Genomic DNA, 56227 nt, shown 5'->3' on the forward strand with positions numbered 1-56227 from the left:
AGAAGGGTTACGCCACCGCCACCGACCTGGCCGACTACCTGGTGAAAAAAGGGCTGCCCTTCCGCGATGCGCACGAAGTGGTGGCGCACGCCGTGAAGGACGCCATTGCCCTGGGCGTGGACCTGTCGGAGTTGTCGCTGGACCAACTCAAGAACTACAACCCTGCCATCGGTCAGGACGTGTTCGAGGTGTTGTCGCTGCGCGGATCGCTCAACGCCCGCAACTTGCTGGGCGGTACGGCACCTGAGCAAGTGCGCGCGCAAGTGGCACGGCACCGCACGCGCCTGGCCTGACATTGCGCCAGGTCAAGGTCGGTTTGGGAGCGAGCCGATAGCCTCGCGAGCATCGTTGTATGGATGAACCCGCGCACCATGGTCGCCACCCTTGTCTGGTCTGAAGCCTTGTCCCTGTCCATGCCCGCCATGGACGACATCCATCGGGAATTCGTGGATTTGCTGGCGGCCGTCCAGCAGAGCCCGGATGCCCAACTGGTCGAGGCCTGGCAGGCCCTGCTGGCCCACACCAAGGACCACTTTGGCCGCGAAGACCGATGGATGCTGGCCACGGGTTTTGCCCCTGGAAACTGCCACGCCACTCAGCACGCCGTGGTGCTTCAGGTGATGCACGAAGGCATGGCGCAAGGACAGCAAGGCAAGTTGGGGCCCATTCGCCAGATCGCTCATGAGCTGGCGCTGTGGTTCCCCCACCATGCCCAAAGCATGGACGCGGGCCTGGCCTTGCACCTCAAGAGCATGGGCCACGACCCCGTGACCGGCGACTTGCCTTACCCGCGCAATGCGGTCACGTTGGACGCATCCGCCGCTGTCAGCGCACCCACCACCTGAGGCAGGCGCTGGCGCACCGATTGCTCGATGCCCGCCGCGTCCAGGCCACACATCGACATCAGCTTGACCGGGTCCCCGTGCTCGACGAACTCGTCGGGCAGGCCCAGGATCACCAGCGGCTTGACCACGCCCGCGAGGCTCAGGGCCTCGGCCACGGCAGAGCCTGCGCCGCCCTGCACGCACCCCTCTTCCACGGTCACGAAAGCATCGTGGGTGCGGGCCAACTCCAGCAACAACTCGGTGTCCAATGGCTTGACGAAACGCATGTTGGCCACGGTCGCATCCAAACTTTCCGCGGCTTTCAGCGCCGGGTAGAGCAAGGTGCCAAAGGCCAGGATGGCCACGCGCTGCCCGCTCGCGGCCTGGCTGGTGCGGCGCACCTCACCCTTGCCCCAGGGCATGGTCTTCAGATCGGTCGACACGGCCACGCCGGCACCCGCGCCACGCGGGTACCGCACGCACACCGGGTGCTGCTGCGCGAAGGCCGTGCTCAGCGCCTGGCGGCATTCATTCTCATCGGCCGGCGTCAGCATGCTCATGTTGGGAATGCAGCGCACAAAAGCGATGTCAAACGCCCCCATGTGCGTGGCCCCATCGGCCCCGACGATGCCGGCGCGGTCCAGCGCGAACACCACGGGCAGGTTCTGGATGGCAACGTCGTGGATCAACTGGTCGTAGCCGCGCTGCAAAAACGTCGAGTAAATGGCGACCACGGGCTTGAGCCCTTCACAGGCCATGCCGGCCGCAAAGGTCACGGCGTGCTGCTCGGCGATGCCCACGTCGAAATACCGGCCCGGGTACTTCTGGTGGAACTCGACCATGCCCGAGCCTTCTCGCATCGCAGGGGTGATGCCCACCAGGCGCGTGTCGTGGGCGGCCATGTCGCAAAGCCATTGGCCAAACACTTGCGTGAACGTAGGCTTGGGGGGCTCGCTTGAGGCAGCAGCCTTGACCAGGCCCACGGCCGGATCGAACTTGCCAGGGCCGTGGTAGGCCACAGGGTCGGCCTCGGCCAGTTTGTAGCCATAGCCCTTTTTGGTGACCACGTGCAGGAACTGGGGGCCACTCAGGTCGCGCAGGTTCTCCAGCGTGGGGATCAGCGAATCGAGGTCGTGGCCGTCGATGGGCCCGACGTAGTTGAAGCCGAACTCTTCAAAGATCGTGGCCGGCACGACCATGCCCTTGGCGTGCTCTTCCAGCTTTTTGACCAGCTCGAACAAGGGCGGCGCATTGCGCAGCACCTGCTTGGCACCTTCGCGCGCGGCGGAATAAAAACGACCCGACATCAAACGCGCCAGGTAGCGGTTCAGCGCGCCCACGGGCGGCGAGATCGACATGTCGTTGTCGTTCAGCACCACCAGCACGTCGGCTGCACGGCCGTTGTGCGGCACGCCAGCGTTGTTCAGCGCCTCGAAGGCCATGCCCGCCGTCATGGCGCCATCGCCAATGATGGCCACGGCCTTGCGGGCCTCGCCGCGCAGTTGCGCACCCAGGGCCATCCCGAGCGCGGCCGAGATGGAGGTGGACGAGTGCGCCGTGCCAAAGGTGTCGTACTCGCTTTCATCGCGGCGCGGAAAGCCGCTCAGGCCGCCCATCTGGCGCAGTGTGGGCATGCGGTCACGTCGGCCGGTCAGGATCTTGTGCGGATAGGTTTGGTGGCCCACGTCCCATACCAGCCGGTCGTTGGGCGTGTTGAACACGTAATGCAAGGCAATCGTCAGCTCCACCGTGCCCAGGTTGGACGACAGGTGCCCCCCCGTGCGCGACACGCTTTGCAGCAGGTACTCGCGCAACTCGCCCGCCAGTTGTTTGAGCTCAAGGCGAGACAGGCGCCTGACATCGGCGGGCGTCTCGATCCTGGACAGCAGGGTTGAGGTCATGGTGGGCTTCCTTGGGGAATGAATTTGTTGTTGTCGGATCAGTGATCGCGGTGCACGATGCGCTCGGCCAGGGCGGACAGAGCTCGGGTGCGCTCAGGCGAAAGTCCGCTGCCCGACAGGGCATCCTGAGCCTGCTTCAGCAAGCGGTCAACCTCGGCGCGCGCCGCGGCCAAACCCAACAGACTCACATAGGTGGGTTTGTTGGCATCGGCATCCTTGCCCGCGGTCTTGCCCAAGGTGTCGGATGGCTGGGTGGCATCCAGGATATCGTCCACCACCTGAAAGGCCAAGCCCATGGCATCGCCATAGTGGGTGAACGCCTCCCAGATGGGGCCGGATTCATCGATGCCGGCGCTGGCCGCGCCCATTTGCACGCTGGCACGCAGCAAAGCGCCGGTCTTGCGGTGGTGCATGTCACGCAAAGTGGCCTCATCCAAGGCGATGCCAATGCTGGCCAAGTCAATGGCTTGCCCCCCCGCCATGCCTGCCTGCCCGGCCGAGCGCGCCAGCAAACGGCACAAACGGGCCTGAATGGGCGCACGCATCACGAGATCGGCTGAGCAGGCATCCGGCGTCAACACTTCAAAGGCCAAAGCCTGCAGGGCATCGCCTGCCAACATGGCCCGGGCTTCACCAAACTGCACGTGGACGGTGGGCTTGCCACGGCGCAGCACGTCGTTGTCCATGCAGGGCATGTCATCGTGGACCAAGGAATAGGCGTGGATCAACTCCACGGCGCAGGCCGCGCGCAAGGCCGCATCCCGGCCTGTCGGCGTTTGCTCGGCATCAGCGGCTTGCGCGGCGGCCATCACCAGCAACGCCCTCAGTCGCTTGCCGCCATCTAGCACGCCATAGCGCATCGCATCGCCCAGTCCGGCGGGGGCGTCGATGGGCACCCATTCCTCCAGCGCCGATTCGACCTGGGCCAGGACCTCGGATGACCAATCAGCGTAAGCCTGAGAATTCATGCGGCGTCCCAGGGTTTGAGTTGACCGTCTTCCAGCAGCTTGACCTGGGCCTCGACCGCCTCCAGCCGTGCGCGGCAGAACTGCAGCAGCTGGGCGCCGCGCCGGTAGCTGGCCAGCAGGCCGTCCAGGGGCAATTGGCCAGACTCCATCTGGCTCACCAGGTGCTCCAGTTCCGCCTGAGCCTCCTCGTAAGTGGACGGCAGGGGCAGTTCTGGGGTGGGTTCGGCAGTGGAAACAGGGGTTTTGGCCATGGTGTCGCCCAGGCAAGCCTGGGGTGAGGGCAAACGCGTATTCTATATTTCGCATGCGGCCAAAAGCAGCGCCCCTGAAGTCCTGTGAAGCTCAGGGCAGCCCCCGGTCTGGGTGGTCCCTTGACCTTGCACAACCCCGCCATTCACCTGGCGGGTACAATTTCGGGTTTTCCCGTCACGAATCGGGGTGGTCCTCGGCTGCGGCCGAGGTTTGGTTGACATAGGTTTTTGGAGAACCTTGGGGATCATGTCCGACCTGAGTCCTGCGCTCAATGCTCTCGCCCGCAGCCGCACGCAGCTGCCTGTTTCCAGCTACTTCAATGAAGTGCTTTATCTGCGGGAGCTCGAACGCATCTTTCAGTCCGGTCCTCGCTACCTGGGGCACGCCCTGTCGGTGCCCGAGGTCGGCGATTACTACGCACTGCCTCAAGAAGGCGAAGGTCGCGTGCTCGTGCGCACTGAAAAAGGCGTTGAGCTGATCTCCAACGTCTGTCGCCACCGCCAGGCCGTGATGCTGCGCGGGCGCGGCAACAGCCGCCACAACGTGGTCTGCCCCCTGCACCGCTGGACTTACGACCTGCACGGCCAACTGATCGGCGCGCCCCACTTCGACCACGACCCTTGCCTCAACCTGAACAACTACCAGGTTCGCGACTGGAACGGCCTGATTTTTGAAGACAATGGCCGCGACGTGGCCGCCGACCTGGCCGGCATGTCGCCGCGCTTCGCCCCCGGCGGTGACCTGGACTTCACCGGCTTCGTGCTCGACAAGGTCGAGCTGCACGAGTGCAACTACAACTGGAAAACCTTCATCGAGGTCTACCTGGAGGATTACCACGTCGGCCCCTTCCACCCAGGCCTGGGCAACTTCGTCACCTGCGACGACCTGAGCTGGGACATGGCGCGCGATTACTCGGTGCAGACCGTGGGCGTGGCCAAGAACTTTGACCGCCCCGGCTCGGCCACCTACAAGAAGTGGCACGACGTGGTCATGAAACACGGCAACGGCGAAAAGCCCACGCAAGGCGCCGTCTGGCTGACTTACTACCCCACGATGATGGTGGAGTGGTACCCCCACGTGCTGGTGGTGTCGAACATGTACCCTCAAGGGCCGCAAAAAACCCTCAACGTGGTCGAGTTCTACTACCCCGAAGAGATCGTTGCGTTTGAGCGCGATTTTGTCGAGGCCCACCAGGCCGCCTACATGGAGACCTGCGTGGAAGACGACGAGATCGCCGAGCGCATGGATGCTGGCCGCAAGGCACTGATGCTGCGCGGCGACAACGAGGTCGGTCCCTACCAAAGCCCGATGGAAGATGGCATGCAGCACTTCCACGAGTGGTATCGGCGCACCATGGATTTCCGCGACGAGTGATGAAGAAGCGCGCCGCCCCGTGAACGCCCTCGTCAAGGTGGCCTCGCGTCAATCCGCCGCCGGGTTGATGGTGATCGCCACCTTGCTGTTCGCGGCGATGGGGGTGTGCGTGAAGAAGGCCTCGGTCGAGGTCGGCACGGGTGAGGTTGTTTTCTTTCGGGGATTAGTGGGCGCAGTGATGATGGGCCTGCTGGCCTGGAGCCGCCAACTGTCTCTGGCGACCAAGGTACCGCAACTGCACTTGTGGCGTGGCTTTGCCGGGGTCACGGCCCTGAGCCTGTGGTTCTACGCCATTGGCCACATGCCCCTGGCCACGGCCGTCACGCTGAACTACATGTCGTCCGTCTGGATGGCGGTGTTCCTGGGCATCGGGGTTCTTTGGAAGCGTTGGCGTGGCCAGCCCGGCAAGGGTATCCCGCCCTCCCTGCTGATCGCTGTGGCGGTGGGCTTCGCGGGCGTTGCGCTGGTGCTGCGCCCTACCCTCCAGCGCGATCAATGGTTGGACGGCCTGATTGGCCTGACCTCGGGCATGCTGGCAGCCTGGGCTTATCTGCAGGTGGCCAGTCTGGGCCGCGCAGGTGAGCCCGAACACCGTGTGGTGTTTTACTTCTCGGTGTTTGGTGCCGTGTCTGGCTTGCTCATCAGCGGCGCCACGGTCGGCATGGGACAAGTGGCGTGGCACCAACCCAGCCCCATGGGTTGGGTCTGGCTGCTGGGCGTGGGCACCTTTGCCACGCTGGCCCAGTTGGCCATGACCCGGGCCTATGCACGCGGTCAGGCATTGGTCATGGCCAGTTTGCAATACCTGGGCATTGCGCATGCTTTCGTGCTGGGGGTCTGGATCTTTGATGATCCTGTGAATCCGCTGTCGCTGGTGGGCATGGGCTTGATCGTGCTGGCAGGCATCGCGGCCACGCGGTCCAGTTCGGTGATCAAGGACTGAAGATGTGCGCTGGCAGGGTGCCTTGCCTTAAGAGCGCGGGCGCGGGCTGGGGCGGTCTCCGACTCATCCCCGCCCCGCGCTGCCCAGACAAAGCGCCCCATCTCAAAGCATTGCATCAATGCATGCTGTGCACGATGGTGCCAATCATCAGCAAGCCCACCACCAGCCAGAACAACTGCAAGAAGGTGTCCCGCCAGCTCAGCCGCTTTTGCAATTGCGGAATCAAATCCGCCACCGCCACATAGATGAAGCTGCTCGACGCCACCACCATCATGTAAGGCAGGTACTCCTGCCAAGGCGCGATCAGCACATAACCCAGCACGCCTCCCACCACCGCCGCCAGCCCTGAGATCGCGTTGTAGACCAGCGCCCGCGTGCGCGAAAAGCCAGCGTTCAGCAGAACGATGTAGTCGCCCACCTCTTGCGGGATCTCGTGCGCGATGATGGCCAACGCCGTCACCAGACCCACTTGCGGATCGGCCAGGAAGGCCGCCGCGATCAGCAAGCCATCGCAGAAATTGTGGATGCTGTCACCCACCAGCACGCTCCAGCCACCACGGCCAGCCTGGGCCGCATCAAAACCATGGTGGTGGTGGTGGTCGTCATGCTCATGGTGGTGACCGTGGCGGTAAAGCTCGGCCTTTTCCAGCAGGAAGAAAAACATCAACCCGACCAGCAAGGTCATGAACAAGGCATGAGGCGGCGCGGTGGACTCAAACGCCTCAGGCAACACGTGCAGCAAGGCGGTGCCCAGCAAAACCCCGGTCGACAGGCTCACCAGGTGGCGAACAATGAGGCTCAAAAGAGGGGCCGACAGGGCGGCGGCCAGCACCACGGAAGCCACGCCGCCCAACAAGGTGGCCAATACGATGTAAATCAAAGTCATCGTGGGATCTTAGCAATGCTGTCAAGCGCCAAGTCACACATTGCGAAGACAATGATCGATATGAACACGAACACCGCCGCCAAGACGATGCGAGCCACCTCTTTTCCCCTTGAAGCCAGTGAATGGCCGCATCTGCTGGCCTCGATCGACATGGGCTCCAACAGCTTCCGGCTGGAGATCGCCGAGCTGAGCAAAGGCCGCTACAAGCGGATCGACTATTTGAAGGAAACCGTGCGCCTGGGCGCCGGCCTGGATGCTCAAGGCTTGCTGACCGAAGACGCCACCCAGCGCGGCCTGGCCTGCCTGGCCCGCTTTGCGCAACGCCTGAAGGGCTTCGCGCCCTGGCAGGTGCGCGCCGTGGCCACGCAGACCCTGCGCGAGGCCCGCAACCGCGATGCATTCCTGGCGCGCGCCGACCAGGTGCTGGGTCACGAAATCGAAGTGATCTCTGGCCGCGAAGAAGCCCGGCTGATCTACCAGGGCGTGGCCCGCCTGCAGCCCAATGAGTTGCCACGCCTGGTCATCGACATCGGCGGCCGTTCAACCGAGATGATCCTGGGCCACGGCCGCAGCGCGTTGCGCGCTGAGTCGTTCCGGGTGGGCAGTGTCAGTCTGTCGATGACGCATTTTCCGCAAGGCCGGTTCACGGCGCAGGCTTTTCGCAGCGCCCAGATCGCGGCGGGCGCCGAACTTGAAGAAGCCCTGACCCCCTTTGCCCGCGCCAACTGGAACGAAGCGCTGGGCTCATCCGGCACGGTGGGCGCGGTGTCTCAGATCCTGGTGGCCAATCAGATCAGCGATGGCAGCATCACGGCCGATGGGCTGCGCTGGTGCATGGAGCAGTGCCTGCAAGCCGGGTCGATGGACACGCTGACCCTGGCCGGGCTGAAGCCCGAACGCAAGGCCGTGCTGGGCGGTGGTTTGTCCATCCTTTACACCCTGGCCATTCATTTCGGCATCGAGTCCCTGCGCCCGGCCAAAGGCGCCTTGCGCCAAGGCGTGATCTTCGACCTGGAAGAGCGCATCGAGGCCGCCAGCAACCAACGGCAGCACGACCAACGCGACACCTCGGTGCGCGAGTTGCAGCGGCGCTTTCACGTGGACCTGTCGCAAGCCGACCGCGTTCGCCAGCGCGCCCTTGCACTGTGGGAGGGCCTGCATGAAGACGGCGCCCACCAGGCCGACAGCGACGCCGCACGCGAACTGGGCTGGGCGAGCGCCGTGCACGAGATCGGCATGATGGTGTCCCACCATGACCACCACCGCCACAGCGCCTACCTGCTGGGCCACGTCGATGCACCGGGCTTCTCGCAATCGCAGCTGCGACACCTGGCCGGCCTGGTGCTTGGTCAGCGCGGTGAGTTGACCAAGCTGGCCGACCACCGGCAGGACACCGGCTTGATGAACCAGGTTTTGTGCCTGCGCCTGGCCACCATCCTGCACCACGCGCGCACCGCCTTGCCGGCCAACGTGGCGCAGTTGCGCACCTCACGTGGCAAAGCGGTATTGACCTTGGGCGAACAATGGGCCCAGCAAAGCCCACGCACCATGCACCTCCTGAGCGAAGAGGCTCAGCGTTGGGCCACTCAGGGTGACCGCACCCTGGTCATCAAGACCGAGGCTTGACGGCGCCCTTCTGGGCACGCGGGTTGGTCGGCTTGGTCGTTGGCAGGGCCTTTCGGTAGACCGGACCCCACATGGGGTGCCCGGCTTCCGCCTTGGTCAAGGCAAAACCGGGGTCCGCCGCCCGCGCGGCCTTGAAGGCCTTGGCGCAAGCGATTTCGCGGCGGCTGGTGCAATAGATGAAGGCCAGGTGCTTGTGGGCGGTGGCCGCATCGGCAGGGGCCGTCAAGCCAGTTTGCAAAGCCGTGTTGAACTGGGTCTCGGCGATCGTGTATTGCGCAGCCTGGTAGGCCTTGAGACCTTGCGCCAAAGCCGCCTCGGCGGGTTTGACCACAGGCGCGGCCGACGCCACCACCGCCACGAGCGGCCCTGCAGCCACCAGACTCGGCGCTGGCGGCACCGCCTTCGGGGGCGTATCGCAAGCGGACAACAGCAGCAAGGCCACGACGGCGGTCAAGCGTTTGAAAGCGAAATGGGCATGAATGCGCATGGAGCCTCGCGGTCAGAATTGGTGGTTGATGCTGACCGGTGCGCCAGCCTTCACATCCACCGTCTTGCGCAGTGGAGATGCGTCGCCGTTGCGGATGGTCAAGGTGTGTTTGCCAACGGGCAGCTTGAGTTGCGTCATGGGTGGGGTCACGCCCAAGGAGCGGTCACCTTCAAACACCTCGCCCCAGGGGCTGATGGTCAGCTTGACGACGCCGCTGGGCACGGCCACAGGCTTGCTGATGCTCGTCGCCACAACATTCGTGGCCTCCATGACGACTGGAGCAGGCGCCACGGCCGCTGGCTCAGCAGGGGCGGGGGTTGGCGCAGTCTCCGACAGCACAGGCACAGGCGCCATCGGCGTTGCGGCGGGCACTGCCTTGGCCGCGACTGGCGCCACGGCCGCCATCGTCTCATCAGGTTTGGCGCTTGAGCGCTCTTGCCAAACGAACCAGCCCAGACCACCCAGCGCGGTCAACCAACCGGCCGCCGCCAAGGACCACATCCAGGATCGCGAGACCTTCTGACCAGACTTGCTGGAGCCCGACGCGCGTGAAGACGACGATGAACCAACCCCTGATTGCGGAACATCACCCTGCTGACTCAACCAGTCGCGCAAGGCTTGAGACAAAGCACGCGCCGAGCGAGTGCGCACCGCAACATCACGCTCCATGGCCTTGGCCACGATCTCAGACAAGGCCTTGGGCACCTCGGGATTGATTTCATGCGGGGCAAGCACCTCGCCCTTCAAGACCGCGTAGGCAATCTCGTCCAGGCTGTTGCCCGTGAAAGGCCGCTTGGTGGTCAGCAACTCGTACAGCACCACGCCGAGCGAGTACACATCGGCACGCCGATCCGTCGGCTCCTGGCGCACCTGCTCGGGCGCCATGTAATACGGCGAGCCGCCAAACACTTCCTGAAAACGACTTTGCTCGTCATCGCGGCCCATGGACTCGGCCTGGCGAATGCGCGCAATGCCGAAATCGAGCACGCGGGGTGAGGTGCGCCCCACCATGAAGATGTTGGCCGGTTTGATGTCGCGGTGGATCACGCCCTTGTGGTGGGCGTAGGACAAGGCATCGGCCACGCGCCGCACGATCAAGGCGGCCTGTGCGGGCGTCGGCTTCCAGCCCAGCGTGAGCAGTTGCCGCAGGTCTTTGCCGCGCAACAGCTCCATCGCGATGTAGGTGCCCTGCTCGCTCAAACCCGCGTCGTACATGGTCACGATGTGGGGGTTGTTCAGGCTGCCCGCGGCCTTGGCCTCGTTCAGGAACAGGGCGTTGAACTGCTCGCGGTTTTCAGCTGGCAGGTCCACGTTCAAGGTTTTGATCGCGATCAGGCGCGACAGCAAAGGGTCGTGCGCCGCGTAAACCGTGCCCAGGCCGCCCGCGCCAATCTTGTACTTCAGCGCGTAGCGGCCAATGTGCCCGATGGTGGGCAGCAGGTCGGGCCGGGCCTTGGGGACTTCGCTGGGGTCGGGTTCGGGCAGCGGGCGCGTCTGCGCAACGGTGTCCGGATCGTCGCCCGGAATGGGCTCGCCATCCTCGTCCAAAGGACGAGTCACCGCCGGGTTGAAGTCAGGCACGGCCACAGTGTCAGCGCGGCCCCGAGCGTGTGGAGCGCACTTCGTCAGGACGCAGCACCGGCGCCAGGTGGTCCAGCACGCCGTTCACGTACTTGTGGCCATCGGTGCCACCAAAACTCTTCGCCAACTCAACCGCCTCATTGATCGCAACCTTGTAGGGCACGTCCATGCAATGGGTCAACTCGTAGGCGCCAATCCACAACACCGCGTGCTCGACGGGTGAGAGCTCTTTGACCGGGCGGTCCAGGAACTTGGACAAGGCTTCGTCAAGCTGCACATGCTGGTCGATGCAGCCATGCAGCAATGCGTCGTAATGCGAGCGGTCGGACTTGGCGAACTCTTCCAGTTCGCGCACATGCGCGTCGATGCTGCTGGCGTCACGGCTGTTCAACTGCCATTCATACAGGCCTTGCAAGGCGAACTCGCGGGCGCGGCGGCGGGATGACTTGGCACGGTCGCGACCAGGCACGCCACCCGCGTTCTTGCGGGCCGGGCGCGCGGCAGGGGACGTGCCGACGGCGTCGTCCTTGGGGGTCTCGGGAGTGCTCACAGCAGGTCGTCCAGCAAATTGGCCATTTCAACGGCAACGCGGGCCGCGTCACGGCCCTTTTCTTCAACACGGGCTTCGGCCTGGGCCTGATCTTCCACCGTCAGGATGGCATTGGCAATCGGCAGGTGGTGGTCCAAACTGACCCGGGTCACGCCCGCACCACTTTCGTTGGCCACCAATTCGAAGTGATAGGTCTCACCACGGATGATGCAACCCAGGGCGATCAGAGCGTCGAAACGCTCACTGTCGGCCATGGCCTGCAAAGCAGTCGGCACCTCCAGGGCGCCGGGCACAGTGACGTGCTGGATGTGCTTGGCGACCACCCCCAGGGCGACGAGTTCGTTGATGCAAACCTCGGCCAATCGGCCGGTCAGATCGTGGTTGAAACGAGCCTGGACGATCCCGATGCGCAATTCGCGCCCGTCGAGTCGGCCGGCTTGTCCTTTGTCAGCGCCTTGCATGTGTTGTGGTCCTGAAAAAAGAGCGAGTGGGAGTCAAAAAAGAGCGAGAAAAATCAGTGCGAAGGCGCCAGGCTCTGGCCATCGGCCGTGAGGAAGCCCGTGACCTCCAGGCCGAAGCCCACCATGCTGGGCAGGCGTTGCTGATTGCCCATCAGCTTCATGCGTTGCACGCCCAGGTTGCGCAAGATTTGCGCGCCCACGCCGTAGGTGCGCAGGTCGGGCGGGGTGCGCGGAACTTCGCCGGGGTTGGTGGGCAACAGGCGGTCCATCAAACGAACGGATTCTTCGCCCGCATTCAGCAAAACGACCACACCACGACCAGCTTGCTGCACAGCGGCCAAAGCCTTGGGCAGCGGCCACGAGTGGCTGGGCGCACCAGCGTCCAGCCAGTCCAGCACCGACAGGGGTTCGTGCACGCGCACCATCACCTCGTCCGTGCAGCTCCACTGGCCCAGGCTCAAGGCCAGGTGGATGCCGCCCATGCGGTCGCGGAACACCTTGGCGTCGAAGGTGCCTTCAGGGGTCACCATGGGGCGCTCGCCCACGCATTCGATCAACGATTCGTTGCGGCTGCGGTATTCGATCAGGGCCGCGATGGTGCCGATCTTCAGGCCGTGCTCTTTGGCGAAGACTTCCAGGTCCGGCAAACGGGCCATGGTGCCGTCGTCTTTCATGATCTCGCAGATCACCGAGGTGGGCGACAGGCCCGCCATGCCCGCCAGGTCGCAACCTGCTTCGGTGTGACCTGCACGCATGAGCACGCCGCCATCCTGCGCCTGCAATGGGAAGATGTGGCCGGGCTGGACCAAGTCAGTCGCCTTGGCATCGCGTGCCACGGCGGCCTGCACGGTGCGGGCGCGGTCGGCGGCTGAAATGCCGGTGGTCACGCCTTCGGTGGCCTCGATGGACACGGTGAAGGCCGTGCCGTGCTTGGTGCCGTTGCGCGTGGCCATCGGCGGCAGCTGCAGCCGCTCGCACCGGTCGCGCGTCAGCGTCAGGCAAATGAGGCCACGGCCGAAGCGGGCCATGAAATTAATCGCCTCGGGGGTGACATGATCGGCCGCGAGGACCAAGTCGCCTTCGTTTTCGCGGTCTTCTTCATCCACCAGGATGACCATGCGACCAGCGGCCAATTCGGCGATCAGCTCAGGAATAGGGGATATGGGCATCCCGCGATTGTAGGCGGGCGGGCCTGCTCATTGCTGCAAAACACGGGGGAAACCCGAGAAGAACCTCGCATTCATGGCGCGATTCGGCCCGCGCTGTTCAACATTCTTTCCACATAGCGGGCGATCAGGTCCACTTCCAGGTTGACCGGTGAGCCCGCCTTGAGCTGACCCAGGGCTGTGTTTTCGACCGTGTGGGGGATCAGGTTGATGCTGAACTCGGCATGCCCGTCGGCTTGGTCTTCCACCCGGTTGACCGTCAGGCTCACGCCATTGATGGTGATGGAGCCCTTGTAGGCCAGGAATCGGGCCAGGCTTTGGGGCGCGCGGATGCGCAACTCCCACGACTCTCCCACGGGCGCGAAATGGCTCACCGTGCCCACCCCGTCCACATGGCCCGTCACCAGGTGACCGCCCAGGCGATCGTGCGCACGCAGGGCTTTTTCCAAGTTCACGGCGCCCAACGCGCCCAAGCCCACCGTGCGGGCCAGGCTTTCGGCCGACACATCGATGGTGAAGCGGGCCGCGGGCGCGTCGAAAGTCGTCACGGTCATGCAGGCGCCATTGATGGCGATGCTGTCGCCGAGGCCCACATCGTCCACGAAGCCGGTGGGTGCCTGCAGGGTGAGGCGACGCCCGTGGCTGGGGTCAGCCCCCAGGGACTGCGATTCGATGATCTGGCCAACGCCAGTGATGATGCCGGTGAACATGGGTGGAGCAAAACCTGTATGTGAAAACTAGAAATGTTCGCGGCCCGGTGGCCGGGCGATTACACGAAGGTCATCGCCGACCATGGTCGCATCACGGAATGACAAAGCCCAGGCATCCGACAACTGCGCCAGGGGCGGCAAGGCAGCCAGACCCCGTCCGGGGCCGATCAACTTGGGCGCAAGATACAACAAAAGCTCATCGACCAGATCCTGTTCGATGAACGCGGCGTTCAACCGTGCACCAGCCTCCACGTGCAGTTCGTTGACGCCTCGGCGGGCCAGATCCTGCAGCACGAAAGACAGATCGACTTGGGACTGAGGGCTTTCAGACGCGGTGACCAGTTCGGCGCCAGCGTCTCGCAAGGCTTGTTGGCGAGCCTGCGCAGCAGACTCTCCCGATGAGGCCAGCCCATAGATCAGAACCTTGCCCGGCGCAGCCAGCAAACGGGCCGAGGGCGGCGTGCGCCATCGCGAATCCAGCACCACGCGTGACGGCTGCAACACCGTTGACACTTCTCGCACATCCAGGCGGGGGTCATCGTCCAGCACCGTGCCGATGCCGGTGAGCACCGCCGCCGAACGGGCTCGCCAGGCGTGGCCATCCGCCCTTGCCGCCGGGCCGGTGATCCACTGGCTTTGCCCGTTGTCCAGCGCAGTGCGTCCGTCCAGCGACCCGGCCACTTTCAGCCGCACCCAGGGGCGATTTCGCACCATGCGGGACAAGAACCCCAAGTTGAGCTCGCGGGCTTCCTGCGCCTGAGGATCATCCGCAGGCAGCACGTCTACCTTGATGCCAGCCTCTTGCAAACGCCGCACGCCCTCGCCTGCCACCTGAGGATTGGGGTCCAGCAAGGCCACCACCACGCGCGCCAGGCCTGCAGCCACGAAAGCATCGGCGCAAGGCGGCGTGCGGCCATGGTGCGAGCAGGGCTCCAAAGTGACGTAGGCGGTGGCCCCTTTGGGCGACCAACCGCGCACCTGGCCATCGCGCAGGGCCATGACCTCGGCGTGCGGGCCACCCGCCTGCTGGGTGTGCCCCCCGGCCATCACCTCCCCTTGCGGCGACACCAGCACACACCCCACCCGGGGGTTGGGGTCGGACAGCCCGATGGCCTGTCGGGCCAGCGCCAAGGCTTGCGAAATGAAGAGCTGATCGGACATGCGCGTTACCACTTAGAGGCGCCTATCTTGCCCGACAAAACGACCGCCGGTCGGCCGCTGAGCGCCGCGCGTCGGATGCCAACTGTTCACGAAAAGCACGACCGTGCACAATCCAAAGCATGAATAAACGTGCATTTCGACACATGAACATCAGAGGCAAGGGCTTCACGCTGGTGGAGCTGATGGTGACGGTGGCCATTTTGGTCATCTTGCTGGCCATTGGGGTGCCGTCGATGCAGCAATTTTTGGAAAGTCGGCGCGTCATCTCGAAAGCCGATGCCCTGACTTCGGGCATGAGGTTCGCACGATCGGAAGCGCTCAAACGCGGACAGACCATCAGGATGTGCATCACCACAACGGCCGATACCATCACCCCAACATGTGCCGCAGCCGCCAGCCGTGACTGGGCAGTGGGGTGGATGATCTACGCCGATGCTGACAACGATGGCAACTTAGACAACACAGAACAGATTTTGAGAATCCAGCAGGCTTTCAATGGTGGGGGCGCCCTCACAGGCGATCGCAACCCAGTGTCGTTCACCGCCGATGGATTTGCCCTGGGCAGCAATACCAGCATTCTTGTTGCATCCTCACAGGCAAGCGACCTGAACATTCAGCGCTGCGTTTTCCTGAGCGGCCAAGGTCGCACCAGGACCGACAAAGTCCCGGCCAACGGGCAATGCTAAGACCATGCATAACGTCATGAACAACCACCAGCGTGGCGCCACCCTGATCGAGGTGATGGTGTCTGTTTTGATCGTGGCTTTCGGAGCCTTGGCCATGATCGCGCTGCAAACCAATGCGGTCAAATTCAACAAGACCAACGAGTACAGGTCATTGGCCACGCTGCTGGCCAATGACCTGGCCGATCGCATGCGCGTGAACATAGATGGCGTGGTGGCTGGTAGCTACACGCTCAACGCGGCTTATTCGGAACCGGTGCAGGGCGTCATCCCACCGCGTACCGAATGCACACTGCCTGACAACTGCACCGCCCCTGATTTGGCACGCCGTGACTTGAGCGAATGGCAACGCGCCCTGTTCTTCTCACTGCCGGGTGGCACGGGGTTTGTGCAACCCACGGCTAATAGCCAAGCCGCCGACATCTGGGTGGCCTGGACCGACCCGGCCGGGGCCAACCCCCTCCAGGGCGCGAACAATGGGTGTCCCGCAGCGTTCAGGGCCCCTAATACCGCGCACTGCGTGTATTTCCGAGTCGCCATCCAATGAACAACCAGCAGCAATTGCCCCGAACTGGCCCCGTCCGCACCTCCCTCGGCTTCACCTTGGTCGAATTGATGATTTCGATGGTCATCGGCATGGTCGTCATCGGCGCGGTTTATTCGGCCTACACCACCAGTGGCTCCGGCCAGAACAGCAACGCGGCATTGAGCCAAATGTCCGAGGACGCCACCCTGGCGCTCAACCTGATCCGAAAACAAGTGGCCCTGGCAGGTTACAGCCAACCTTATCAGCTGAGCAACAAGGGATTTGACCGCCGTTATGGCAACAATCAACAAGCATTGGCGGGCTGTGACGCCACCAACTTCGACAACCCCACCGCCGCCACCATTGCTGGCCTCAATTGCAATGGCGCAGATGCCAACAACAGCGCCATTGCCGTGGCCTACGAGGCCGACAACCAGAACACCTTGATGACCGCAGCCAACCGCCCTCGCGACTGCGTTGGGTCAGGGATTGCACAAACCCCCCAAAACGGTTTGATCCCGGCCCATTGGGTGGCGGAAAGCCGCCTCTACATCAACGGCAACTCGCTGATGTGCCAGGGCAACGGGCAGGCGACTTTGCCGGTGGCCGGTGGTGCCGCGCTGACCGGTACACCAGAACCACTGGTCAACAACATCGTCAACATGCGGATACGTTACGGCGTTTCAAACAATGAACAAAAAACGGGCATTGACGGGACACTGATAACCCTACCCGGCAGAACTCCAGCACGCTTCCTGACTGCCGCCGCCATACGAACAGCGGGAGCCACCACCTGGAACAATGTCACGGCCGTGCGCGTGTGCATCGTTGTTCGCAGCGAACGCGAGGTTCTGGATCAAAACACGCCGTACTACGGGTGCGAAGCGCAGGAAGCGGCAGCGCCAGCGCTGACCCAGGCGCCCGACCGACGCATGTACCGCGCATTTTCGACCACAGTCATGGTCAAAAACCGGTTGGGGGGCTGATCCATGCAAGCCAAATCATCATCGTCACAGCAAGGCGTCGTGTTGATCATCGTGTTGGTCATGCTGGTCGTCATCGGATTGACATCGGCGTCCGTCATGCGCAACGCACTCAGCGCAGACGCTGTCAGCGCTAACGTCCGCTCAGAAGCCTTGGCCACCGAAGCCGCGCAGATGGCGCTCGCTCATTGCGAACGCCAGGCCTTGATCGGGACCGGCGGTTCGGTGCCCGTTCAGGTCGTTGCCACGGGGGATCCTCATTGGCAAACGCTGGCAAACTGGAACAGCATCACTGGCCCCATCCCCACCACCCTGACCCTTGACCAGCTCAGAACAACTGACGCCACCTTCAACGCCAGGTTCATGCCTCAATGCATGGTGGAGCAATCCCCCCTGAATCCAGCTTCAGTGATCGTGGTCACTGCGCGCGGCTTCAGCCCCGATTACAGCCAGGATGCCAACCGACGCGCTCAGACCGGATCAGTCGTCTGGCTGCAATCAACCCTCCGCCTTCGGTGATCAGAGGAACACACATGATCTCTTTCCCCCCTCTTCCTCAGGCCCGACGCAAGGCGCTGGCCTTGTTCGCTGCGGTGGCTTTCATCAGCCTGAATGCCACCGCCCCGGTTTGGGCAGCACTGGCTCAGAAACCACTGCTGGCCAGCACGGGCGACCTGCCTTCGCCCAACATCATGCTCACCATCGATTCGTCAGGGTCGATGAATTTCCGGCACATGCCGGAATCCAGAACCACGGTGAACGGCACCGAGATGAGCGTTACCCAAGGCGGCACCTGGAAACATCACCAAGATGACACCTACGAGACCTCCGTGCAATTGGCCGGCACCATGCCGGCCAAGAAAGACGAGACCGACAACGCCAAGCTGTTGACTCAAATCAAGCTGCGCTCGCCTGACATCAACACCATTTACTACAACCCCAGGCAGCGTTACAAGCCCTGGGCCGCCACGGCAACCACCCGCTATCCCGATGCCTCCATCAACAAGGCCTTCATCGACCCCGTGAAGCAAGCGGCCACTGACACGGCCATCGATTTGACAAGCAACCTGAGCGAACAAGTTTGCCTCGAGTACGGTTTTTTGGGATTTTGCCGACGCGAGGCGCGGCAGACCGTTTTCTGGCCTGGCCTGTACTACCTGCTGAACGATGGCGCGAACCCGACCGTCACGGGCAACTACGTCGTCCATGACATCAACGACTCGACCCAGGTGTTCGCCAAGTACCCCAACCGCGACGACTGCCTTGGAAGCACTTGCACGCAAAAGGAAGAGCGCCAGAATTTTGCAAACTGGTTCGTGTACTACCGCACCCGGATGCTTCTGGCCAAAGCTGCCTTGTCAGAGGCGTTCTACAAAATGAACAACGTGGCCCGCGTGGGATGGACCACCATCAAGTACGCATCGCAAGTTGGCAACCGCGTCTCCTCGGCCAACCCTCTGGGGCCCATTCAAGACAAGATCAAACCCTTGACCCCCACCAACCGCCAGGCTTTGCTCAACGCCATCCAGACAAAGTGGGCGGCTGAAGGCAGCACGCCTTTGCGGATCGGCCTGGACCAGGTCGGCAAGTACTTCATGGATGACTCCAACAACAGCCCCTGGAGCGATGACCCGGTCGGTGGCAGCAACAATAAATCGGCATGCCGACGCTCGTTCAACATTTTGACCACCGATGGCTACTACAACGACACGCTGACCCTGAACCAGTTCAACGACTATGCCAGCCGGATCGACGAGGTAGATCAGGTCGGGAATCTGGATGGCAGCGACCGCTTGCCCAATTACAGGGCAGTTGCACCATACAAGGATAGTTTCGGCAACACCTTGGCCGACTTTGCCTTGAAGTATTGGATGACAGACCTGCAACAGGGCGTGAACGACAACATCAAGCCGTCGACCAGCAACCCGGCCACCTGGCAGCACTTGACCCAGTTCACCATGGGCATTGGCGTGAGCGGTACTTTCGACCCGAGTCGATCAGATCAACCGAACCGGGACAGTGACCTCAAGCAATTGACCGATGGCGTCGCACAATGGCCGAATCCTCAAGGTGCCAACGCAACCCGGGCGGACCAAGCCAAGATTGATGATCTTTGGCATGCCGCCATCAACTCGCGCGGCGCCTTCTACAGCGTCAAAGATGCACAAAGCTTGGCCGCCGCGGTTCGCGATGCCATCGGGCGAGCGGAATCCATGGACCTTCGGGAAGGTGGCGTGGCCACCACCAGCTTGGTGCTGGAGGCTGGTAATCGCAAGTACGTGCCCGAGTACTCCACCGTTTCATGGCGAGGTGAGTTGTTTGCCTTTGACTTGAACCTGTCTGGTGGGCTGGTCAGTACCACACCAATGTGGCAGGCCAGCACTGGTGTGCCTGCCTTCGGAAGCCGCAACCTCTGGATATGGAGCCCGGACAATGGCTTGTTGAGCGGCGCAGCCACACCCTTCACCTGGGACGACATGGGGGCGACCAATCAAGGCGCCATCGTCTCGGGCAGCGCCAAGTTGGTGAATTTTTTGCGTGGCGACGTTTCAAATGAAGGCACGGGTGACACGCAGTTCCGCCCGCGCCAAGGCGCCAAGCTGCCTGATTTCATCAACGCCAGTCCTTTGTATGTCAGCGATGGCACCAACAGCGTCATTTTCCTCGGGGGCAATGGTGGTTTTGCCCATGCCTTCCGGGCTTCCGACGGGGTTGAAGTGTTTGGCTTCATGCCGCGCGGCGTTCTGCCCAATGTCCACAAGCTGGCAGATCAAAATTATGGCCTGACGGGTGGGATTGAGCATCAGTATTTTGTGGACGGCGCCATGGCCACCGGAACAGTTCAACTGCGCGGCACAACAAACGCCAACGTGCTGGTGGGCACTTTGGGCGCTGGTGGCAAAGGTCTTTATGCGCTCAACATCACCAACCTCGGGGCACTGGGGAGATCAACCATCTTGTGGGACAACACGGTCCCATCCAGCGAGGATGTGGGCCACATCTTCTCCGCCCCCGAAATTGGTCAGTTGCCCAACGGGCAATGGAAAATCTTCACCGGCAATGGCTACGACAGCGTTAGCGGCAAATCAGCCTTGCTGGTCATTGACGTGGACACGGGCCGCATCGACTCCGTGGTGGCCGACAACGCCGATGGCAATGGCCTCGGGGGTGTTCGCTTGGTTCGCAACAACCAAAATCAAGTCGTGGCGGCCTACGCTGGGGATTTGAAGGGCCAGTTGTGGCGATTCGAGTATCAAGCCAATGGTGCACAGATGGTCACTGGCTACCAAGGCAAGCCATTGTTCACGGCCACGGATTCCAGCGGCATGGCCCAAGCAATCACCGCAGCGCCTGCGGCATTCCTGCACCCCAGAAGCGGTGTGATGGTCTTGTTCGGCACCGGCAAGCTGCTCACCGAGGACGACAAGACGAACACCCGCCGACAAAGCGTTTATGGCGTCTGGGACAAGACACGGGAAACCGACAGCACCAGCGCCAGCTTCTCACCTTTCGATGATGGCAGCAACGCCACCGCCGACCGTTTGCAGTTGGTGACCCTCTCCATCAGTGCCAATGCGCAGTTTGCGGACTACTTCAATGTCACCCAGGATGATCCCAGCGATACCAAAACCCTGGGCTGGTACATGGACCTCACGATTGCAGAAGGGCAACGCCTGATCTACCCGATCATTCCGATTGACGAATTTGCCTTGATCGGAACCGTTGTCCCGTCGTCTTCTGCCGCAGAGTGTGCCTTGTCGCAAGGTGTGGGGTACAACTTCCTGCTGCCCGCATTGACGGGTGCGCAATACTCCAAAGCCATTTACGACGTGAACGGAGACGGCCTGATCAACGATGCCGACGCAGCGTCGGCGGGCTACAGGACAAGATCGGACGGAGGCGACACCATCCTTCGCGATCAAAACGACTCCCGCAAAGTCAGTATCCAAAATACCGGTGGCCAAAAGGGTGCTCTGCTCCCTCCTCCACCCAAGTGCACAGACCCTGCCAAGTGCCCGGATTTCACCATCCTCGACCGCGTCTGGAAGCGTTTGATCAATACCCCTCAAAACTGAATATGCGCCTCCTGCCTACTTCCAAGATCCGGGGCTTCACGCTCATTGAAGTCATGATCGTCGTGGCGATCATCGGCATCCTTGCCGCAGTGGCCTATCCGTCCTACGTGGAGCACGTCAGGCGATCTCATCGCGCTGAAGCGCAAACCTCGCTCCAACAAGCAGCCCAGTTCATGGAGCGGTTCTACGCGGCCAACAACAGCTACAACATGCAGATTGATGGCACCACGGCCAACCCAGGCCTGCCCGCCGGGTTGCAACGTGCGCCAGCACAAGGCGCCATCGCCTACGACATCGCACTGGTTCAACAGGGCGCTACTGCGGCGACCGCCACCACATACACCTTGACAGCAACCCCAACAGGCTCGATGACCGGAGACCGATGCGGCACCCTGAGCCTCAACAACCTGGGTCAAAAGGCCGTGAGCACCGGCCTGCCCGTCGCCGATTGCTGGAAATAGCCAAGCGGCCGGAAGAAAAGGAGAAAACGCTCACGCGCCCTCTCCTTTCCCCCCCCGCCTCGCCGTCTCCTTGATCGCAGCCACAAACTCACTCACATCGTCAAAGCTGCGATAAACCGACGCAAAGCGCACATAAGCCACCTTGTCCAGCTTGCGCAGCTCATTCATGACCCATTCGCCCAGTTGGGTCGAGTTCACTTCCTTGTCGCCACTCTGGCGCAAGCGTGCCTCGATCGACTCGACTGCCAAGTCCAGCGCCTCGGCGCTGACGGGCCGCTTGCGCAGCGCCACCATCATCGACCCTTTCAGCTTGGCACGCTCGTAGTCAGTACGCCGCCCATCGCGCTTGACGATGGCGGGCAGTTCGATCTCAGCACGTTCGTACGTGGTGAAGCGCTTGTCGCACCCCCCACAACGACGACGACGGCGCGTCGAATCACCTTCGTCGGAATCGCGGGTCTCAACAACCTGGGTATCGGGGTGCGCACAAAAAGGGCAGCGCATGCCTCGATCAACGGTAAACCGGGAAATCGCGGGTCAGCGCCGCGACCTTCTCGCGCACGCGGGCCAGGTTGGCTTCGTCGTGTGGGTTGTCCAGCACATCGGCGATCAGGTTGCCCACGGCGATGGCCTGCTCTTCCTTGAAGCCGCGCGTGGTGAAGGCCGGGCTGCCCAGACGGATGCCGCTGGTCACCATCGGCTTTTGCGGGTCGTTGGGGATGCCGTTCTTGTTGCAGGTCATGTGCGCCTTGCCCAGGATGGCTTCGGCTTCCTTGCCCGTCAGGTTCTTGGGGCGCAGGTCCACCAGCATCACGTGGCTCTCGGTGCGACCCGACACGATGCGCAGGCCGCGCTGAATCAGCGTGTCAGCCAGCGCGGCGGCGTTCTTCACCACTTGCTGCTGATACACCTTGAATTCGGGCGACAGGGCTTCCTTGAAAGCCACGGCCTTGCCCGCGATCACGTGCATCAGCGGACCACCCTGGATGCCCGGGAAGATGGCGCTGTTGATCTTCTTGGCGATCTCTTCACCACGCATCAGGATGATGCCGCCGCGAGGGCCACGCAGGCTCTTGTGCGTGGTTGAGGTGACCACGTCGGCGTGCGGCACGGGGTTGGGGTACACACCCGCGGCGATCAGGCCGGCGTAGTGGGCCATGTCCACCATGAAGTAAGCGCCGATTTCCTTGGCGATCTTGGCAAAGCGCTCGAAGTCGATGCGCAGCGCGAACGCCGACGCACCCGCGATGATCAGCTTGGGCTTGTGCTCACGGGCCAGGGCCTCCATCTTCTCGTAGTCAATGTCTTCTGCCGCGTTCAGGCCATAAGACACCACCTTGAACCACTTGCCCGACATGTTCAACGGCATACCGTGGGTCAGGTGGCCGCCTTCAGCCAGGCTCAGACCCATGATGGTGTCACCCGGTTGCAGCAGGCCGAAGAACACAGCCTGGTTGGCTTGCGAACCGGAGTTGGGCTGCACGTTGGCGTATTCGGCGCCAAACAATTGCTTCAGGCGGTCAATGGCCAGTTGCTCAACCACGTCCACGTATTCGCAGCCGCCGTAGTAGCGCTTGCCGGGATAGCCTTCGGCGTACTTGTTGGTCAGCTGGGAGCCCTGCGCCTGCATGACGGCGGGCGAGGTGTAGTTTTCCGAGGCGATCAGCTCGATGTGGTCTTCCTGGCGTTTGTTCTCAAGCTGGATGGCAGACCAGATCTCGGAATCAACGTTGGCCAGGGTTTGTTGGGCGCGGTCAAACATGAAAGGCAGTCCTCTTCAGTCGTGTGAAGACCCACCGCAGCACATCATTGCTGCCAGAGGGCTGCCCAGGCGAACGGCGCAACAACAATCAGGCCAGATGCCTGGATGTCGGCCGCGCTTCCCGGTGGTTCACCACCTCAGGCCCAGATTTGGGCCGTCTATCGCCAGTCGCGCGGCAATTGTGAATTGTATCGGAGCTGGGGCCTCAGTGGGCCAAAGCCACCTGTTCAGCCCGGCGCATGGGCGCCGTGTCGCTGGCAGAGGGCGCCGTCGGCATGGCCGCAGGCGGGATCACCACGGCGGCAGGTGTGGGGTGGCCACCCTGCACGGCCGCTTCGGGCGTGGCCGACACGGCAGCGGGTTGCAACTGAGGCGCCAACGTTTCAGCTTGCACCATGGTCTGCACCGGCGTGGACACGTTCACGGGCACTTTCTGCCCCGCCACCACTTGCCGCAAGAAAGCCTGCTCAGCCAACACGCGATAGGCATAGCCGCCATCATTGGCCAGGTTCGCCGCACCCACGTAGTATTTCAAGCCACCCTCCAGGCTACCCGCCCGCTGAATGCATTCCTTGAGGACCTGAACGCCCACGCGCAAATTGGTCACTGGGTCAAAAGCGGCGTTCTGCCCCCCGAAGATTTGGTACTTGTCATGGTGAATGCGCGTCATGACCTGCATCAGGCCCTGGGCGCCCACATGGCTTTGCGCAAAGGGGTTGAAGCTGGACTCGATGGCCATGATGGCCATGATCAGCGTAGGTTCCACCCCGGCACGGCGGCCCACGTCCCAGGCCTCTTGCACCAGACGGCTCACGGGCTCGGGCGCCACGCTGTAGCGGCGCGACAGCCAATAGGCGACAGCGGCCTGCTGACGGGTCAGGTCAGCGGGATCGATCGCCGTGGCACGCTGAATGGCTTCGGGCTCGGCCATGGCCAGCAGCACGTTGTTCAGCTCAGGGTCAACGGCCACTTGGGTGCGGGCGGTGGCACGGTCCACCAACCAGCTCAGCACCTGGCTTTCCAGGCCATGGCGCACATCGTCACGGCCCGACAAAAACACCACCACGGCCACAGCGGCCAGGCCCAACAGGGCCAATGCGTTGTGGCTCACCTGGCGCAAACCAGTCACCACATCCTGCACAAACAAACTCACGCCAGCGCGTGCGGACGAGACCAGCTCGCTCACGTCACGATTGATTGCTGTCATGACACTCCTTTCCTCACCCCCGGTCACTGAAAGTCTCAATGACACGATGGCGATAATCACCCCCATGATGGGCACGCCCACTGCTGGCCGTGCTGCGCCGCCAAGGCACAGGGAAAACCCGGATAAAAACACTCCGGGGTCGTTGCGAGCGGATTCTAGGCAAGCCTGTAATAACCAGTCAAGCATAAAGAATCAATCTCTTATACACAAAAATATGAAATACCGAGATCTTCGAGACTTTGTGTCAGGCCTGGAAAGGCTTGGCGAACTGAAACGTGTGGCAACACCTGTGTCCGTGCGGCTGGAGATGACGGCCATCAGCGATCGCGTGTTGCGGGCAGGCGGTCCGGCGCTTTGGTTCGAGCAACCCACGGGCTTGACACCCCCGCAAACAGGGGGGGCGTCGCTTCCGAAAATCCCAGTATTGACCAATTTATTCGGCACGCCCCGTCGCGTGGCCCTGGGCATGGGTGCCGATGACGTCAGCGAGTTGCGCGACATTGGCCGCATGCTGGCCAGCCTGAAAGAGCCCGAGCCGCCCAAAGGCCTGAAGGACGCTGGCAAGCTGTTCAGCATGGCCAAGGCCCTGTGGGACATGAAGCCCTCCCGCGTGGGCAAAGCGCCCTGCCAGGAGCATGTTGTAGAAGGCAGCGATGTGGACCTGGGCAAGCTGCCCGTCCAACTTTGCTGGCCGGACGACGCCGCACCCTTACTGACCTGGGGCCTGGTCGTCACCCGAGGTCCTCAAGGCGTGCCCAAGGCGCGCACTCGCCAGAACCTGGGCATCTATCGCCAACAGCTGATTGGCCCCCGCCAGGTCATCATGCGCTGGCTGGCCCACCGTGGCGGCGCGCTCGATTTCCGCGAGTTCGCCCTGGCCAACCCCGGCCGGCCCTTCCCCATCGCCGTCGCGTTTGGGGCCGACCCTGCCACCATCCTGGGCGCGGTCACCCCCGTGCCCGACTCTTTGAGCGAATACCAGTTCGCCGGCTTGCTGCGCGGCAGCCGCACTGAAGTGGTCAACACGCAAGTGGGCGAGCGCACGCCCGAGGGCGACCATTGGCTGCAAGTGCCGGCCAGCGCCGAGTTCGTGCTTGAAGGCCACATCCCCACCGCCCGCGTGGGCTTCAAAGGCGCCAGCGAACATGGCGTGCCCTTGATGGAGCGCGGTGGCTACCTCCATGCGCTGGAAGGCCCCTTCGGCGATCACACCGGCTATTACAACGAGCAGGATTGGTTCCCCGTGTTCGAAGTGCGCCGCATGACCCACCGCCACGACCCCGTCTACCACTCCACCTACACCGGCAAACCGCCGGATGAGCCCGCCGTGCTGGGCGTGGCCCTCAATGAAGTCTTCGTGCCGATCCTGCAAAAGCAGTTTCCCGAGATCGTGGACTTCTATTTACCGCCCGAGGGCTGCAGCTACCGCATGGCCATCATCAGCATGAAGAAGTCCTACCCGGGCCACGCCAAGCGCCTGATGTTCGGGGTGTGGAGTTACCTGCGCCAGTTCATGTACACCAAGTTCATCATCATCGTGGACGACGACGTGGACACCCGCAACTGGCAGGAAGTGATCTGGGCCATCACCACCCGCATGGACCCGGTGCGCGACACCACCCTGGTCGAGCAGACGCCGATCGACTACCTGGACTTCGCATCACCCGTGAGCGGCCTGGGTGGCAAGATGGGCCTGGATGCCACCAACAAATGGCCTGGCGAAACCAGCCGCGAATGGGGCCGCACCATCACCATGCCCGACGAAGTCACCCGCCGGGTTGATGGCCTGCTTCAAGACATCATGGGGAACAAATTCACGCCGGGTTGAACCCTCGCTGACAAAAGGACTTGCGCTAGGCCACCGCTTGGATTAATCTGAATTTGCCTGCTAAACAGGCACCTTGAAAAGACGCAGTCACTGCGTCTCACGGGATGTGGCAAACGACAACCTTTGCCCTTTCCAAGGACGGCTCCGGCCGCCCCAGCCCCCGGCCTAGTCCGGGGGTTTCTGTTGGCGGGCCTGCTTTTAAGTGAGCCCCTGACTTAACTGCCCGCCAGCATGCCCAGCCACTCGTGGCAGAGCAAACGCACGTTGACCATGCCCGCCCCTGATGGGATCCATTCCAGTGCGGGGTTCGCATCCCTGCCCCAAAATTTAGTGGGCGCAGGCGTGATCACAGGCACCGGCTTGCCCGCACGAGCCGCCCAACTGGCCGCCGCTTGTTCAAAAGCCCGCCTTGAACGCGGCATGTGGAAAGCGTCCGTCACCAGCACGATCTCGGTCACGCCCTGATCGGCCAATAAGGTCACCGCGCCTGCCGCATTGCCCCGCGTGTCGGCAGAGTCCTTTTCAACCCAGCGCAACGGCAAACCATAGGCCTGCTGGGCCACCCGCCCGGCCACTTCGGCCTCGGCAGGGCCATCTTGCACGCCCTTCTGCCCCCAACCCACGCCGCCCGTCACCCCCAAGGGCCAACCGGTCAAACGGCTCAGCCACACGCCATAACGCAGGCGTTCGGCAAAAAAGTGGGTCAGGTCGGTGACGCCATACTCTGGCGACCTGGGCACCAGGCCAGCCCCGAGCACCATGATGCCCACCGTGGGCTGGGGCAGCGCCTTGCCTTGACGCTGCGCCAACGCCACCTGCTGCGCATAGGCCCGGGCGCTGGCCGCCAGCCGATCCTGGGCCTCGCCCAACAAGGCGGGAGGCGGCCGCAACACATTGTTTTGCAGCCAGGTGGCCGTGCCGGTGCAACTCCCCATCCACAAGCCGACCACGCCCAGCAGCAGGAGAAAAAAACCCAAATTACGCCGGGGCAAAATCAGGCGGGCCCCCACCAACACCAGCACCAACCAAGGCACCGGCGGCAACAACAAGGCACCAATCAAAGGCTTCCAAGCCGCCAAATCCTGCATGGCTGGCCTTTAAAAGAAGGCTTGCAAGCCGGTCTGGGCGCGGCCCAGGATCAAGGCATGCACGTCATGCGTGCCCTCATAAGTGTTGACGGTTTCCAGGTTCACCATGTGCCGCATGACGTGGTACTCATCGTGGATGCCATTGCCACCATGCATGTCGCGGGCCATGCGCGCCACGTCCAGCGCCTTGCCGCAGTTGTTGCGCTTGATCAGGCTGATCATTTCCGGGGCGGCCTGGTGCTCATCCAGCAAACGCCCCACGCGCAAAGCCGCGTGCAAGCCCAGCGTGATTTCGGTCTGCATGTCGGCCAGCTTTTTCTGCACCAGTTGCGTCTGCGCGAGCGGCCGACCAAACTGAACCCGGTCCAGCGTGTACTGCCGCGCCGCGTGCCAGCAGAACTCGGCCGCCCCCATGGCGCCCCAGGCAATGCCATAGCGGGCTTTGTTCAGGCACCCGAAAGGCCCCTTCAGGCCCGACACATTAGGCAGGATGTGGTCATCAGACACCAGCACCTGGTCCAGCACGATCTCGCCGGTCACACTGGCCCGCAGGCTGAGCTTGCCTTCGATGCGCGGCGTGCTGAACCCCGTCATGCCGCGCTCGACCACGAAACCCCGGATGGTGTCATCCAGCTTGGCCCACACCACGGCCAGGTCGGCAATGGGCGAATTGGTGATCCACATCTTGGCGCCATTGAGCACATAGCCGCCCTCCACCTTGGTGGCGCGGGTGACCATGCTGCCGGGGTCAGAGCCGTGGTTGGGCTCGGTCAGGCCAAAACAACCCACCCATTCCCCAGTGGCCAGCTTGGGCAGGTATTTTTGCCGTTGAGCCTCGCTGCCATAGGCATGAATGGGGTGCATCACCAAAGAGCTTTGCACGCTCATGGCGCTGCGGTAGCCGGAATCAACCCGTTCCACCTCGCGCGCGATCAGCCCATAACTGACATGGTTGACGCCCGCGCAGCCATACCCGTCGATGGTGGCCCCCAGAAAGCCCAGGGCACCCATCTCGTTCATCAGTTCTCGGTCAAACCGCTCTTCGCGGTTGGCCAACAGGATGCGGGGTTGCAGCTTGCCCTGGCAATAGGCCTGGGCCGTGTCACGGATGGCGCGCTCTTCATCCGACAGCTGAGCATCCAGCGACAAGGGGTCGGACCAGGAAAATGTGGCTTTGCTCATGGAAATGTCTTGGTTTGGATGATCATTGGGGATCAAACGTCAGTCTACGCACAAGGACACCCCCCATGGAAGCCCATGCCCCCCAAAGCAACACCATTGAAGAAGCCACGTTTGGTGGCGGCTGCTTCTGGTGCGTCGAAACCGTGTTCAACCAGTTGAACGGCGTGATCAACGCTGAATCCGGCTACAGCAACGGCCAGCACCCCAACCCCAGCTACGACGACATTTGCACAGGGGCCACCGGTCATGCTGAAGTGGTGCGGGTGAAATTTGATGCCAGCCAAGTGAGCTACCACCAGTTGCTGGAGGTGTTTTTCACCATCCATGACCCCACCACGCTCAACCGTCAGGGCAACGACGAGGGCACGCAATACCGCTCAGGCATCTACTCCCACAACGACGACCAGGCCCACCAGGCCCGAGCCCTGATTGAGCAACTGGACATCAGCCACGCCTTTGGCAAGCCCATCGTCACCGAAGTCCGCCCCCTGGCCAATTACCACCCGGCCGAGGCCTACCACCAGCGGTATTTCGAGCACAACCCACACGCTGGCTACTGCACCTTCGTGGTGGCCCCGAAAGTGGCCAAATTCCAGAAAACCTTCAGCGACCTGCTCAAAAAGGAATGATGGCTCACGGCGCCAAACGGCAAAGCACCCACTGGCCGCCCGGAGTCAACTCAAAAATCAGGCGATCGTGCAAGCGTGAAGTGCGCCCTTGCCAAAACTCCCAGCGATCCGGCACCAAGCGATAACCTCCCCAGTGATCGGGCCTGGGTGGATCATTCCCCAGCCGAACTTGCTGATCGGCCCAGGCCATCTCCAAGGCCTCCCGGGAGGGGATCACTTCACTTTGAGGTGAAGCCCAAGCGCCAATCCGCGAACCCAAAGGCCTGGAGCGGTAGTACTCGTCCGACTCGGATTCGGCCACCTTCTCCACCCGCCCTTCGACGCGAACCACGCGCTCCAGCCCCCCCCAAAAAAACTGGATCGCGGCAAACGGATTCGCGGCCAGATCCCGCCCTTTTCGGCTGGCGTAGTTGGTGAACCACACCAGGCCGCGCTCATCGGCCCCTTTGAGCAAGAGCACCCGGGTAGAAGGCCGCCCATCTGCCCCTGCCGTGGCCAGGGTCATCGCGTTGGGCTCGGTCAACTTGAGCTGGACGGCTTCATCAAACCATTGATGAAACTGCCCCAAAGGATGGGCCTGCACATGCGCCTCATCCAGGGCCGCCCGTTCATAGCTTTGGCGCATCTGCGCCAGATCGTGTGAGGTTTTTTCCATTCGACAAGTATCAATCAGTCCGGCGCGGTGGTGGAGTAAAACGGCTGATACCCGTCTGGGGTATTTGCCTAAGTAAAGGTGCTCTGGTGCATTGCAGCATTTTGGCTCACACTTTGTTGCAAGTCCTAGGCAACCATGAACCACCAGCCCACCCTCATCATCCTGGCCGAACCCACGCTTCACAGCGGGGGCGCGCAGGATGCAGGCGGCCAGCCATCCGCCAAGGGGCAAGCCCTGGGCTTGTTTTCAGTGATGGACAGCACGGTGCGCCGAGGATTGGCCAGCGGACTGCCCATGGTGGTGGTAGCACCGCCCGACATGGCGCGACAAGCCCGCCTGCTGCTGCCGGGCAACGATGTGGTTGACCTGCCCGACATGCCTTCGCCCCGATCACGTGCGGATCGGCTCGCCAGGGCAGTGGCAGCGGGCGTTGAAGCCAGCGCCAATGCCCCCGGCTGGCTGCTGCTGCCCGCGGACATGCCCATGCTGCAAGTGGACACCTTGCGCGCCGTGGCCAACGCGGTCGCGCTGTACACCGTGGTTTTTCCCCAGTACCGACACCGCCGAGGCCACCCCGTGGGTTTTTCGGCCGAGTTGTTCTCAGAACTCATTCGCCTGGACAGCGAGCGCGATCTGGCCCGCCTGACCGCGCGCTACCCCGCCATGGGCGTGGACGTGGATGACCCCGGCGTGCTGATGGCCCAAGACGCCCAAAGTGGCCTGGCCCAGTTGCGCGTGCAATTGCACAGCACCAACCTGGCGCCTCGCTGAACATTGCGCACCATCAGCGCTCAACGCGCTGATAAATGAATCGCAAAAGAGCCGCAAAAAACCCCAACTGGTGGAATCCCGAAGAATGCTTGATGTTCGACGCCCCATGGTTTCCCTAGTTTTCAGGACTTGGTCGCTCAAAAGCCCCCTAGTCACGGGGGTGCCTCAAATCGGTGCTGGGGCAACATTCATTCACCAACTTCTTGCAGCCTGCAAGCACTTAAAAGGAGCTACTCAATGAAACTGCGTTCGATCTCTTTCGCTGCCGCCACCCTCGTCCTGGCCGCTTCCGCCAATGCCTTGACCATCGACTGGACCAAGTTCCAAGGCACGTCGACCCTGGCCTTCTCCGAGAATGCCATCAGCCTGTTCAAGGCCAACGGCGGCAAGCTGGCTGCCCTGGGCAACACCACCCCCGTCGGCACCACCGGCTGGAGCTTCTCGCTGCCTATCACCAGCATCGAAATCAACGGCTCCTTGAAGATTGCTGCCGGCCAAGCCAGCGGTTCGGCCTTGGACATCATCCGCCGCACCATCGATGAAGAAACCGGCGAAGTCACCACCACCGGCATCGTTCTGGCCAACTTCAAGCTGGACTACATCGCCAAGAAGGTGCTGGCTGACACGACCCCCCATGGCGGCGCCACGCAACCCATGTTTGCCGTGTACACCTTCAATGCAGCCACGCCTTTGGCCCTGAAGTACAAATTCCCCCTGACTGTGACTGGCCATGAAGTGCTCGACAAGCTGGTCTTGACGCCTGCTGCCGTGGACGTGTTCGCCTCGTCGTTGGGCCTGTCGGGCGATGCAGTCCTGAACCTGGTGGCCACCACCGAGTTCGGCACGCTGACCCAAGACATCAGCACCAACGCTCGCAAGCCTGCTGCCAACAAGACCCCTTACGTTCCTGCTCCCTGAATTCAAAGTTGGTCTAATCGGGTAGCTCCTCCCGATCAAACCATCCAAGATTTCATATCACAAAAAGTCTCCCAACCGGGAGCCTTTTTTCATTGGCACAACAGCAGAGCGACGGCCCAAGGCTTTCAGTGACTTCAAAAATGGCGAAATAGTGGAATCCCGTAGTCATCGATTGGATTTCAACTACTAGGTTTCCCCAGTTTTTCACACTATCCAGGGGGTCTGCGGCCCTCACCCCCTGTTTGCGGGGGGGCTTGCAAAAATGCTTTGATGCACCATTGAGTCATCCAATCACTTGCATCGAGCAAGCCTGTTCACCAAGGAGCAAAAATGAAACTGCTGACCATCCGTTCGATCTCTTTCGCCGCCGCCACCCTCGCCATGGCCGCCTCGGCCAATGCGCTGACCGTCAACTGGAGCGGTCTGCAAGGCACCTCCAAGCTGGACTTCTCGGCCAACGCCATCAGCCTGTTCAAGGCCAATGGTGGCAAAGTGGAAGCCCTGGGCAACACCACCCCCCTCCCAGAAGCGGGCGCCACCAGCGCTTGGTCCTTCAGCCTGCCGATCACCAGCATCACCGTCACCCCTGCCCTGAAGATTGGCGCCGGCCAAGCCAGCGGCTCGGCACTGGACATCGTTCGCCGCACCATCGATGAAGAAACGGGCGCAGTGATCACCTCCGGCATCGTGCTGGCCAACTTCAAGCTGGACTACATTGGCCACCAAGTGCTGGCCGATGCCACCACCCACGGCGCCACCACCAAGCCCATGTTCGCCGTGTACGACTTCAATGTCGCCACGCCCCTGGCTTTGAAATACAAGTTCCCCCTGAGCATCACGGGTCACGAAGTGCTGGACAAGCTGAAGCTGACGTCTGCTGCCGTGGACCTGTTTGCCGCGTCCTTGGGCTTGTCGGGCGATGCCGTGATTGGCCTGGTTCGTGATACCGACTTCGGTACCCTGACGCAAGACATCGCGGTCAAGGTTCGCAAGCCTGCTGTGTCGAACAAGCCTTACGTTGTGGCTGCCCCTTGATTTGAAGCATGGAAGGCCCACGAAAGTGGGCTGACGTGATTCAAAACCTCAAACGAAAAAAGCTGCCAAATGGCAGCTTTTTTTATGCGGGTAGATCTTTAAAAGTTATACCCGACCGTCATCATGAGCACATAAGGATCCAATGTCTGCTTTTGAGTGCGCGTGTAGTTACCCAAATTAGCTCCGCCATTGACGCGGTTGGCTGCATCCGCATTGTTACGGTATGCCTCCATCCCCTTTAGCTGCCCCTCAAGAAGCGATTGTGATATCAAATACCTGAGATTTTCCCCTAACTGACCAGGCCAATAAGTAAAAATAGGAGAGGCCAATCGCGCCGTCCGGGCAGTAAATGATGTGTCATAAGTAGTAAGCGTGCTTTCTACTTTTCCTTTAAATTGCCCCACGCTGAAATTGAGATCCCATCGATCATCAATGGCGTACTTACCACCAACCAACCAACCCAAGCCCAGTGAACCTTTGCTACTCACTGTGGTCCTACCGCCCGTCCATCGTTCCAAAGATGGTGTGGCTTTAGTATCAAATGGAAGCAAATAATTTGCCGTTAAAGAAACTGACGGTCGAAATTTGTCATTCTTCTGACCGAAATAATAATGACCAAAGACGAGAAACCCTAGCGCCTTGGATGTGACAATTTTCCCCGCGTTTTGAAACGTGCCTGCTCCATATACATCAACAGAAAATGGCAATGCCATGACTGGGACCTCAATGGCCCAGTGCTTATCTTCGTCGAAATACATGCCAAGTGTTCCCACTACACCAGGCGCAGGATCAGCAAAGCGCGCTTTTACGTTGTCCGGCAAACCAAGAGAATCCAGCCCGGTATACCTAGGATCCGCTGGGTTGGACGTACCAAACAAAATATCTCTGATAGCCCCACTCCCACTGTAAATCGATTCAGCATCAGCTCTTGTGCAAGTAGGAAATGTTAACGACCCATCATCCGGACAATACCAGCCACGCTCGCCGTCAACCGCGGCCCCAGTTGCGCTATTCGCTGGTGCAGACAAAACAGGCCCCGACACATCCTTAGCTGCCTCTGACTTGTTATTCATCTTCAAGCCCAGCACACCAAACCGCGCAAAGATATTACGCGACGGCTCAATCTTGAGCTCCTTACCATACCGATCGGTTGTGGTTTCAGCGCCGGCGTTGGCCATGGCACCCAATAACATCAATCCAGCAACTGCACTCAAACGGAACGGCATTGTCATATTGTCTCCAGCGATGATAGGTTCTTTGGGGTCATTCCCCAATTATCGTCAATCGACCCAACCCTGATGTAAAAAACCGCCCTGTACTACAGAGCGGTTTTCTAGGGAAAGTACTGAACTTTCCCCGCCAAGTACCTCAATCAAAGTCCTGGCATTAAAGCGCGAACGCTTTAACTTAGGCAGCGCGGCGGCGGCGAGCCACAGCAGCGATACCGACCAGGCCCAAACCCATCAACACGTAGGTTGAAGGCTCAGGAATAGCAGGCGCCGTGAAAGTACCGCCAGCTTGCGTGCCGCCCCAGTTGGCCGTGCGCACCAGGATGGCGACAGGGTCAGTGGCTGCGGTCGACAGGTTCAACGCAGTCAGGATGTTGGTAGCCGTCGTGCCATTCATGCGCAGGCTACCAGCCAAGCTGCCGCTGGCCGTGCCGTTGGCCACGCCACCAGCAACCGAAGTCACTTGGATGTTGCCGAGCGTGCCACCGATGACGCCAGGAACGTCAGCAGTGAAGATAGCTTGCTTGCCGTAGGTCACCAAGGTGCCGGCATCAGTGCGCGAGTACAGGTTCGCGTAAATCGTCGAGTTGCCCAGGTTAACGTCGAAGTTAGCCATGTAGATGTTGTACTGGCTGATCGAGCCGTCATCGTTGAACACCGAGCGGCGGATGTTCACCAACGAATTGGCAGCTTGCAGCGAAGTCAACGCGTCACCAGTGATGGTGGCGGTGTTGAACGACAGGCTCACGTTGCCGGTAGCCTTGGTGTACACGGCCTTGTTGACCGCACCAGCGCCTGGCAGGCCAGGAACGGTAGGAATGGTAGCAGCAGTGATGATGCTGGAGCCAGAAGCGCTCAGAGCCGACAGAGCGTCAGCCGAGAAAGTCAGGCCACCCGAACCGGAGACAACGCTCCAGGTGCCGGCGTAAGGAGTCGCGCTGGCAGCGCCGACAGCCACGAACGCGGCAGCAGCCACGATGCTCTTGAATGCAAATTTCATATTTATCTCCACACAAAGCGGTCCCTTTATTGGGAAATCACAAAATCTAAAGAGGCGTCCGCGTATTCCTCTTGTCGACTCACAGACTTTACCGATCTGTCTAGCTCAAGCATAAGGGCCTTTGGTCAGGCCAGACAACGGGGCAGGTGCGCATTGGCCCCCTTTGACGGAGTGAGAAACCCCAGTCCCGGCCTATGCCCCCCCTGACTAGGGGTGGGGTTGACCCTGCAAACAGTGACAACCCTGGGCAGCCATCAAGCCAAAAACACCTTGGCGAACTTGCGCTTACCCACCTGAACCACAAAAGTTCCCTCGGACAGCTTCAAAGTTTTGTCGCTGACCACGCCACCGTCCACCCGCACGCCACCTTGCTCGATCATGCGCATGGCCTCGCTCGATGAAGGCACCAGCCCGGCCTGCTTGAGCAAGGCCCCCATGCCCAAACCCGCACCATCGGCGGGCAGCGTCAGATGGACCTCGGGGATGTCATCGGGCACCCCGCCCTTGGAGCGATTCACGAAATCAGCCAGCGCGCCTTCGGCAGCTTGGAGCCCATGGAAGCGCGTTACCACCTCCTGGGCCAACAGCACCTTGGCATCTCTGGGATTGCGCCCTGCGGAACATTCAGCCTTGAGTTGAGCAATGCTGGACAGCGGTGCAAAGCTCAGCAACTCAAAGTAGGACCACATCAATTCGTCGGAAATGCTCATGAGCTTGCCGAACATGCTGTTGGGCGCCTCGCTGATGCCCACGTAGTTGTTCTTGGATTTGGACATCTTTTCGACGCCATCCAACCCCACCAGCAAGGGCATGGTCAGGATGCACTGAGGCTCCTGCTTGTATTCGGATTGCAGGTGCCGCCCCATCAGGAGGTTGAATTTTTGGTCCGTGCCGCCCAGTTCCAGGTCGGATTTGAGCGCGACCGAGTCATAGCCCTGCATCAAGGGGTATAAAAACTCATGCACGCTGATCGGCGTGTTCGCCTTGAAGCGCTTGGTGAAGTCGTCGCGCTCCATCATGCGGGCCACGGTGTACCGCGACGCCAGTTGGATCATGCCGCGGGCGCCCAACGCGTCGCACCACTCGCTGTTCTGGCGTATTTCGGTGCGCTCAGGGTCGAGCACCAGGCTGGCCTGCTTGTAATAAGTCTCAGCGTTGAGCTTGATCTGCTCGGCGGTCAAGGGCGGGCGTGTGCTGTTGCGACCTGAAGGGTCGCCAATCAAGGAAGTGAAATCTCCGATCAAGAAAATGACCGTGTGGCCGATATCCTGGAGTTGACGCAACTTGTTGAGCACCACGGTGTGACCCAGGTGGATGTCTGGCGCGGTGGGGTCCATGCCCAGCTTGATGCGCAGAGGCAGTTTGGTGGCCTCCGATCGAGCCAGCTTTTTCACCCACTCGGCCTCGGGCAGGAGTTCATCGCAACCACGGCGCGTGATGGCCAAAGCCTCGCGAACCCGGTCGGTGACGGGATGAGAAGGCGATGCTTCAGGGGGTTTTTCAGGGTGCAGCATATTTACCGATGGGTGAAAATCTTACGGCAAGTGACAAGAGCGTGACGGCTATACTTGCTTTTCAGGGATTTTAGGGGACAGCCCCCTATGTAGCGGGAAATCGAGTTTTGGCTTCTTCTAACAACGACCTGTTCAGCACGCTGAAGTCTTTGCGCAGTTCAACCCTGGTGGGCTTGCAAGCCACGCAGGATGCCATGCACCGGCATCCTCGCCGGATCGCCGCCGCCGTGTTGGCGCTGCTGGCCGGCTCTACCATGACCGCGTTCGGTGTGGCCCCGCTGACGGCCGCTCAATTCAACACTCCACCCGCCATTTCGCAAATCAGCGAAGCCCTGCCCTTGCCGGATTTGGCTGGGCAAGTCGTTCAGCTGGATGAACAGGCACTGTCGCTTTACCGCAGCGATGTGACACGCAGCAGCGACACGATCGACACCTTGTTGAATCGCCTGGGCGTCAATGACCCGCAAGCCGCCGGTTTTCTGCGCACCGACCCCGCCGCACAGACCTTGCTGCTGGGGCGTCCCGGCAAAATGATCAAGGTGATCACCCTGCGTGGTCAATTGATGGAACTGGTGGCGCGCAGCCCAGCCCGGCAATCCGACCAGTTGGATTCGCACTTCACGCGGCTGACGGTCAGCCGCGCTGACGACCAAGCCCCCCTGTCCGCCCACACCGAGCAAGCGCCGCTGCAGGCCAGCACGCAGTTGGCGACCGGCACCATTTCGTCGTCCCTGTATGCGGCGGCCGACGAGGCCAACGTGCCCGACTCAATCACCAACCAGGTCGCCGAAATCTTTGGCAGCGACATCGACTTCCGCCGCGAACTTCGCAAGGGCGACGCCTTCAGCGTGCTCTATGAAGCCCACACGGCAGATGGCGAGCCCATCACCTGGGGCGGATCAGCTGGCCGGGTCCTGGCGGCACGCTTCATCAACAAAGACAAAGTCCACAACGCCATCTGGTACCAAGAAGCTGGCCACAAAGGCGCGTACTTTGACATGAACGGCGTGAGCAAAACGCGCTCTTTCCTGGCATCTCCACTGGCTTTTTCCCGCGTCACCTCCGGCTTTTCGATGCGCTTTCACCCCATCCTGCAGCGCTGGAAAGCGCATTTGGGGGTGGACTATGGCGCCCCCAACGGCACAGCCGTGCGCTCGGTCGGTGATGGCAAGGTGAGCTTTGCCGGACGGCAAAATGGCTATGGCAATGTGATCGAGCTCCAACATTCGGGCGACCGCAAGACGGTTTACGCCCACCTGAGCCGCATCAACGTGAACGTGGGACAAACCGTGGAGCAAGGCCAGTTGATCGGCGCCGTGGGCGCCACCGGCTGGGCCACGGGGCCTCACCTTCACTTTGAGTTCAAGGTCAATGGGCGCCAAGTGGACCCCATCGCAATTGCGCGTGCTTCAGAAAGCACGCAGTTGTCGCCACAGGCACTGGCTCAATTCAAGCAGATGGTCGTGAGCATTGCGCAACGGCTCGACACGGCCGAGCAGCAAAGCTTGGCAGGCACCCATTCAACAGCCCGCTTCGAATAAAGCTTGATGAAACCGGCTCACGGAGAGCTTTACATTGGCTTGATGTCGGGCACTTCGCTGGATGGGATCGACGGCGTCCTGATGGACCTGGGCTCACCGCCCCTTTGGCGCTCGTTGGCCCATGCACATCAACCGTTTGACCCCGCCCTCAAACGCACCCTGCTGGCGCTGAACACCCCCGGCTCGAACGAATTGCACCTGGCCGCACTGGCGGCGCAAGACTTGGTGAAAAGCTGCTCGCAAGTGGTAACCAAGGTTTGCGCACGCGCCGGAGTGACGCCCGCCCAGATCCGCGCCATTGGCGCTCACGGCCAAACCGTTCGCCATCGGCCGGAACTGGGTTACACACTGCAACTCAATGCACCCGCAGTGCTGGCAGAACTGACAGGCATAGACGTGGTGGCTGATTTTCGCAGCCGTGACGTGGCCGCCGGTGGACAAGGCGCGCCGCTGGTGCCTGCCTTTCACCAAGCCTTGTTTGAACACCCCACAGAGACGGTGGTGGTGCTGAACGTGGGCGGCATGGCCAACCTCAGCATCTTGCGGGCACCTCACCCGCCGCTGGGTTTTGACTGCGGTCCAGGCAATGCCTTGATGGATGCTTGGTGCGAACAGCACACTGGCCAAGCCTACGATGAAGATGGCGCCTGGGGGGCCCAAGGGCAGGTGAACCCAGTCGCGCTTGACGTGGCCCTTTCAGACCCCTTCTTTGCACTGCCCCCACCCAAGAGCACGGGACGAGACTTGTTCAACCCAAGCTGGCTGCAGCAATGGCTGAACCACGCAAACCTGGCACACCAGTCGGCCCAGGATGTTCAGGCCACGCTTTGCGAGTTGACCGCCCGCAGCGCCGCCGTGGCCGTGAAGGCCTTCGCGCCAAGCGCCCGTCAGTTGGTGGTGTGTGGTGGGGGCGCCCTCAATGGTGCGCTGATGCAGCGCCTGCAAACCAATCTGCCTGGCGTGCTGGTGCAACCCTCAGATGCCCACGGCTTGCCCGTGATGCAGGTTGAAGCCGCTGCCTTTGCCTGGCTCGCACAGCGCCATGTCCACCATCTGGTCGGCAATGTGCCGCAAGTGACAGGCGCGAAGGGCGCACGCGTGCTGGGCGCCCTCTACCCCGCTTGATCCCCGCGGGATCAAGCCGAGAAACTGGAGCCGCAACCGCAGGTGGTCGTGGCGTTCGGATTGCGGATCACAAACTGCGCGCCTTCCAGGTCGTCCTTGTAGTCGATCTCGGCACCCACCAGGTACTGCAGGCTCATGGCATCGATCAGCAAGGAAACGCCATTCTTCTCCATCCGGGTGTCGTCTTCGTTCACGATCTCGTCGAACGTGAAGCCATATTGAAAGCCGGAGCAGCCGCCGCCTTGCACGAACACGCGCAGCTTCAAGTCTGGATTGCCTTCTTCGGCGACCAATTCTGCCACCTTGCCTGCCGCGCTGTCGGTGAACACGATGGGAGCAGGGGGCATGTCGCCAGCCAAGGCTTCGGGGGCGGTAGTTTCAAGAACAGCGGTCATGGGAATACTCCAGGTACAAATTAAGAGGCGAGCAGTGCTCAGCCATTGTTCGAAGCCAGCTTCAAAGCTGCGGGCTTTTCATCGGATTTCAAGGGGTGCAACTCACCATCAATGGTGGCGCCCTGGTGCATTTCCAGAGCCTCGTAGCGTACATCACCCACGATGCGCGCCTTGGGCTGCAACTCCAGCAAATCTTCAGCGATCACCGGGCCGTTCACCGTGCCATTGATGATGACATGACCAGCCCTGACCTTGCCGGTGACCTTGGCTTTGTCACTGATGACCAGCAAGGAACGGCCTTCGCCGGTGCAAGTGATGTTGCCAATCACTTCGCCATCGATGCGCAAGCCATCGGCAAAGCGCAACTCGCCAGTGATGACGGTGCCTTCACCCACCAGGGTGCGAATGAGGGGGGTCTTCTTCCAACCAAACATCAAGGCGCTCCTTATGATCACATCCGCAGGGATTGCGTGGCGACTTCCTTGCCATTGTCGTCAAGCACCCGCACCTGAACCTGCTTCACCACGGCATTGGCAGGGTATTGAACCGTGCCATCCACACGGCGATACTGTTTGAATTGCAAAGGCTGGCTCACCACAGGGCCCGGCTGAATCCATGGCTTGCCATCAAAGGTGCCGGACAACAGCAACTCGTAGCGGCCTTTGAACTCGGGCTGCACGCGCCCGCCATGTTGCATCACCAGCACCTGAAAGCGCAACTGCCCCTGAGCAGGCAGGTCCGCCTGCAGCCCCCGCACCGACAAGCCTTCGCTGGAGGCCGGCAGCAGGCGCTCGAAAAAACCAAGGTCGTCCTTCAAAGCCTGGTTTTCAGATTCCAGGGCCTTGACCTGCTCGGTCAGCCGCGTTTGGGTGGCGCGTTCGGCCTTGATCAGGCTGTCGGCGGCATTGGCCAGGGATTGTGCGCGGTCGCGTTCCTGGCGAGTATCGTCCAGCTGCTGGCGAACCTGCACCAGGTCGTTGGAGCTCAGCCGCGCGCCACGGTTCAAGCCTGCAATGTTGCGCCCGAACTCAAACGCCCAAAGGCCGATCGCCCCTGAAAACCCCAACACCAAGGCGGCCAGCACCCAACGCACCGGCCAAGGCAGGTGGCTGCGCACCGACATGTGCGGCGCGCTGATCGACAGGCGCCGCCTGATCAGCCGCCAACGCATCAGGGCAGGACCGGCACGTGGGTCAGCCCCAAGTGTTCTTCCAGACCACACATCAGATTCATGCACTGAACGGCCTGACCTGAGGCGCCCTTGGTGAGGTTGTCTTCCACCACGAGCACCATGACGGTGTCGGGCAAGGGCCGGTGCACCGCGATGCGCACGGTGTTGCTGGCGCGCACACTGCGGGTCTCGGGCGCACTGCCCGCAGGCAGCACATCGACGAAACGCTCGCCTTTGTAAAAGGACTCGTACAAGGCTTGCAGATCAGCCGCCTGACCCTCGCTGTTAAGGCGGGCGTACAAGGTGGAATGGATGCCGCGGATCAAGGGCAGCAGGTGCGGCACGAACAGGCAGTTCACGCTGTCGTCGCCCGCGATGATGCGCAGTTGCTGGTTGATCTCGGGGCCATGCCGGTGGCCCTTGACGCCATAGGCCTTGAAGTTGTCGCTGGCCTCGGCCATCAGGGTGTGGACCTCGGCCTTGCGCCCTGCCCCGGACACGCCCGAAGCGCAGTTGGCGATCAGGTGCGTGGGGTCGATCAACTTGTGCTTGAGCAAAGGCGCGTAGCCCAGTTGCACCGACGTCGGGTAGCAGCCGGGATTGCCGATGATGCGGGCCTTCTTGATGGCCTCGCGGTTGATCTCGGGCAGGCCATAAACCGCCTCGGCCAGCAGATCGGGGCAGCTGTGCGCCATGCCGTACCACTGCTCGAACTCGGCCAGGTTTTGCAGGCGGAAATCCGCCGCCAAATCAATCACCTTGACGCCCGCGGCCAGCAACTCGCGCGCTTGTGCCATGGCCACGCCATGCGGCGTGGCGAAGAACACCACATCGCAGGCCTTCAGGTCGGCCTCATCGGGGGTCACGAAAGGCAAGTCGACATGGCCACGCAAGCTGGGGTACATGTCGGACACGGGCATGCCCGCTTCCTTGCGGCTGGTGATGGCCTGGATCTGAACCTGGGGATGCTGACACAACAGGCGCAGCAACTCGACGCCCGTGTAGCCCGTGCCACCAACGATGCCGACCTTGATCATGATGATTCCTTTGATGCCTGGAGCGAAGAAAAGCTCGCCATTCTAGGGTGAATGAAAAAACCCGCCGCAGTTGCCTGGGCGGGTTTCCTGGTAACAGATGCCTGCCCAAACAGCAGCAGGCTCTGACCAAATCGGATCAGCGCTTGCTGAATTGCTTCCGGCGACGAGCACCGTGCAGACCGACCTTCTTACGTTCGACTTCGCGAGCATCGCGGGTCACGAAACCGGCGCGGCTCAAGTCAGGCTTGAGTGCTGCGTCGAAATCGATCAGAGCGCGGGTCACGCCATGGCGCACAGCGCCGGCTTGACCAGACTCGCCGCCACCCTTGACGCTGACCTTGATGTCGAAAGCTTCGACATTGTTCGTCAGGAACAGGGGTTGCTTGACAATCATGATCGAGGTTTGACGGCCGAAGTAGTCTTCGACTGTCTTGCCATTGACCATGATTTGGCCGGTGCCCTTCTTGATGAAGACGCGGGCGATGGACGACTTGCGACGTCCGGTGCCATAGTTCCAATTACCGATCATGGCCGCTCCTTAGATTTCCAGGGGCTTGGGGCTTTGCGCGGCGTGCGGGTGGGCACCGCCTGCGTAAACCTTCAGCTTCTTGATCATGGCATAGCCCAGGGGGCCCTTGGGCAGCATGCCCTTGACTGCCTTTTCAATGGCACGACCAGGATGCTTGGCTTGCATGTCCTTGAACGTGGTGGCGTGGATACCGCCGGGGTGACCCGAGTGGCGGTAGTACACCTTGTCAGTGGCTTTGTTGCCAGTGACGCGAATTTTGTCCGAGTTGACGATGATGATGAAGTCACCGGTGTCAACGTGTGGCGTGTAAATGGCTTTGTGTTTTCCGCGCAGACGGAGAGCGACTTCGCTGGCCACTCGTCCTAACACCTTGTCGGTGGCGTCGATCACAAACCACTCGTGCGTCACTTCGGCCGGCTTGGCGCTGAAGGTATTCATGAATATTCCTAAGTGGTGAAACTGACTGACTGTCATCATTGGCGCCACTTCTTGGAAACTTGTGGTGGCCTCTCAGACAACGCCGCTGTTCTGTAAAACGTCTACAGAAAATAGCTGGATTGAAACAATCCATCCCCGGCAGTCAAGTCGGGAACCAGAGATTCTACTCTGATTCACCAGGGTTGCGCAATAGTGGGGTAAAAGCATGATTGATGACGACATGCCCCAGCTTGCCAAGCTCGGCACCATCCACTAACATGAGTGAGTAATAACCCTCGATCGAGGGTGAGGGCGACAACCGGTTGCCTTCGCCACGGCCAGGAAGGGGTCACACAATGACCGCACGCAAGTCTGAACCCTCATCACCGCTGGACAAGTTTGGACTGGGCCACCCCCATGGTGGCGCGCCGGGCCCACATTCACGGGCTGACCTGGTGCACCACTGGGTGCCCATCCGCGATCTGAAACCCCACCACCGACGACGAATCCTCGACCACCTGCTGTCGCTGAACGAGCACGACCGTTACCTGCGCTTCGGGTTTCTGGCGCCGCTTGAGCAATTGTCCAGGTATGTGGCGTCCATCGATTTTCGACGCGACGAAGTGTTCGGCATCTTTAGTCGGCGCTTGCAACTTTTGGCCGTGGCTCACCTGGCCGCGATGCCACGCGGGCATGTGCGGGGCTCGGCGATGGAATTTGGCGTGTCGGTGCTGGCCGAAGGGCGCGGCAAGGGCCTGGGCTTGAGGTTGTTCCAGCATGCCATCACCCATGCGCGCAACCGGGGGGCCAGCCACTTGGTCATCCATGCCCTGGCCGAAAATGCGCCCATGCTGCGCATCGCCACCAAGGCTGGCGCCACCATGGAGCAATTCGGACAGGATACCGAGGGCTGGCTGAAGTTACCCAAAGACACGGTGGCCACACACTTTGAAAGCTCCATGCAATCGCTGGCGGCAGAGGCCGTGTACCGAGTCAAGTACTGGACGGCACACTTCAGCGATTGGCTGAGGATGCTGGTGTCTTCCGCTTCGTGAAAAGTGGCTCCCGCGTTCGAGCGCCCCTTTCTTGGGGATTGGAACCACGGCAAAACTGAGTACTATTACCACCACTTATTCAAGGGGTAGTATGCAGTTGGATCCGTTGCTGATAGGCGTCATGGTGCTGGCCGCGCTCGCAGGTTTGCTGCTGGGTGTCGTCTCGCAACGGCGTCGGCCTGCCAGCAAACGCGAATGGCCTCGGCGCTGGAACCTCAACGCCCGCCCCATCTTCACCACCGACGAGCGCCTGCTTTTCAGGGAACTGCGCGCCGCCCTGCCCAACCACGTGGTGCTGGCCAAGCTGAACCTGCTTCGCTTTTGCCAGGCCGCCGATGAGTTCGACGCCAGAAACTGGTACGACCGGCTGCACACCTTGCATGTGTCGTTCGCGGTCTGCACGCCTAGTGGCAGCGTGGTGTCGGTGATCGACATTGAGTCGCCCAGCAAAGCGTCATCGGCCCGATCGCAGCGCATGAAGGAGGCCGTGCTGGAGGCCTGCCGCGTGCGCTATGTGCGCTGCCGCCCCGGACAATGGCCGCATCAGGCCTTGATCGCGGCCTGGGCCTTGGGACACAGCCAGGGGCCAGCGCCCCACACCATCAGCGATTCCTTGCACGACGCGGGCGATGAGGTTGCCCGCAAATTGCGCCAGCGCCGCGCAGAACGCGCTGCGCGCTGGGCCGAGTCCAGCTTTGCCCAGGACTCGTTCTTTGCGTTTGACAGCCGCCTGGACGGCAGCCTTCACTCAGAGCCCGCGCCACTTCAGGTCTCTGGCAGCAAGTGAACCGCCGGGGCTGCCAACCCAGCGGCTCGACTCGTCAAGCAGCCAGCAAGCTGTTGACCCGGCGCACGTAAGCAGCCGGATCGTCCAGGTGGCCGCCTTCGGCGAGCATGGCTTGGTCAAACACGATGTGGGCCAAATCGTCGAACTGCTCGCTGGTGTCCAGCTTTTTAACCAGGGCGTGCTCGGGATTGACTTCAAGCACCGGCAGACCAGCGGGTGCGCTTTGCCCAGCTTGCTTGAGCAGGCGCGCCAGGTGGCCACTGATGTCGCCTTCTTCCACCACCAGGCAGGCCGGTGAATCAACCAGACGCGTGGTCACGCGCACGTCCTTGGCCTTGTCTTTCAAGGCGATTTTCAGGCGCTCCAGCAAGGGCTTGAAGGTGGTGGCGGCTTCGTCGGCCTTCTTCTTTTCTTCTTCGTCTTGCAGGGTGCCCAGGTCGACGGCGCCCTTGGCCACGCTTTGCAAGGGCTTGCCTTCGAAGTCGAAGAGGTGCGAGAGCATCCACTCGTCAACGCGGTCCACCAGCAGCAGCACTTCGATGCCCTTCTTGCGGAAGATCTCCAGCTGCGGGCTGCTCTTGGCGCCGGCCAGGGTTTCGGCGGCGAGCACGTAGATGGCCTCCTGGCCTTCCTTCATGCGGCTCACGTAGTCGGCCAATGACACGCCTTCATCGGCTTGCGTGGAGGCAAAGCGGAACAGCTTGGCCAGGCGTTCGCGGTTGGCAAAATCTTCGCCAATGCCCTCTTTCAAGACCGAACCGAACTCTTTCCAGAAGCTGGCGTACTGGTCTTTTTTGGCTTGGTCTTCGTTGTTGGCCAAGTCTTCCAGCATCGACAAGACGCGCTTGGTGCAGCCTTCACGAATGACCTTGACGTCGCGGCTTTCCTGAAGGATTTCGCGCGACACATTCAAAGGTAGATCGGCGCTGTCGACCACACCCTTGACGAAGCGGAGGTAGGACGGCAACAGGGCTTCGGCATCGTCCATGATGAAGACGCGCTTGACGTAGAGCTTGAGGCCGCCGCGCTTTTCGCGGTTCCACAGGTCGTGCGGCGCGTGGGCGGGAACGTAGAGCAACTGGGTGTATTCGCTGCGGCCTTCAACGCGGTTGTGCGTGTGGGCCAGCGGCGCCTGGCTGTCGTGGCTGATCTGTTTGTAGAACTCTTGGTACTGCTCTTCCGTGATGTCGCTCTTGCTGCGGGCCCACAAAGCGGCGGCCTGGTTGACGGTGTCCCATTCGTCTTTGAGGACTTGCTCACCCTTCTCCTGATCCCACTCTTCCTTTTGCATGAGGATGGGCAGCGAGATGTGGTCGGAGTATTTGCTGATGATGCTGCGCAGCTTCCAGCTTGAAAGGAACTCGTCTTCACCTTCACGCAGCTGCAGAATGACGTCGGTGCCACGGGTGGGCTTGTCGATGGCCTCGACTTCGAAGTCGCCAGCGCCTTCGCTGGTCCAGCGCACACCTTCGGACGCGGGCGCGCCGGCGCGGCGGGTTTCAACCGTGAGGCGGTCGGCCACGATGAAGCCGCTGTAAAAGCCCACGCCGAACTGGCCGATGAGTTGCGAGTCCTTTTGCTGATCGCCCGACAGCTTGCCCACGAATTCCTTGGTGCCACTCTTGGCGATGGTGCCCAGGTGGTCAATGGCTTCTTGCGAGCTCATGCCAATGCCGTTGTCGCGGATGGTGATGGTGCGGGCGGCCTTGTCGACCAGCACGCGCACCTCCAGGTTGGGCGCGTCTTCGTACAGGCCGCTGTTGTCCAGCGCTTCGAAACGAAGCTTGTCGCAAGCGTCGGACGCGTTGGAAATCAATTCACGCAGGAAGATTTCCTTGTTGGAGTACAGCGAGTGCGTGACCAGGTGCAGCAATTGCTTGACCTCGGCCTGGAATGAAAGCGTGGTTTTGTCCATGGTCTATTTTTAGTGTGGGCAACAGTGAAGCCCCGAAGATAAGGCAGCCGCCGTGGATTTCAAGGCCCGACACTGCAAATCGCCATCAAGTTCAACCACCATGGGCCATGGAACAATGGACCCATTGCCGGGTGAGTCACCCGGGTAAAAAAGTCCAGGCAATTCAGCATGTCACTTCGATTTCTAGACGGCGGCGGCGCCATGGGCGCCTTGATCCGAGCCCAGGACTGGGCCAGCACACCCCTGGGGCGGCCCGCTGATTGGCCACAACCGCTCAAAACCATCGTGGGCGTGATGCTGGGGGCCAACCAGGCCATGTTCGCGGCTTGGGGGCCGCAGCAGATCATGTTCTACAACGACCTGTACGCCGACATCCTCGGAGGACACCATCCGGCGGCGCTGGGCCGCCCTTTCGCCGAGGTGTGGTACGACGTCATCGATGAGGTGGGCCCCATCATGGCGAAGGCCTACGCCGGGGTGCCTACGTCCATGGAGGACATCGAACTGACGATGCTTCGCCATGGCCGCGCCGAAGAAACCCACTTTTCGTTTTTCTACACGCCGCTGCGCGATGAAAACGGCGACGTTCAAGGCGTGTTTTGCGCGTGCAACGAGATCACCGCCCAGGTTTTCGCGGAACGTGCGCGGGTGGCCGAGCTGGAGCGTTTTCGCCGCCTGTTCGAGCAGTCACCCAGCTTCGTGGCGGTGCTGCGCGGTCCCGAGCACGTGTTCGAGCTGGCCAATCCGGCGTACCTCAAGATCGTGTCGCGCCCGGACATTTTGGGCAAAACGGTGCTGCAGGCTCTGCCCGAAGTGGCTGGCCAAGGTTTCGTGGCCTTGCTGGACCAGGTTTACCGGAGCGGTGAACCGTTCGCCGGGCGAGCCGTTCCGGTGTTGTTGTCCAGCCAGCCCGGCATGACACCAGAACGCCGCTTCCTTGATTTCGTCTACCAGCCCATCCTCGACAACCAGGGCGTGGTGAGCGGCATATTTGTGGAAGGGGTTGATGTGACCGCAGCCCACGAAGCAGCCCAGGCCCTGGCCGCCTCGAATGAACAACTTGCCCGTGCGCAAGCGGCCGGCGGCGTGGGCATTTTCACCCTGGACCTGACCCAGAACCTGCTGACGGTCACGGCAGAGATGTGCCGCATCTTTGGTCTGCCCGAACAAGCTCACATGGCGCCGGAAGCCCTTGAGGAATTGATCCTCGCCGACGACGTGGAGCGGGTGTCCAGCCTCGCCACCCGCACCCCTGGCGAGTTGCCGCTGAAAACCGAATACCGCATCCGCCGCCCGGACAACGGCCAAATTCGCTGGATCGCGCGGTCCGCCGAGTTTCAATGCGACGAACATGGCCAACGGGTCCGCATGGTGGGCGTGATCCAGGACGTGACCGAGCGCCATCAGGCTGAACAGATCCTGCGCGAGAGCGAAGAAAAATTCCGCACGTTTGCGCAGGTCATGCCCAACCACGTCTGGACATCGCCGCCCAATGGCCAACTGGACTGGTTCAACGAACAGACCCTGGCCTACAGCGGCTTGAGCCATGAGCAACTGGCCGGCCAAGGCTGGACGGCGATCGTGCACCCGGACGATCTGCAGCGCGCCAGTCTGGCCTGGACGCAATCCCTGACAAGCGGCCAAATTTACGAGATTGAATTCCGAATTCGACGTGCCGACGGCGCCTACCGATGGCACCTGGTGCGCGCCCATCCCATCCGATCTGGCGATGGCGCCACGACCCGCTGGATCGGCACCAACACCGACATTGAAGACCAGCGCCTGGCCAGCGAAGCTCTGCTGGCCATGAATGCTACGCTGGAGCAACGCATCGAAGAGCGCACCGAAGAGCGTGACCGCGTCTGGCGCAACTCTCAGGATTTGCTGGTCGTCGTGAGCGGTGATGGCATCTTCAGGGACGTCAACCCAGCGTGGACCCGCATCCTGGGCTTCAGCCGCGAAGAGATCATGGGCCAACACGTCAATGGGCTGATCCATCCGGACGACCAGGCCGCCACGCTGAACGCCTTGGCCTACGCCACCCACGATGTCCTCACCCAGTTCGAGAACCGCTTTCAGCACAAGGATGGCGGGCACCGCTGGTTCTCCTGGACCGCCTCACCCGACAGTAACGGCGTGGTCTACGGCAATGGTCGGCATATCACGGCCGAAAAGGAAGCCGAGGCTGCACTGCAACGCACGGAGGATGCCCTGCGCCAGGCACAAAAAATGGAAGCGATCGGACAACTCACCGGCGGTGTCGCACACGATTTCAACAATGTGCTGCAAGTGATTGGCGGCAACCTTCAGCTATTGCGCGAAGCCACACGGCACGATGAATCCTTGCAACGTCGGGTCGAAGCCGCCATCACCGGGGTGGACCGCGGCGCCAAGCTGGCCCTGCACCTGCTGGCCTTTGCCCGCAAGCAACCCCTGGCCCCCGATGTGCTGAACATCGGTCGCCGACTGCTGGATCTGGACGACATGCTGCGTCGGGTGATTGGCGACTCCATCGAACTGAAGACGCACATTGCGCAGGATTTGTGGAACACCTTTGTGGATCCGCACGGCCTGGAAAACGTGCTGCTGAACCTGGCCATCAATGCGCGCGACGCCATGAATGGCGCGGGCCGGTTGACCCTTGAAACCGACAATGTCAGCCTGGACGATGACTACGCGCATGACCACCCTGACCTCACGCCTGGCCAGTACGTGATGATCACCATGTTGGACACCGGCAGCGGCATGCCTGCGGACGTTCTGGAGCGCGTGTTCGAGCCCTTCTTCACCACCAAGCCCGAAGGGCACGGCACGGGCTTGGGCCTGAGCATGGTTTACGGCTTCATCAAGCAAAGCGGCGGCCATGTCAAGATTGACAGCAAGGTGGGCCGCGGAACCACTGTCAAACTCTACCTTCCACGCTCACACCAGACTCAGGAAACCATGTTGCCCGAATTCAGTGGCCCCGTGACCGGCGGCGATGAAACCATCCTGGTGGTCGAAGACGACCCTCAGGTGCGAGAAACCGTCGTCGATCTTTTGTCCGAGCTGGGCTACGCCGTCCTCAAGTCGTCTGATGCGAGCAGCGCATTGGCCATCCTGCAAAGTGGTGTGCCCATCGACCTCTTGTTCACCGACGTGGTCATGCCCGGCGCTTTGCGCAGTCCCGAGCTGGCGCAAATGGCCCGCGAGTTGCACCCCGACATCGAAGTGCTCTTCACTTCGGGCTACACCGAAGATGCCATCGTGCACGGCGGTCGGCTCGACCCCGGCGTGGCCTTGCTGAGCAAGCCCTATCGCCGCGAAGACCTGGCCCGCAAGATCCGGCACATGTTCGTGAACCGCAAGTTCGCCGCCACGCTCAAGGCCCATGTCAAGGCCCACCGGTTGGAAGCCTTGGCCGCGCCCATGGTCCAGCCAGAGGCGGGCGTGCCGCTCAACCATGCGCCCGCAAGCCTGCGCATCCTGGTGGTCGAGGACGAAGAAGACTCGCTGCGGTCCATGCTTGAGATCCTTGAGCTGTCGGGCTACACGGCGCTTGGGGCCGCGTCCGCCGAGAAAGCGCTTGAATTGCTGGACCAGGCCAAGTTCGATGTGCTGATGACCGACATCAGCTTGCCCGGCATGTCAGGGCGAGAGTTCGCCGCCCTCGCCCGTGAACGCCAGCCCTTGAAAGTGATCTTTGCCAGCGGCTATGGGCCGCGCAAGGACGAAATGGTGGACGCGGTCTGGCTGCAAAAGCCGTTTGACTTCGACGTGCTGTTCGCACTGCTGGAAGAACTGGGCTCGGGCCTGGCCGCCTGACCAAGATCGCGAAGATTTTTCAGCGGCCCTTAAAATCCAGCGTATAATTTTGGGCTAAGTGGCGCTTTAGCTCAGTCGGTTAGAGCGATGGAATCATAATCCACAGGTCCGCGGTTCGAATCCGTGAAGCGCCACCATCCAATTCAAAGGGCTCATGTGCACAACGTGAGCCCTTTTTGCTGGTCGCCTCGGTATTATCCAAGCTCAGGATAGCCGCCGCCCATGAAACCCTTGGCGCCCGAGCAGAACCAGTCCGGCACACCGAACCCTCATGACCCTGCCCGCTCTCATCCTGGCCGCCGGACGCGGCGAACGCATGCGCCCCTTGACGGACCGCACCCCCAAACCTTTGCTCAAGGTCCGTGGCAAACCGTTGATTGAATGGCACCTTGAAGCCCTGGCCCGCGATGGGGTGCGCGAGGTGGTGATCAACACAGCCTGGCTCGAAGATCAATTCCCAGCCACTTTGGGCGATGGCTCCCGCTGGGGCCTGCACCTTCAATACTCCATGGAAGGCCGCGACCATGGCGGCGCCCTGGAAACCGCGGGCGGCATCGCCAAAGCCTTGCCCCGACTGGGCAACGCCTTCTGGGTCCTGGCCGGCGACGTCTTCGCCCCGGACTTTCGATTCGATGATGAAGCGGCGCAATGCTTCACCAAAGGCACAGACTGGGCGCACTTGTGGATGGTGAGCAACCCACAGCACAACCCGGGCGGCGACTTCGCCTTGTCGCCCGAAGGTCGGGTGCTGCGCAAAGACAGCGCGCCTCCCGCCACACCTTGCTGGACCTACTCCACCATCGGCCTGTACCGAGCAGCGCTGGTGGGGGAGGTCGTGGCAGGCAGTCGGGCCGCGCTGCGCCCATACCTGGACAGGGCCATTGACCACGGCCGCCTGAGCGCCGAAGTTCATGCGGGGCAGTGGGTCGATGTCGGTACGCCTGCGCGATTGGCGGAGTTGGGATGATGCAGGGCTTGCACCTGACAGCAGATCTGCAAGGCTGCTCAGCTCAAAACCCTTTGATGACTGAGGTGAATGTGCTGCAACAGCGTTGCCTCAGCATCGTCGCCCTGGCGGGCCTGAAAGCGGTGGGCCAATGCTTCCATGCGTTTCCGGCGGCGGGCCCCGAGCAGGCCGGAGGTGTCACAGGCATGGTCTTGCTGGCCGAGTCGCACCTGGCCGTGCACACCTGGCCCGAATCAGGCGTCGTCACCCTGGATGTGTTCGTCTGCAATCGACACAGCGACAGCTCAACGGCTGCACACCAAGTGGTGCATCAACTGCGCGAAGCGTTCAAACCAAGCCGTTGTCAAGTGCAGGAAGTGCCGCGTAATGCGCAGAATTGAGCATTCTTTTGTTTCAAAATGCCACAGCGTGAATTTGTGCACCGAGGAAAACTAAGTAGTTCCCCTGGAAAACGGTTACACAATCGGTAGAACCCTATAGGCGCCCTCTCAAGTCATCGCTAGAGTGCAACGGTCGATGAGGTCAGCCGGTCGCCTTTTTGACGTTGAGGAATCATCGAAAAAAGACCGTATTCACAGTGGAGAAATTAAATGAAATTTGCATTGAAGACTTTGGTGGCCACGGCTGCATTCGTGGCTGCTGGTGTTGCCAGCGCTGCCACCCCTTACGCTGGCACCTGGAGCGTGGTCTCCGGTTCGGGCGGTCTGACTTTCTCGGCTGATGCTCTGTCGGCCCTGAGCGCTTCCGGCTCCAGCGTGATCACCGCTGCCACCATCCCCAACATCGCCGGCCTGCCAGGCACGGGCGCTGCCAACACGGCGGTCTACACCAAGGCCACCGGCAACGTCAGCCTGACGTTCAACGCAGCCACCATCGCTGGTGACGCATTGACCTCGCTGCAAGCCGCCAACTCGCTGGTGCAAATCCGCCGCACCACGTTCAACGACGACGAAACGACGACCACCCGCAGCGTGTTCATGGCTGACTTCGACGTCAACCTGAGCAACTCCACGATTTTCGCCAACCTGTACTCGCGCACTGACGCTGGTGCTCTGGTCAGCTACGGCAAGCAAGCCATCTTCACGGCTGACGTTCCTGGCGTCGTGGGCGGCACCCAAGGCAACATTGAAGTGACTTCAGTGGTTCCTCCTTTGGCCTACGGCCAAGCAAGCGGCAGCTTGGCTGGCAGCCTGCGCATGAACGCTGGCACGGCTGACACCATCCTGACGTCCCTGGGCCTGTCGACCTCCGCCACTGACCCGGTCGCTATCCTGGTCCGCACCGCCAACTGGGGCACCACCCAAGCTGGCGGCAATTTCACGGCCCCCGTTCCTGAGCCTACAAGCTACGCTCTGTTGGGCGCTGGCCTGCTGGCCGTGGGCGCCATGGCTCGCCGTCGCAAGGCTGCCTGATTGGTCTTGAATCCGGTTTCGGCCGGATTTTGAGCAAAGCCGCCCTGGTACCAGGGCGGCTTTTTTCCATGCCGGAAATACGCTATTAACCCTGTTAGGGGAAGCCTTACGCCCCACAGGCCAGGTCGCCCCTAAAATGATCCCATCGCCGAGGCTTTCAGTTGCCTCGACAGCCTTAACGGAGCCCTACACATGAAATTCGCATCTAAAAGCATCTTGGCCATCGCCGCTTTCATGGCCGCTGGCGCTGCCTCCGCAGCCTCCGGCTACGTCTGGAACGCGGGCACTGGCACTGGCGGTTTGACCTTCTCGGCTGACGCGCTGTCAGCCCTGAGCGCTTCTGGTTCCAGCATCCTGACGGCTGCTACCGTCCCCACCGTTCCTGGTTTGCCAGGCGCTGGTGCTGTCAACACGGCTGTGTACACCAAAGCCACCGGCAACGTCAGCTTGGCATTCAACAATGCCACGGGCGTGGGCGACACGCTCACGACCTTGCAGGCCGCCAACTCTCTGGTGAACATCCGCCGCTCGGTGTTCAACGATGACGGCTCAATCAGCCAGTACAACATCTACATGGCTAACTTCGACGTTAACCTGAGCAACTCAACGATTTACGCGAACCTGTACTCGCGCACCGATGCCGGCGCCTTGGTGACCTACGGCAAGCAAGCCATCTTCACGGCCGACGTCCCTGGCGTCATTGGCGGCACACTGGGCAACATCGTGGTTGATGGTGTGTCGGGCGGCATCGCCACCGGTCATGCCAGCGGCAGCCTGGCTGGTAGCTTGCGCATGAATGGCACGACGGCGACCAACATCCTGACTGCACTGAACCTCTCGACTGCAGCCACTGACCCTGTCGCCATCCTTGTTCGTACCGCCAACTGGGGAACGACCAACGCGGCAGGGACCTTCACGGCACCTGCGGTTCCTGAACCTTCTACCTACGCCCTGATGGCAATGGGCTTGGTCGGCATCGCTGCCACGCGCCGCCGCCTCATCAAGGCCTGATCGAACCAGCTCCAACCGGCCGCCCACCAGGGCGGCTTTTTTGTGGCCGATGCACTCCGAACTCATCCTCGCACCGAGGGGCCGACCCTAGGGACAAAGGATTCCTGTCTGCCTAAAATTTGATGGCCCATCAAGGGCAGAGAGATGAGGCTCCTTGCGATAACGAGGATCCCTCTACCATCAACGATGAAATCAGGAGGATTCCATGAATTTGACATTCAAGTGCATTTTCTCTGCCGCCGCCGCATTGCTGGCAGCGAGCGCGACCAGCGCAACCCCATTTGCAGGGATGTGGGAACTGGCCTCAGGCACGGGTGGCCTGACGTTCTCTGGTGACGCATTGTCAGCCCTGAGCGCATCGGGTTCCAGCGTTGTGACCGTTGGAACAGTGCCCACCATCGCAGGACTGGACATCAGCGGCGCCACCAACACGGCCCTGTACACCAAAGCCACGGGCAATGTCAGCCTGGCGTTCAACAGCGCCATCGTCACGGGTGACACCGTGAACTCCCTGCGGGCCGCCAACTCGTTCGTGAACATCCGCCGCACGGTCTTCAATGACGACGACACCCTAACGACGCGCTCAATCTTCATGGCCAATTTCGACGTCAACCTGAGCACATCGACCATCTTCGCCGACCTTTACTCACGCCTTGGCAATGGCGCCTTGGTGAATTACGGCAAGCAAGCCATCTTCACCGCCGACGTTCCTGGCGTTATCGGCGGCACCCAAGGCAACATCTTGATCGACGGCTACGTCGATTACACAGTGTCCGCCCATGCCAGCGGCAGCCTGGCGGGTAGCCTGCGCATGAATGGCAACACGGCCACCGTGATCCTGGCCGACCTAGGTCTGTCTACCGCAGCCACCGACCCGGTTGCCATCCTGGTGCGCACGTCCAATTGGGGCAGCACCCAGGCTGAAGGCGTGTTCCGGGTAGCTTGCCTGGACTGCATCCCACCATTCCCAGAGCCCTCAACCTACGCCATGTTTGGCGTAGGCCTGCTGGCCATGGGCGTGGCCGTGCGTCGGCGCGGAAAAGCAGGCTAAGGCCATCCACCCCATGCCCACTCAAACCGCCCTCACCCAGGGCGGTTTTTCTTGGCCCCAATGGCCCGAGCCGCGAATGCGCCCCTGGTGAAGGCTTCTTCGAACACCGAGTAGGCCGAGAGGTCGCTGTGCGCGAAGTGCAGCAGCCCCTGGGGCTGGGCCAAGGCTGCCAGTGCGGGGTGACCACGCAGGCCTGGCGTGGGGATGACCATGGCGTGGCCCCACCGCATCAGGTCGATGCGGCCCAGCTTGCCAGGCAGGTCAGGGTGCACTGGCGACAGGTCGTCCAGCACGTTTTGCGCCCACGTTTGCCAGGGTTGGCGCGCCAGGCGTTGCCTGTGATTTGCCAGGGCTTGCGGGCTTTGACCGCCTAAGGCCCAGTAATGCGTGAGCAGCATGGGGCCGGGCGTGGGGGCCAGGCTTTGATGCCGGGCGTTGACATAGCCCAAAGCTGGCTCCTGGGCATTGGCGGGCAACTGGGGCGTGATGAGCTGGCGGACGTTGTCCCAAGCCATTGGCGCCCCGGGACGGTCCTGCAGCGGCTCTTTCAGCCAAAGGTTGCTGACCAACCAGGGGGCGTATCGCAACAAGGGCGCCAAGGCCTTCAAAGCCGGTGGGATGGGATCGATCAGCCGGGCTGCGATGAACAAAGGCACCGCCACCACCACCTTCTTGACCACCCAGCGGACACGGCGGCCTGATCGGGTGTCCAGCGCATCGACCTGGACCTCGTGTCGGCCGGGCTGGATGCGGGTGGCCATCAGGCCCGCCTGCCAGCGATCACCCAAGCCCTGGGCCAGGCGCTGCGTCAGCCAGGCGTTGCCCTGGGGCCAGGTCAAGACGGCATCGTGCTGCCCGCGGCTGGCGCCTGGTGCGTCAAAGCCGTGCCGACTGGCGAAGTACTGCAAGCCCGCCCAGGCCGAGACCTGGTGGATGCCGGCACCATAGTCGTCGCGGCAGGCGTAGTCCAGGTACCAGCGCAAGGCGGTGGCATCCAAGCCCTGGGCATCCAGCCATTGGGCGAAGGTCTGGCGGTCCAGGGCATCGAGGCCAGGGTGCCAGGGGGCGTGGGCCGTGGGCATGGCGAAGGGCCACTGTCGGGCGGCATGGGCCACTTCTTGAGAAAAGCGCTGGTACTGGGCCTGGGTCTTGGCGGCGTCTGGCGATTCGGCCATTGGCATGGGCAAGAGGCCCTCCTGCCAGTGCCCGGCTTGCACGCCGGGTGGGTAGTCCTGGCGGACATCGGGCACGAACAGGCGCTCTTGCAGGCTGTGGCACAGGTAGCGCTCATCGCCTTGCCAGCGGCCCTGCACCTGGCGGATCACGCCGATTTCTTCCAGCCACTGGGCCACTTCCACGGCAGCGGGGCCGGGCACGGGCAGGTAGTGCGCGCCCAAGGGGCATGGCAGGCCGTGGATGCTGTGACCGCGCGAATTGCCGCCCGCCTCGTCTTCCAGGTCCAGCACCGCGAAGTCGTCGATGCCGACCTGCTGCAGCCCGCGAGCGGCCGACAAACCCGCCACGCCCGCGCCCACGATCAAGGTGTGCACGCGGCGGGTCTGGTCGGGTGTGG

The 56227-nt window shown here is 61.7% G+C and carries 54 protein-coding genes, 1 tRNA gene and 1 riboswitch (2 of these 56 only partly in view); of the genes, 27 read left to right on the forward strand and 28 right to left on the reverse strand.

All coding sequences use genetic code 11. The features are described 5' to 3' along the window. On the forward strand, positions 1 to 293 hold the final stretch of the coding sequence (gene argH / locus PSV38_RS11020) for an argininosuccinate lyase (protein WP_300547356.1). It extends 1123 nt beyond the left edge of the window; only the last 293 of its 1416 coding nucleotides appear in the window; its start codon lies off the left edge, out of view; its stop codon occupies positions 291 to 293. A 78-nt stretch (positions 294 to 371) separates the two neighbouring features. Next, the gene (locus tag PSV38_RS11025; RefSeq protein ID WP_300547358.1) at positions 372 to 845 is read left to right on the forward strand and encodes a hemerythrin domain-containing protein; all 474 of its coding nucleotides are present in this window, start codon (positions 372 to 374) and stop codon (positions 843 to 845) included. On the opposite strand, the gene dxs is transcribed toward PSV38_RS11025, so the two are convergent. The 3 genes from dxs to PSV38_RS11040 are packed head-to-tail and all read right to left on the reverse strand — an operon-like array spanning position 785 to position 3944. Next, positions 785 to 2725: a 1-deoxy-D-xylulose-5-phosphate synthase gene (gene dxs, locus PSV38_RS11030; protein WP_300547360.1), complete on the reverse strand. Its 1941-nt coding sequence runs from the start codon at positions 2723 to 2725 to the stop codon at positions 785 to 787. The two genes, PSV38_RS11025 and dxs, sit on opposite strands and share 61 nt — an antisense overlap. A gap of 38 nt (positions 2726 to 2763) precedes the next feature. Then, positions 2764 to 3693: a polyprenyl synthetase family protein gene (locus PSV38_RS11035; RefSeq protein WP_300547362.1), complete on the reverse strand. Its 930-nt coding sequence runs from the start codon at positions 3691 to 3693 to the stop codon at positions 2764 to 2766. Next, a complete protein-coding gene (locus PSV38_RS11040; protein WP_300547363.1) occupies positions 3690 to 3944 on the reverse strand; it encodes an exodeoxyribonuclease VII small subunit in 255 nt (84 codons plus the stop codon). Before PSV38_RS11040 ends, PSV38_RS11035 begins: the two co-directional genes overlap by 4 nt. Positions 3945 to 4191: 247 nt before the next feature. Here PSV38_RS11040 and PSV38_RS11045 point away from each other — a divergent pair, with 247 nt between their 5' ends. Further along, positions 4192 to 5319 carry an aromatic ring-hydroxylating dioxygenase subunit alpha gene (locus PSV38_RS11045; protein WP_300547365.1) on the forward strand — a complete coding sequence of 376 codons (1128 nt, stop codon included), beginning with the start codon at positions 4192 to 4194 and terminating at the stop codon, positions 5317 to 5319. A 19-nt stretch (positions 5320 to 5338) separates the two neighbouring features. Further along, on the forward strand, positions 5339 to 6262 hold the full coding sequence (locus PSV38_RS11050) for a DMT family transporter (protein ID WP_300547367.1): 924 nt from the start codon (positions 5339 to 5341) through the stop codon (positions 6260 to 6262). Between the two features lie 115 nt (positions 6263 to 6377). On the opposite strand, the gene PSV38_RS11055 is transcribed toward PSV38_RS11050, so the two are convergent. Continuing rightward, a complete protein-coding gene (locus PSV38_RS11055; RefSeq protein ID WP_300547368.1) occupies positions 6378 to 7148 on the reverse strand; it encodes a ZIP family metal transporter in 771 nt (256 codons plus the stop codon). Between the two features lie 87 nt (positions 7149 to 7235). On the opposite strand from PSV38_RS11055, the gene PSV38_RS11060 reads away from it, so the two are divergent. After that, positions 7236 to 8774 (forward strand): Ppx/GppA phosphatase family protein, encoded by a 1539-nt coding sequence (locus tag PSV38_RS11060; protein WP_300547487.1) that lies wholly within the window; start codon positions 7236 to 7238, stop codon positions 8772 to 8774. Here PSV38_RS11060 and PSV38_RS11065 read toward each other — a convergent pair. The 7 genes from PSV38_RS11065 to ribD form a co-directional block, all read right to left on the reverse strand. After that, a complete protein-coding gene (locus PSV38_RS11065; protein ID WP_300547369.1) occupies positions 8758 to 9261 on the reverse strand; it encodes a TssQ family T6SS-associated lipoprotein in 504 nt (167 codons plus the stop codon). The two genes, PSV38_RS11060 and PSV38_RS11065, sit on opposite strands and share 17 nt — an antisense overlap. A 12-nt stretch (positions 9262 to 9273) precedes the next feature. After that, the gene (locus PSV38_RS11070; RefSeq protein ID WP_300547371.1) at positions 9274 to 10842 is read right to left on the reverse strand and encodes a serine/threonine-protein kinase; all 1569 of its coding nucleotides are present in this window, start codon (positions 10840 to 10842) and stop codon (positions 9274 to 9276) included. Between the two features lie 10 nt (positions 10843 to 10852). Then, entirely contained in the window at positions 10853 to 11311 is a 459-nt protein-coding gene (gene nusB / locus PSV38_RS11075) for a transcription antitermination factor NusB (RefSeq protein WP_300547489.1), read from the reverse strand. A 77-nt stretch (positions 11312 to 11388) separates the two neighbouring features. Next, positions 11389 to 11853, reverse strand: coding sequence for a 6,7-dimethyl-8-ribityllumazine synthase (gene ribH / locus PSV38_RS11080; RefSeq protein ID WP_300547372.1), 465 nt, complete (start codon positions 11851 to 11853; stop codon positions 11389 to 11391). Positions 11854 to 11906: 53 nt separating this feature from the next. Beyond that, positions 11907 to 13022, reverse strand: coding sequence for a bifunctional 3,4-dihydroxy-2-butanone-4-phosphate synthase/GTP cyclohydrolase II (gene ribBA / locus PSV38_RS11085; RefSeq protein ID WP_300547374.1), 1116 nt, complete (start codon positions 13020 to 13022; stop codon positions 11907 to 11909). A 71-nt stretch (positions 13023 to 13093) separates the two neighbouring features. Further along, entirely contained in the window at positions 13094 to 13729 is a 636-nt protein-coding gene (locus PSV38_RS11090; RefSeq protein WP_300547376.1) for a riboflavin synthase, read from the reverse strand. Positions 13730 to 13756: 27 nt separating this feature from the next. Then, on the reverse strand, positions 13757 to 14890 hold the full coding sequence (ribD, locus tag PSV38_RS11095; RefSeq protein WP_300547377.1) for a bifunctional diaminohydroxyphosphoribosylaminopyrimidine deaminase/5-amino-6-(5-phosphoribosylamino)uracil reductase RibD: 1134 nt from the start codon (positions 14888 to 14890) through the stop codon (positions 13757 to 13759). Positions 14891 to 15033: 143 nt separating this feature from the next. Here ribD and PSV38_RS11100 point away from each other — a divergent pair, with 143 nt between their 5' ends. The 6 genes from PSV38_RS11100 to PSV38_RS11125 are packed head-to-tail and all read left to right on the forward strand — an operon-like array spanning position 15034 to position 21619. Further along, on the forward strand, positions 15034 to 15576 hold the full coding sequence (locus PSV38_RS11100; protein ID WP_300547379.1) for a GspH/FimT family pseudopilin: 543 nt from the start codon (positions 15034 to 15036) through the stop codon (positions 15574 to 15576). Between the two features lie 4 nt (positions 15577 to 15580). Further along, positions 15581 to 16120 carry a type IV pilus modification protein PilV gene (gene pilV / locus PSV38_RS11105; protein WP_300547381.1) on the forward strand — a complete coding sequence of 180 codons (540 nt, stop codon included), beginning with the start codon at positions 15581 to 15583 and terminating at the stop codon, positions 16118 to 16120. Further along, positions 16117 to 17085: a PilW family protein gene (locus PSV38_RS11110; protein WP_300547383.1), complete on the forward strand. Its 969-nt coding sequence runs from the start codon at positions 16117 to 16119 to the stop codon at positions 17083 to 17085. Before pilV ends, PSV38_RS11110 begins: the two co-directional genes overlap by 4 nt. Before the next feature lie 3 nt (positions 17086 to 17088). After that, the gene (locus PSV38_RS11115) at positions 17089 to 17601 is read left to right on the forward strand and encodes a hypothetical protein (protein WP_300547384.1); all 513 of its coding nucleotides are present in this window, start codon (positions 17089 to 17091) and stop codon (positions 17599 to 17601) included. Between the two features lie 14 nt (positions 17602 to 17615). Further along, complete coding sequence (locus PSV38_RS11120) at positions 17616 to 21158, forward strand: PilC/PilY family type IV pilus protein (protein WP_300547386.1); 3543 nt, start codon at positions 17616 to 17618, stop codon at positions 21156 to 21158. Between the two features lie 2 nt (positions 21159 to 21160). After that, entirely contained in the window at positions 21161 to 21619 is a 459-nt protein-coding gene (locus PSV38_RS11125; RefSeq protein WP_300547387.1) for a type IV pilin protein, read from the forward strand. A 30-nt stretch (positions 21620 to 21649) separates the two neighbouring features. On the opposite strand, the gene nrdR is transcribed toward PSV38_RS11125, so the two are convergent. The 3 genes from nrdR to PSV38_RS11140 all read right to left on the reverse strand — a co-directional run bounded on the left by nrdR (position 21650) and on the right by PSV38_RS11140 (position 24588). Continuing rightward, complete coding sequence (nrdR, locus tag PSV38_RS11130; protein WP_300547389.1) at positions 21650 to 22123, reverse strand: transcriptional regulator NrdR; 474 nt, start codon at positions 22121 to 22123, stop codon at positions 21650 to 21652. Between the two features lie 7 nt (positions 22124 to 22130). Further along, positions 22131 to 23381, reverse strand: a complete 1251-nt coding sequence (gene glyA / locus PSV38_RS11135) for a serine hydroxymethyltransferase (protein WP_300547391.1) — start codon at positions 23379 to 23381, stop codon at positions 22131 to 22133. A gap of 56 nt (positions 23382 to 23437) precedes the next feature. Next, positions 23438 to 23563, reverse strand: a riboswitch (ZMP/ZTP riboswitch). Between the two features lie 23 nt (positions 23564 to 23586). After that, positions 23587 to 24588, reverse strand: a complete 1002-nt coding sequence (locus tag PSV38_RS11140; protein WP_300547393.1) for a transglycosylase SLT domain-containing protein — start codon at positions 24586 to 24588, stop codon at positions 23587 to 23589. Between the two features lie 214 nt (positions 24589 to 24802). Here PSV38_RS11140 and PSV38_RS11145 point away from each other — a divergent pair, with 214 nt between their 5' ends. Then, complete coding sequence (locus tag PSV38_RS11145) at positions 24803 to 26416, forward strand: UbiD family decarboxylase (RefSeq protein ID WP_300547395.1); 1614 nt, start codon at positions 24803 to 24805, stop codon at positions 26414 to 26416. 215 nt (positions 26417 to 26631) lie between these two features. Here the strand turns inward: PSV38_RS11145 and PSV38_RS11150 are convergent, their stop codons facing one another. Both PSV38_RS11150 and PSV38_RS11155 read right to left on the reverse strand, forming a co-directional pair. Beyond that, positions 26632 to 27504, reverse strand: a complete 873-nt coding sequence (locus PSV38_RS11150) for a YdcF family protein (RefSeq protein WP_300547397.1) — start codon at positions 27502 to 27504, stop codon at positions 26632 to 26634. A 9-nt stretch (positions 27505 to 27513) separates the two neighbouring features. Beyond that, the gene (locus tag PSV38_RS11155) at positions 27514 to 28686 is read right to left on the reverse strand and encodes an acyl-CoA dehydrogenase (RefSeq protein ID WP_300547399.1); all 1173 of its coding nucleotides are present in this window, start codon (positions 28684 to 28686) and stop codon (positions 27514 to 27516) included. A 65-nt stretch (positions 28687 to 28751) separates the two neighbouring features. Between PSV38_RS11155 and msrA the strand changes: the two genes are divergently transcribed. Beyond that, complete coding sequence (gene msrA, locus PSV38_RS11160) at positions 28752 to 29315, forward strand: peptide-methionine (S)-S-oxide reductase MsrA (RefSeq protein ID WP_300547400.1); 564 nt, start codon at positions 28752 to 28754, stop codon at positions 29313 to 29315. Between the two features lie 4 nt (positions 29316 to 29319). Here the strand turns inward: msrA and pdxH are convergent, their stop codons facing one another. Continuing rightward, positions 29320 to 29970 carry a pyridoxamine 5'-phosphate oxidase gene (pdxH, locus tag PSV38_RS11165; protein ID WP_300547402.1) on the reverse strand — a complete coding sequence of 217 codons (651 nt, stop codon included), beginning with the start codon at positions 29968 to 29970 and terminating at the stop codon, positions 29320 to 29322. 135 nt (positions 29971 to 30105) lie between these two features. Between pdxH and PSV38_RS11170 the strand changes: the two genes are divergently transcribed. From PSV38_RS11170 to PSV38_RS11180, 3 genes are all read left to right on the forward strand, one after another. Further along, on the forward strand, positions 30106 to 30741 hold the full coding sequence (locus tag PSV38_RS11170; protein ID WP_300547404.1) for an NTP transferase domain-containing protein: 636 nt from the start codon (positions 30106 to 30108) through the stop codon (positions 30739 to 30741). Between the two features lie 237 nt (positions 30742 to 30978). After that, the gene (locus PSV38_RS11175) at positions 30979 to 31659 is read left to right on the forward strand and encodes a hypothetical protein (RefSeq protein ID WP_300547405.1); all 681 of its coding nucleotides are present in this window, start codon (positions 30979 to 30981) and stop codon (positions 31657 to 31659) included. 330 nt (positions 31660 to 31989) lie between these two features. Further along, a complete protein-coding gene (locus tag PSV38_RS11180) occupies positions 31990 to 32694 on the forward strand; it encodes a hypothetical protein (RefSeq protein ID WP_300547407.1) in 705 nt (234 codons plus the stop codon). Positions 32695 to 32792: 98 nt separating this feature from the next. On the opposite strand, the gene PSV38_RS11185 is transcribed toward PSV38_RS11180, so the two are convergent. From PSV38_RS11185 to tyrS, 3 genes are all read right to left on the reverse strand, one after another. After that, positions 32793 to 33926: an OmpW family outer membrane protein gene (locus tag PSV38_RS11185; protein WP_300547409.1), complete on the reverse strand. Its 1134-nt coding sequence runs from the start codon at positions 33924 to 33926 to the stop codon at positions 32793 to 32795. A 175-nt stretch (positions 33927 to 34101) separates the two neighbouring features. Beyond that, on the reverse strand, positions 34102 to 34923 hold the full coding sequence (locus PSV38_RS11190) for a PEP-CTERM sorting domain-containing protein (protein WP_300547410.1): 822 nt from the start codon (positions 34921 to 34923) through the stop codon (positions 34102 to 34104). A 254-nt stretch (positions 34924 to 35177) separates the two neighbouring features. Continuing rightward, entirely contained in the window at positions 35178 to 36437 is a 1260-nt protein-coding gene (tyrS, locus tag PSV38_RS11195; protein ID WP_300547412.1) for a tyrosine--tRNA ligase, read from the reverse strand. A 107-nt stretch (positions 36438 to 36544) separates the two neighbouring features. Here tyrS and PSV38_RS11200 point away from each other — a divergent pair, with 107 nt between their 5' ends. Beyond that, complete coding sequence (locus PSV38_RS11200; protein WP_300547414.1) at positions 36545 to 37978, forward strand: M23 family metallopeptidase; 1434 nt, start codon at positions 36545 to 36547, stop codon at positions 37976 to 37978. A gap of 6 nt (positions 37979 to 37984) precedes the next feature. After that, positions 37985 to 39103, forward strand: a complete 1119-nt coding sequence (locus PSV38_RS11205) for an anhydro-N-acetylmuramic acid kinase (protein ID WP_300547415.1) — start codon at positions 37985 to 37987, stop codon at positions 39101 to 39103. An 11-nt stretch (positions 39104 to 39114) separates the two neighbouring features. Here PSV38_RS11205 and erpA read toward each other — a convergent pair whose 3' ends face one another. The 6 genes from erpA to rplM all read right to left on the reverse strand — a co-directional run bounded on the left by erpA (position 39115) and on the right by rplM (position 42673). Continuing rightward, the gene (erpA, locus tag PSV38_RS11210; protein ID WP_300547416.1) at positions 39115 to 39498 is read right to left on the reverse strand and encodes an iron-sulfur cluster insertion protein ErpA; all 384 of its coding nucleotides are present in this window, start codon (positions 39496 to 39498) and stop codon (positions 39115 to 39117) included. A gap of 38 nt (positions 39499 to 39536) precedes the next feature. Then, positions 39537 to 39932: a polymer-forming cytoskeletal protein gene (locus PSV38_RS11215; protein WP_300547418.1), complete on the reverse strand. Its 396-nt coding sequence runs from the start codon at positions 39930 to 39932 to the stop codon at positions 39537 to 39539. A gap of 17 nt (positions 39933 to 39949) precedes the next feature. Beyond that, entirely contained in the window at positions 39950 to 40669 is a 720-nt protein-coding gene (locus PSV38_RS11220) for a DUF6776 family protein (RefSeq protein WP_300547420.1), read from the reverse strand. After that, positions 40669 to 41706 (reverse strand): N-acetyl-gamma-glutamyl-phosphate reductase, encoded by a 1038-nt coding sequence (argC, locus tag PSV38_RS11225; RefSeq protein WP_300547422.1) that lies wholly within the window; start codon positions 41704 to 41706, stop codon positions 40669 to 40671. Before argC ends, PSV38_RS11220 begins: the two co-directional genes overlap by 1 nt. Positions 41707 to 41842: 136 nt before the next feature. Then, the gene (gene rpsI / locus PSV38_RS11230) at positions 41843 to 42235 is read right to left on the reverse strand and encodes a 30S ribosomal protein S9 (protein WP_300547424.1); all 393 of its coding nucleotides are present in this window, start codon (positions 42233 to 42235) and stop codon (positions 41843 to 41845) included. A gap of 9 nt (positions 42236 to 42244) precedes the next feature. Continuing rightward, on the reverse strand, positions 42245 to 42673 hold the full coding sequence (gene rplM / locus PSV38_RS11235) for a 50S ribosomal protein L13 (RefSeq protein WP_300547426.1): 429 nt from the start codon (positions 42671 to 42673) through the stop codon (positions 42245 to 42247). 335 nt (positions 42674 to 43008) lie between these two features. Here rplM and PSV38_RS11240 point away from each other — a divergent pair, with 335 nt between their 5' ends. After that, positions 43009 to 43707: a GNAT family N-acetyltransferase gene (locus tag PSV38_RS11240; protein WP_300547427.1), complete on the forward strand. Its 699-nt coding sequence runs from the start codon at positions 43009 to 43011 to the stop codon at positions 43705 to 43707. A 91-nt stretch (positions 43708 to 43798) separates the two neighbouring features. Continuing rightward, positions 43799 to 44494, forward strand: coding sequence for a DUF2726 domain-containing protein (locus tag PSV38_RS11245; RefSeq protein WP_300547429.1), 696 nt, complete (start codon positions 43799 to 43801; stop codon positions 44492 to 44494). 34 nt (positions 44495 to 44528) lie between these two features. On the opposite strand, the gene htpG is transcribed toward PSV38_RS11245, so the two are convergent. After that, positions 44529 to 46409 carry a molecular chaperone HtpG gene (gene htpG / locus PSV38_RS11250; protein ID WP_300547431.1) on the reverse strand — a complete coding sequence of 627 codons (1881 nt, stop codon included), beginning with the start codon at positions 46407 to 46409 and terminating at the stop codon, positions 44529 to 44531. Positions 46410 to 46577: 168 nt separating this feature from the next. Between htpG and PSV38_RS11255 the strand changes: the two genes are divergently transcribed. The 7 genes from PSV38_RS11255 to PSV38_RS11285 all read left to right on the forward strand — a co-directional run bounded on the left by PSV38_RS11255 (position 46578) and on the right by PSV38_RS11285 (position 54654). Continuing rightward, complete coding sequence (locus PSV38_RS11255) at positions 46578 to 50213, forward strand: PAS domain S-box protein (RefSeq protein ID WP_300547432.1); 3636 nt, start codon at positions 46578 to 46580, stop codon at positions 50211 to 50213. Positions 50214 to 50273: 60 nt separating this feature from the next. Next, positions 50274 to 50350 (forward strand) — tRNA-Met (locus tag PSV38_RS11260). A 134-nt stretch (positions 50351 to 50484) separates the two neighbouring features. After that, a complete protein-coding gene (gene murU, locus PSV38_RS11265; RefSeq protein ID WP_300547434.1) occupies positions 50485 to 51180 on the forward strand; it encodes an N-acetylmuramate alpha-1-phosphate uridylyltransferase MurU in 696 nt (231 codons plus the stop codon). Next, positions 51180 to 51560, forward strand: a complete 381-nt coding sequence (gene speD / locus PSV38_RS11270; RefSeq protein WP_300547435.1) for an adenosylmethionine decarboxylase — start codon at positions 51180 to 51182, stop codon at positions 51558 to 51560. The genes murU and speD overlap by 1 nt, the downstream gene beginning before the upstream one ends. Positions 51561 to 51770: 210 nt before the next feature. Beyond that, positions 51771 to 52592, forward strand: coding sequence for a PEP-CTERM sorting domain-containing protein (locus tag PSV38_RS11275; protein ID WP_300547437.1), 822 nt, complete (start codon positions 51771 to 51773; stop codon positions 52590 to 52592). Positions 52593 to 52784: 192 nt separating this feature from the next. Then, on the forward strand, positions 52785 to 53603 hold the full coding sequence (locus PSV38_RS11280; RefSeq protein WP_300547439.1) for a PEP-CTERM sorting domain-containing protein: 819 nt from the start codon (positions 52785 to 52787) through the stop codon (positions 53601 to 53603). Between the two features lie 205 nt (positions 53604 to 53808). Next, on the forward strand, positions 53809 to 54654 hold the full coding sequence (locus PSV38_RS11285) for a PEP-CTERM sorting domain-containing protein (protein WP_300547441.1): 846 nt from the start codon (positions 53809 to 53811) through the stop codon (positions 54652 to 54654). Between the two features lie 32 nt (positions 54655 to 54686). On the opposite strand, the gene PSV38_RS11290 is transcribed toward PSV38_RS11285, so the two are convergent. Next, positions 54687 to 56227, reverse strand: the 3' portion of a protein-coding gene (locus PSV38_RS11290) for an FAD-dependent oxidoreductase (RefSeq protein WP_300547442.1). 205 nt of this gene lie beyond the right edge of the window; 1541 of the gene's 1746 nt are visible here — the last part of the coding sequence; its start codon lies beyond the right edge, outside the window — the gene reads right to left on this strand; its stop codon occupies positions 54687 to 54689.

The organism is Aquabacterium sp. (assembly GCF_029946005.1).
GTDB lineage: Bacteria > Pseudomonadota > Gammaproteobacteria > Burkholderiales > Burkholderiaceae_C > Aquabacterium.

Excerpts from the sequence above, each read along its gene's own strand:
- PSV38_RS11175 (WP_300547405.1), top strand. The coding sequence starts at position 30,979 with ATGAAACTGCGTTCGATCTCTTTCGCTGCCGCCACCCTCGTCCTGGCC.
- PSV38_RS11040 (WP_300547363.1), bottom strand. The coding sequence starts at position 3,944 with ATGGCCAAAACCCCTGTTTCCACTGCCGAACCCACCCCAGAACTGCCC.
- PSV38_RS11125 (WP_300547387.1), top strand. The coding sequence starts at position 21,161 with ATGCGCCTCCTGCCTACTTCCAAGATCCGGGGCTTCACGCTCATTGAA.
- msrA (WP_300547400.1), top strand. The coding sequence starts at position 28,752 with ATGGAAGCCCATGCCCCCCAAAGCAACACCATTGAAGAAGCCACGTTT.
- glyA (WP_300547391.1), bottom strand. The coding sequence starts at position 23,381 with ATGTTTGACCGCGCCCAACAAACCCTGGCCAACGTTGATTCCGAGATC.
- PSV38_RS11155 (WP_300547399.1), bottom strand. The coding sequence starts at position 28,686 with ATGAGCAAAGCCACATTTTCCTGGTCCGACCCCTTGTCGCTGGATGCT.
- pdxH (WP_300547402.1), bottom strand. The coding sequence starts at position 29,970 with ATGGAAAAAACCTCACACGATCTGGCGCAGATGCGCCAAAGCTATGAA.
- ribD (WP_300547377.1), bottom strand. The coding sequence starts at position 14,890 with ATGTCCGATCAGCTCTTCATTTCGCAAGCCTTGGCGCTGGCCCGACAG.
- PSV38_RS11190 (WP_300547410.1), bottom strand. The coding sequence starts at position 34,923 with ATGAAATTTGCATTCAAGAGCATCGTGGCTGCTGCCGCGTTCGTGGCT.
- PSV38_RS11115 (WP_300547384.1), top strand. The coding sequence starts at position 17,089 with ATGCAAGCCAAATCATCATCGTCACAGCAAGGCGTCGTGTTGATCATC.
- PSV38_RS11035 (WP_300547362.1), bottom strand. The coding sequence starts at position 3,693 with ATGAATTCTCAGGCTTACGCTGATTGGTCATCCGAGGTCCTGGCCCAG.
- PSV38_RS11185 (WP_300547409.1), bottom strand. The coding sequence starts at position 33,926 with ATGACAATGCCGTTCCGTTTGAGTGCAGTTGCTGGATTGATGTTATTG.
- PSV38_RS11245 (WP_300547429.1), top strand. The coding sequence starts at position 43,799 with ATGCAGTTGGATCCGTTGCTGATAGGCGTCATGGTGCTGGCCGCGCTC.
- nrdR (WP_300547389.1), bottom strand. The coding sequence starts at position 22,123 with ATGCGCTGCCCTTTTTGTGCGCACCCCGATACCCAGGTTGTTGAGACC.
- PSV38_RS11150 (WP_300547397.1), bottom strand. The coding sequence starts at position 27,504 with ATGCAGGATTTGGCGGCTTGGAAGCCTTTGATTGGTGCCTTGTTGTTG.
- dxs (WP_300547360.1), bottom strand. The coding sequence starts at position 2,725 with ATGACCTCAACCCTGCTGTCCAGGATCGAGACGCCCGCCGATGTCAGG.
- PSV38_RS11170 (WP_300547404.1), top strand. The coding sequence starts at position 30,106 with ATGAACCACCAGCCCACCCTCATCATCCTGGCCGAACCCACGCTTCAC.
- PSV38_RS11205 (WP_300547415.1), top strand. The coding sequence starts at position 37,985 with ATGAAACCGGCTCACGGAGAGCTTTACATTGGCTTGATGTCGGGCACT.
- erpA (WP_300547416.1), bottom strand. The coding sequence starts at position 39,498 with ATGACCGCTGTTCTTGAAACTACCGCCCCCGAAGCCTTGGCTGGCGAC.
- PSV38_RS11240 (WP_300547427.1), top strand. The coding sequence starts at position 43,009 with ATGACCGCACGCAAGTCTGAACCCTCATCACCGCTGGACAAGTTTGGA.
- speD (WP_300547435.1), top strand. The coding sequence starts at position 51,180 with ATGCAGGGCTTGCACCTGACAGCAGATCTGCAAGGCTGCTCAGCTCAA.
- PSV38_RS11140 (WP_300547393.1), bottom strand. The coding sequence starts at position 24,588 with ATGACAGCAATCAATCGTGACGTGAGCGAGCTGGTCTCGTCCGCACGC.
- PSV38_RS11215 (WP_300547418.1), bottom strand. The coding sequence starts at position 39,932 with ATGTTTGGTTGGAAGAAGACCCCCCTCATTCGCACCCTGGTGGGTGAA.
- murU (WP_300547434.1), top strand. The coding sequence starts at position 50,485 with ATGACCCTGCCCGCTCTCATCCTGGCCGCCGGACGCGGCGAACGCATG.
- PSV38_RS11275 (WP_300547437.1), top strand. The coding sequence starts at position 51,771 with ATGAAATTTGCATTGAAGACTTTGGTGGCCACGGCTGCATTCGTGGCT.
- PSV38_RS11280 (WP_300547439.1), top strand. The coding sequence starts at position 52,785 with ATGAAATTCGCATCTAAAAGCATCTTGGCCATCGCCGCTTTCATGGCC.
- pilV (WP_300547381.1), top strand. The coding sequence starts at position 15,581 with ATGCATAACGTCATGAACAACCACCAGCGTGGCGCCACCCTGATCGAG.
- rplM (WP_300547426.1), bottom strand. The coding sequence starts at position 42,673 with ATGAATACCTTCAGCGCCAAGCCGGCCGAAGTGACGCACGAGTGGTTT.
- PSV38_RS11180 (WP_300547407.1), top strand. The coding sequence starts at position 31,990 with ATGAAACTGCTGACCATCCGTTCGATCTCTTTCGCCGCCGCCACCCTC.
- PSV38_RS11255 (WP_300547432.1), top strand. The coding sequence starts at position 46,578 with ATGTCACTTCGATTTCTAGACGGCGGCGGCGCCATGGGCGCCTTGATC.
- PSV38_RS11065 (WP_300547369.1), bottom strand. The coding sequence starts at position 9,261 with ATGCGCATTCATGCCCATTTCGCTTTCAAACGCTTGACCGCCGTCGTG.
- PSV38_RS11090 (WP_300547376.1), bottom strand. The coding sequence starts at position 13,729 with ATGTTCACCGGCATCATCACTGGCGTTGGCCAGATCATCGAATCGCAG.
- PSV38_RS11120 (WP_300547386.1), top strand. The coding sequence starts at position 17,616 with ATGATCTCTTTCCCCCCTCTTCCTCAGGCCCGACGCAAGGCGCTGGCC.
- htpG (WP_300547431.1), bottom strand. The coding sequence starts at position 46,409 with ATGGACAAAACCACGCTTTCATTCCAGGCCGAGGTCAAGCAATTGCTG.
- PSV38_RS11100 (WP_300547379.1), top strand. The coding sequence starts at position 15,034 with ATGAACATCAGAGGCAAGGGCTTCACGCTGGTGGAGCTGATGGTGACG.
- tyrS (WP_300547412.1), bottom strand. The coding sequence starts at position 36,437 with ATGCTGCACCCTGAAAAACCCCCTGAAGCATCGCCTTCTCATCCCGTC.
- ribH (WP_300547372.1), bottom strand. The coding sequence starts at position 11,853 with ATGCAAGGCGCTGACAAAGGACAAGCCGGCCGACTCGACGGGCGCGAA.
- PSV38_RS11045 (WP_300547365.1), top strand. The coding sequence starts at position 4,192 with ATGTCCGACCTGAGTCCTGCGCTCAATGCTCTCGCCCGCAGCCGCACG.
- PSV38_RS11110 (WP_300547383.1), top strand. The coding sequence starts at position 16,117 with ATGAACAACCAGCAGCAATTGCCCCGAACTGGCCCCGTCCGCACCTCC.
- rpsI (WP_300547424.1), bottom strand. The coding sequence starts at position 42,235 with ATGATCGGTAATTGGAACTATGGCACCGGACGTCGCAAGTCGTCCATC.
- PSV38_RS11145 (WP_300547395.1), top strand. The coding sequence starts at position 24,803 with ATGAAATACCGAGATCTTCGAGACTTTGTGTCAGGCCTGGAAAGGCTT.
- PSV38_RS11220 (WP_300547420.1), bottom strand. The coding sequence starts at position 40,669 with ATGCGTTGGCGGCTGATCAGGCGGCGCCTGTCGATCAGCGCGCCGCAC.
- argC (WP_300547422.1), bottom strand. The coding sequence starts at position 41,706 with ATGATCAAGGTCGGCATCGTTGGTGGCACGGGCTACACGGGCGTCGAG.
- ribBA (WP_300547374.1), bottom strand. The coding sequence starts at position 13,022 with ATGCCCATATCCCCTATTCCTGAGCTGATCGCCGAATTGGCCGCTGGT.
- PSV38_RS11055 (WP_300547368.1), bottom strand. The coding sequence starts at position 7,148 with ATGACTTTGATTTACATCGTATTGGCCACCTTGTTGGGCGGCGTGGCT.
- PSV38_RS11025 (WP_300547358.1), top strand. The coding sequence starts at position 372 with ATGGTCGCCACCCTTGTCTGGTCTGAAGCCTTGTCCCTGTCCATGCCC.
- PSV38_RS11285 (WP_300547441.1), top strand. The coding sequence starts at position 53,809 with ATGAATTTGACATTCAAGTGCATTTTCTCTGCCGCCGCCGCATTGCTG.
- PSV38_RS11060 (WP_300547487.1), top strand. The coding sequence starts at position 7,236 with ATGCGAGCCACCTCTTTTCCCCTTGAAGCCAGTGAATGGCCGCATCTG.